Below are 56,621 nucleotides of genomic sequence, written 5' to 3' on the forward strand. Positions count from 1 at the left end.
CGATATGGCACCGTGGGGACACATGTATGTCAATCCTGGTCTAACAGAGCCATTCGTTTTGGCTTGGCTGCCAGGTTGTGGAAGCTGCGCTCACTGCGCACGGAGAAATTGTCCATACGGACTCCTTTCATCGATGTTGGCAGGGCCACCGTGCCTCTTGGCCGGTTGGCGTCGGGATCGTGGAGCCAACTCTCTACCCCGACTCTGGATAAAACGCGCCCGCTCCTTGCGGGCACGATGGAGTCTATCAGCGCGCGCGGACAGAAATCAAGCGCCGCCTGCGAAATGACGTGCAAGCGACGCTTGATTTCGCCGGCTGCTGCTAGGCTTAAATCCGAAAAAGTGTCGAAATATCCTGCATATAAGTACGGAAAAATGTCGAAATACACACTTTAAAGCTTCGAAAAAGTGTCGAAATGAGCACCTAATAACTACGGAAAAGTGTATCCTAGTGCTAAAACGGCACGTAATAAGGGGTGCGCTTATGCTGCAGAGAAAAGCGAAAGCACAGTTTGAATCTTGGCTTGCCTCGTCGCCCAACAAGGCTCTTTTGGTCAAGGGCGCCCGGCAGGTAGGAAAGTCATATTTGGTCAACGTCTTTGCAAGCGAATCGTTCGAAAACGTCGTGACGTTCGACCTTATCGCCGACGCGTCCGTGCGCGATTCGTTTTTGGCGTCGAAAAGTGCGGACGACCTGCTTATGCGCATGTCTATCGCTGCGACGCAGCCGATGGTTGCGAACAAGACCGCCGTGGTTATCGACGAGGTACAGCGATGCCCCAACGTGGTGACGTTTATCAAATACCTGGTCCAACGTGGCGACTTTCGATATATCCTTACCGGATCGCTCCTTGGCGTTGAGCTCGAGGGCATCGATTCCCTGCCGGTGGGGTATGTCGAGCAGGTCCAGATGTACCCGCTCGACTTTGAGGAGTTTTGCTGGGCAAATGGCGTTGGCGCCAGCGTGTTTGACATGCTCAGAGGCTGTCTAAAGGATGAGGGGGAGCTCCCTGGCTACCTGTATGACCGCTTGCTCGACCTGTTCCATCAGTATGTGGTGGTGGGAGGCATGCCCGACGCGGTCAATTCCTTCTTGGCGACGCGCAATGTCGACGAGGTTCGAAACATCCACCGCGATCTTCACGCCCTGTATCGCGATGACATTGCAAAGTACGCTCCGCCCGAGCTACGCTTGGTTATTCGCGATATCTATGATTTGATTCCCAGCGAGGCCGGCTCCAAAAACAAGCGATTCAAACTGTCATCGATTAACGGTGTCAAACGTTTTTCGCAGGTGACAGATCATTTTCTCTGGTTATCGGAGGCGGGTGTCGCGCTTCCCGTGTATAACGTAACGGCGCCCGTTGCACCCCTTTTATTGGGGGAGCAACGAAATCTGTTCAAGCTGTTTTACTTGGACACCGGAATGCTCATGTCGTCGTATTCCAAAAGGGTCGCCCAAGGCGTATTTGATGGGGAGACGGAAGACGCCTTTGGCATGAACATGGGGGCGGCGTTTGAGGGCTTCGTTGCCCAAGAGCTCAAAGCTCATGGGTTTAGATTGCGCTACTTTACGTCCAAAAAGGTCGGTGAGCTCGATTTTGTGGAAGAGACGTTCGATGGGGAAGTGTTTGCCATCGAGGTCAAATCGGGCAAGAGCTTTAAGTGCCACGCGGCGCTCGGTAACGCACTGACAACGAAGGGCTACGGAATCGATCGCGCCCTGGTACTTGCGGAATGCAATCTTCACCGCGATGGTGACGTGCTGTATCTGCCCATCTTTATGGCAGGGCTTTTGGAGCCGTAACGTGCCGTCGACTCTTCCGGCCCTCACTTAACCCTCGCTACTCGTCGTCTCCGTCGTTGGGGTCGCCCTTGAGGGTGTTGATGTCCAGATACTCGTTATCGTCCTCTTTTTGCTGGGTCTCCGACTCCGCTTGGGTGGGGCCGCGGAACAGCTGGAATCCCTCAAACGCAATGACGCCGAGTAGGGCAATGATAATGGCGATAAAGGCAACCTTGACTGCCTGCGGAAATTCCGAGAAACGCAGTGCCTTTTCCTCGGCGTAATAATCGGCGAAGAGCTCTTCGCCCGTGCTTTTGGTATACGCCGGTGCGGACGCGGCCTCCGGGTCATATTCCGGTGCAGGCGCGGCAGCGTACGGATCGTTGAGATAACCGCTCGATGCGGTGCCATAATCCTCGGTCTCGATGCGACCGGTGCCATCATAGCCATCGGAATAATCGGAATATGCCGCACCGCCCTCATAGTCCGCGGCGCTCGTGTTGGCGGCAAAAAGCGGGTTAACTGGAACGTCGAGCGCCAGCATGCCGGTAGAGGTCTCATCCAGATCGGCTGCAGCCCAGGAATCGTAGGCCACCTGATGGGTAGCGGGCTCATCGAGCCTTGTGACCTGAGGCTTGCGTGCCGCAGGAACAGGCAACTGCTGGGCGCTGAACATGACGGTGCTGTCGGCCGATTTGCCCTGCGTCGCTGCAGCGAGAAATGCCGCCGTCTCGGTCGGGTCGCTTGCGGGGCGGGGAGCGGGCGTGGGCGCCGAAGTGGGTGCGGGCGTAGGCGCGGGCGTCGAAACAGGCGACTGCGCAGGAGTCGGCGCAGATGCGGGCTTAGGCGCAAGTGCGGGATTGGGGCTTGACGGGCGAGCCCCGCCGCCCATGAGTTCGTCGGCGGTCCACGGGCGATCATCCATCACGTCGTCAAGGCTCAGCGAAAACAGGTTGTCTTCACCCTCATCGAACATGCGGTGCACATGTCCATCAATTGCCGGAATCAATCCGCGACCGGTGCATGATGCCTTGCTCAACGCCATTCTGTTCCACCCTTTCGAAATACCAATGACATCGATTATATGGAACTTCCCAAGCGGCTCGGTCTTGGATTCATGCTTTCCAGAACTCGCGCCCAAAAAGGGGAGGGGTGCAGGCGCGCTGACTATTTGTCGCCGGCCGCCGCCTTGGCCTCGTTGAGGTAGCTATAGAAGCTGTATTTGGAGATGCCAAAGAACTCGCAGGCGCGCTCGCTCGACTTTGAAATGAGGAAGGCGCCGCGACGGTCGAGGTAGCCAATGGCACGAATACGCTCGTCTTTGGTCATGAGCGCCGCGGGCTTGCCCACAAACTGCTCGCACTCGTGCAGCAGGTCCTCGAGCAGGTTGCCGATGTTTTTGGTAATGGGCTCGGGCTCGGTGTAGCCCGTGCCGCCGGTGCCGGTAAAGGCGTCGAGCGAACGCTCAAAAGCCTTCATAAGCGTAATGTCAAAGTTGATGCCCAAAATGCCGACGGGCTTGCCCTCGTCGTTGCGGATAAAGATCGTCGACGATTTGAGCAGCTTGCCGTCGGTGGTTTTGGTGAGGTATGGCCCGCGGTCGTGCACGTCGGTGGTGCCCTCGTGCATGGACTCAAACACGATATGGCTGGGGCCGTCACCCAGTTTGTGCCCGCTGACGTGGCCGTTTTCGATCACTACGATGGAGTGGTCCACGTCCTCGGTTTCCAGATCGTGGACGACGACTTCGCAGTTGGGGCCAAATTGGAGCGCCAGACCGTGTGCAAGGCGCTTGTAGAACTCAATCTGTGCGGGGGTCATGGGTGCCTTCCTAAAAATTAGTTTGGGCTCACTGTGCCATAAACCACACTTGTTCGCAAATAACGAAAGCGTCGCTGCGTTATAAGACCGCCGACATCTCAGGCGCCTCTTGCGAGCACGGCGAGGTCAACGCCGCCCGTTGGTTCCAGGCCTAAAGCCGGGTTGAGGTAAACCATGTAAAGGGGGCACTTTGCCAACCGGCGGGGTGCCCCCTTTTTGCATCGTGGGCGTGCGGGATAAGCGCTTTTAAGGCCAACGGCGGCGTCGCGCCCGTGCGTCTTGCCCTAAACGGTGAACCCGCCTCGCCGGTGCTGTTCCCTGCGAGTCTCTTTCCCGACCTTATGGGGCTTAAGGGCAAGGATGGCGGATCGTCGCTGCTTAGCGGTCGAACCGCTTTTGCTCTGCTCAAACCGTAGCACAGGGATGTGCCCCGGGAATGCTTGTTTATGTTCGCGGCGCCGGCGATATCGCCACGGGTGTCGCTGCCCGTTTGGTGCGCGTCGGCGTGTCGGTCGTTATGGCCGATATCGCGGTCCCCACGTGCATCCGTCGCACAATCAGTTTTTGCGAGGCCATTCGCTTGGGCGAGGTCCAGGTCGAGGGCATTCGCGCCCGCTTGGCGCAGACGTCGGCCGAGGCGCTTGAGATTACCGAGGCGGGGGATGTCACCGTGGTGGTGGACCCCCAGGCGCAGATGCTCGGCGAACTGAAGCCTGCGGCTGTGGTCGACGCGATTCTGGCCAAGCGCAACCTGGGTACCACGCGCGACATGGCGCCTGCCGTTATTGCCGTGGGACCGGGCTTTACCGCGCCGGTTGACTGCGACGCCGTGATCGAAACCATGCGCGGGCATTTCCTGGGCCGTGCCATTACCCAGGGCTCGCCCCAGCCCAACACGGGCGTGCCGGGCGTCATCGCCGGATATGGCAAAGAGCGCGTTATCCACAGCCCCGCCGCCGGCGTGTTTCGATCTGACCGCACCATCGGCGACATCGTGAGCGCCGGAGACGTGATTGGCTACGCGGGCGATACGCCCATGGTCACGCAGATTGACGGCTGCTTGCGCGGCCTTTTGGCCGACGGCGTGCAGGTGACTGAGGGCTTTAAATGCGCCGACGTCGACCCGCGCGGCGATGCCAGCTATATCAACTATATTTCGGACAAGGCGACGTCGGTCGGCGGCGGCAAAATCGAGCTCTTTGCGCTGGACGAGGCTCGCGAGCTGCTGGCCGGGGGTAAATCGCGTCTGGTCCGCTACACCATGGGCGGCGAGAACTCCGATACCGGCATGATCTACGGCGGAGCCATCTGCCTGTGCTATCTGCACCTGGACGCGACCCAGGCGCCGTTGTTCCAGTCGGTTGCCGACGTCTTGGCGTATCGACGTATCGGCGACTTCGTCATCGACTTTGAACCGTTTATCGCGAGCGTGCTCGAGGGCGATGTGGCCGAGTGCCATGGCGAGGAATCGCGCCACACCATTGTGGGCTGCCCCAGGCTTTCGCTGGTGGAGGAGGGGAGTAAGGTCACCTACACCAACGCGGCCTCCGAGATTCCCGCGGCGCACATCGAGACGCTCTGCCCCGAGGAGATCGCCATCTCCATCGCCGCCGAGATGATCCACCTACGCCGCACCAAGCTCGTCCCCCGCAAGCGCTAGTCGCATCCCAGGGGTAGCTAATTTGGGACGGGGCTTTTTTAGCTGCCTTGTCGCAGGGTAGCTAAAAAAGCCCCGTCCCAAATTAGCTACCCCTGGCACATGCGGGTCATATTTGTGCGGGGGAGTTGTGGAGTTGTGCAGGCAGACGAGGTTTTTCTGGTAATACGCTCCCGATGCGCGTATAGTACCGATTGTTTTGTCGGCTCCTGCTGCGTCGAGTCCAAACCGCGAAATGCCATGAGCGGCGCGGATGCAGCCAGGAGGCACGAGGACAACCCATCGTGGCCACGCCCCGTGCTTAAAACCCCAAGAAGGAGTGAACAATGGCAGAAGAGAAGTATGTGCCGCGTCTGAAGACCAAGTACAACAACGAGGTCAAGCAGCAGCTTCAGGACAAGTTCCAGTACGAGAACGTCATGATGATCCCCAAGTTTGAGAAGATCGTCGTGAACATGGGTGTCGGCGAGGCCGCTACCGATTCCAAGGCCATCGACGGTGCCGTGCGCGACCTGCGTGCCATCACCGGCCAGCAGCCGATGATTACCCGTGCCCGCAAGTCCATCGCTACCTTCCGCCTGCGCGCTGGTATGCCGATCGGCTGCAAGGTTACCCTGCGTGGCGACCGTATGTGGGAGTTCTTCGATCGTCTGACCTCCGTCGCGATCCCCCGTATCCGCGACTTCCGCGGCATCTCCGCCAAGAGCTTCGACGGCCGTGGTAACTTCTCCATGGGCGTCACCGAGCAGCTCATCTTCCCCGAGATCGACTTCGACTCCGTCGATCACCAGCGTGGTATGGACATCACTTTCGTGACCACCGCCAACACCGATGAGGAAGCCAAGGCCCTTCTGGACGCCTTCGGTTTCCCGTTCAAGAAATAGGTTCACCTGCCCTATAAGCGCCGTTCCCACAAGGGGGCGGCGCTTGGGGCGAACAATACTCTATGTGAGGAGGATATAAGTGGCTAAGACATCGATGATCGTCAAGTGCAATCGCAAGCAGAAGTTCTCTACTCGTGAGTACACGCGCTGCCAGCGCTGCGGCCGTCCGCACTCTGTGTACCGCAAGTTCGGCCTGTGCCGTGTCTGCTTCCGCGAGCTTGCACTCAAGGGCGAGCTTCCCGGCGTTAAGAAGGCCAGCTGGTAAGTCACTACCAGCGTTTCAAGCATCAGTTTGGAACAGGGAAAACGCGCTAAAAAGGCTTTGCCGTTAAGGGCGGCGAAGAACCAAGAGCACGTGTTCATCAAGAACGAAGGAGAATCTGTATGAACCTTACAGACCCGATCGCAGATATGCTTACGCGCATCCGTAACGCTAACTCTGTGAACAAGGCCACGGTCTCCATGCCGAGCAGCAAGAAGCTCGTCGAGATCGCTCGTGTTCTGCACGAGGAGGGCTACATCGAGGGCTACGATGTCGAGGACACCGTTCCCCAGAAGACTCTGCACATCACGCTTAAGTATGGTCCCAAGAAGGCTAAGGTCATCAACGGCATCCGCCGCATTTCCAAGCCGGGCCTGCGTAAGTACACCGGCGTTGCCGACATGCCCCGCGTCCGCGGTGGCCTTGGTACCGCCATTATTTCCACCAGCCATGGCGTCATGACCGACCGCGATGCTCGCAAGCACAACGTCGGCGGCGAGATCATCGCTTACGTCTGGTAATTCGCTCGGTAGGTAGAAGGAAAGGAGATCACCGTGTCTCGTATCGGTAATAAGCCTGTCCAGATTCCCGCCGGAGTCGAAGTGGCAGTCAACGGCAACAACGTTGTCGTCAAGGGCCCCAAGGGCCAGCTCGAGCTCGATGTCTTTGAGAAGCTCGCTATCAACGTCGAGGACAACGTCCTCACCGTTTCCCGTCCCGACGACGAGCGTGAGACCCGTGCCCGCCACGGCCTCACCCGCGCCCTCATCCACAACATGGTTGTTGGCGTTTCCGAGGGCTTCGAGAAGAAGCTCGAGCTCGCCGGCGTCGGTTACCGCGTGCAGCAGAAGGGCAAGAACCTCGAGTTCTCCCTGGGCTTCTCGCACCCCGTGATCGTCGAGGCTCCCGAGGGCATCACCTTCGAGGTTCCCGACAACACCCACGTGAACGTCAAGGGTATCAACAAGCAGCAGGTCGGTCAGATCGCCGCTGAGATCCGCGGCCATCGTCCTCCCGAGCCTTACAAGGGCAAGGGTATCCACTACGTTGGCGAGCACATCCGCCGCAAGCTGGGTAAGGCCGCCAAGTAGTCGTAACCGACTCACTCGCATAAGACCAGCACCCCGTCAGGTGCTGGCAAGATCAACCTTTTTAGGAGTTTACGTATGAACAAGCATAAGGCGAAGCTGGAAGGCCTCAAGCGTCGTCAGCGTCGTGTACGCGGCAAGGTCTCGGGTACCTCCGAGCGTCCGCGTCTTCGCGTGACCCGTACTAACGCCAACATCTATGCCCAGATCATCGACGACAGCAAGGGCTCCAGCCTGACGCTCGTCTCTGCCTCGACCCTCGAGGCCGAGTTCAAGGGCACCCACACCTCGAACAAGGAGGCTGCGGAGAAGGTCGGTCAGCTCGTTGGCAAGCGCGCCATCGAGGCCGGCATCACCAAGGTCGCCTTCGATCGCGGTGGCCGTATCTACCATGGCCGCGTCAAGGCCCTCGCCGACGGTGCTCGTGCCGCCGGTCTCGAGTTCTAGGAGGTATGTAGCACATGGCTCGTAATCAGAAGCAGCAGCGCGAGGCCTCCGAGTTCGAGGAGCGCGTCGTTTACATCAACCGCGTGTCGAAGACCGTCAAGGGCGGTCGTCGCATGAGCCTCGTCGCTCTCGTCGTCGTTGGCGACGGCAAGGGCAACGTTGGCGTTGGCATGGGCAAGTCCGCTGAGGTGCCCCTGGCCATCTCCAAGGCGTCTCTCGATGCCAAGAAGAACATGTTCCACGTGCCGGTGACCGAGCAGGGCACCATCCCGCACGAGGTTCTCGGCCACTTTGGTGCCGGCCGCATCATCATCAAGCCCGCTGTCGAGGGTACCGGCGTTATCGCCGGCGGCGCTGTGCGTCCCCTCTTCGAGCTTGCTGGCATCAAGAACGTCCTGTCCAAGTCCCTCGGTACCGACAACGGCCTCAACATCATCAAGGCTGCCGTCGAGGGCCTCAAGGAGCTCTCCAGCCCTGAGGACGTCGCGGCTCGCCGTGGCCTGACGGTCTCCGAGATGTTCGTCGGTAAGGAGAACTAAGCATGGCTGACACCATCAAGATCAAGCAGGTCCGCAGCACCAACGGTTGCAAGCAGGACCAGGTCCGTACTGTCCGTGCCCTCGGTCTCCACAGGATCCGCGAGGTTCGCGAGATTGCTGACAACGAGTCCGTCCGCGGCATGATCTTCAAGGTCAAGCACCTTGTCGAGATTGTAGAGGAGTAGCAAATGCAGCTTCACGATCTTACTCCCGCGCCCGGTTCCACCAAGAACCGCAAGCGCGTCGGCCGTGGCAATTCTTCGGGTCACGGCACCACTTCTGGCCGCGGTCAGAAGGGCCAGGGTTCCCGCTCTGGCGGCACCAAGGGTGCCGGCTTCGAGGGTGGCCAGACTCCGCTGGCTATGCGCCTGCCCAAGCTTCCGGGCTTCCGCAACCCCCGTCGTATCGAGTACACCGCTGTTAACGTTGAGCGTCTCGAGCGTAAGTTCGAGGACGGCGCTGTGATCGACGGTGCCGCTCTTAAGGCCGCTCGCATCACTAAGAGCGAGTTCGAGCCCGTCAAGGTGCTCGGCAATGGTGAGCTCACCAAGAAGTTCACGGTCAAGGTCGACAAGGTCAGCGCTTCTGCGCAGGCCAAGATCGAGGCCGCTGGCGGAAAGGTCGAGCTGCCGTGCTAAATGGTCTTAAGAATGCTTTCCGCATCAAAGAATTGCGTGAAAAGATTCTTTTTACCATAGCTATGCTCGTCGTGTACCGCATTGGTGCGCACGTTCCTGTGCCCGGCATTCCCTTCCAGGGGATGCTGGGCCTTTTCTCGACCGATAACAATTCGGTCGCCGCAGGTGCTATGGCCCTCCTGAATCTTTTCTCTGGCGGCGCGTTGAGCTATGTGTCGGTGTTCTCCCTGGGCATCATGCCTTACATCACCAGCTCGATCATCCTCCAGATGCTCCAGGCCGTTGTGCCTTCCCTGCATGAGCTTGCCCGCGAGGGCGAGGTCGGTCAGACCAAGATTACGCAGTATTCGCGTTACCTCACCCTGGCTCTGGCAATCCTCAACTCCGTGGGTTACCTCTTCCTCTTTAAGAGCTTCGGCATCAGCTTTACTGGCGCCGGCGCTCCCGAGATCATCTTCGACCTCATGATCGTCGGCACGCTCACCGCGGGCGCCATGCTGATCATGTGGATTGGTGAGCTCATCACCCAGCGCGGTATCGGCAATGGCATGTCGCTGATTATCTTTGCGAACATCATGGCCGGTCTGCCGCAGGCGATCTTCTCCAGCACCGAGGGCAATGCCGGTGGCATCATCACCATGGTGATCATCTGCGCCATCATCTTGCTGGTTATCCCGCTGATTGTTTTCCTTGAGCGCGGCCAGCGCCGCATTCCGGTCTCCTACGCTAAGCGCGTTGTGGGTCGTCGCATGATGGGTGGCCAGACCACCTACCTGCCCATCAAGGTCAACACCGCGGGCGTCGTGCCGATCATCTTCGCTTCGGCGCTGCTGTACTTCCCGGCTCAGATTGCCGTGTTCTTCCCCGGCATCGGCTGGATTCAGGCAGTTGCCTCTGCGCTTTCGACCGGTTGGCTCAACTGGGTGCTTAATGTTGTCCTCATCGTGTTCTTCGCATACTTCTACACCTCCATGGTGTTCAACCCCGATGACACGGCCGACAACCTTAAGAAGCAGGGCGGCTTTATTCCGGGCGTGCGTCCGGGTAGAGCTACCGCGGCCTACATCAAGAACGCGCTCAACAAGATCACGCTTCCCAGCGCTGTCTTTTTGGCGCTCATCGCCATCGTGCCTTCGATCATCTTCTCTTTCACGGGTAACCAGCTGATCCAGGCATTTGGCGGCACGTCCATCCTCATCATGGTCGGCGTCGTGCTCGACACGGTCGATAAGCTCGAAGGCCAGATCAAGATGTATGATTACGATGGATTCTTTAAATAGGCTAGAGGAGGATTGCTCATGAACCTCGTATTGCTCGGAGCTCCGGGTGCCGGTAAGGGCACCGTCGCACAGGAGCTCGTCGCCGAGTTTGGCGTCGCTCACATTTCCACGGGCGACCTGCTGCGTGCTGCCGTCAAGGGTGGCACCGAGCTTGGTATTCAGGCTAAGAAGTACATGGACGCTGGCGAGCTCGTTCCCGACCAGCTCGTGATCGATCTTGTCAAGGAGCGCCTTGCCGCCGATGACGCCCAGCAGGGCTTCATCCTCGACGGCTTCCCGCGCAACACCGCCCAGGCCGTGACGCTCGATTCCGAGCTCTCCACCATGGGTCGCGAGATCGACTGCGCCCTTCTGGTCGATGTGGCCCCCGAGGTCATCATCGATCGTCTGTCTTCGCGTCGTACCTGCCGCGCCTGCGGTTACACCGGCACGGCTTCCGATACCACCTGCCCCAAGTGCGGTGGCGAGATGTATCAGCGCGACGACGACAAGCCCGAGACCATCAAGAACCGTCTCGACGTCTACGAGAAGTCCACGAGCCCGCTCGTCGACTACTATCGTGGCCAGGGTCTGCTCAAGTCGGTCAACGGTGACCAGGCTCGCGAGACCGTGTACGGGGATGTCAAAGAAGCCCTCGGTCTATGATCAAGATTAAGTCTGCAACGCAAATCGAGCAGATGAAGAAGGCAGGAGCGCTATCTAAGATGGCGCTCCGCCACGTTGGAGCCATGGTGCGCCCCGGCGTTTCGACTTTTGAGCTCGATCAGCTCGCGGAGCAGATTATCCGCATGCATGGCGGCACCCCTGCCTTTAAGGGATACGGCGGGTTCCCGGGGACTATTTGCGCATCGATCAACGATGCTGTGGTCCACGGTATTCCCAACCCCGACATGATCCTGCGCGATGGCGATATCATCTCCATCGATACGGGAGCCGTTGTCGACGGTTGGGTTGGCGATAACGCTTGGACGTTTTTCGTCGGCACCCCTACGCCTGAGGCCAAGGCCCTGTGCGAGGTTACGCGCGATTGCCTTAAGGCTGCCATCGAGCAGGCTGTTCCCGGTAACCATATCGGGGACGTCGGTTATGCCGTTCAGTCCCTCGCTGAGTCTCACGGTTACGGCGTGCTTCGCGACTATGTGGGCCATGGCATTGGCCGTGTGATGCACGAGGACCCCAACGTTCCTAACTATGGAAAGAAGGGGAGGGGCGTGCGCCTCCAGACCGGCATGGTCATTGCCATTGAGCCGATGGTTACGATGGGTTCCAACCATGTGAGCTCGGGCTCCGACGGTTGGATTGTTACGACCAACGATCACCTGCCCGCCGCGCACTACGAGAACACCGTCGCCATTACCAATGACGGTCCGGTGATTCTCACCACGGACGCGCAAGGTGCTTGGTGCTCCCTGCAGGGCGGAGAAATGTAAAAGTCGCCGCCCCCTGATGCCCAACCTCGCCTTTCAATTTCGAAGGCATGACCCCAAGGTCTATTCCTTCTCATTTCAAGACGATCTTGGGCATCAGGGAACGGCTTTGTTTTACATTTCAAATGTAACAAGTTCCACGTAGTTGTGGAGCCATTACGAAGATATTACGATGCGTGCATACGTATTGTAGAATACTCAATCGCTGTCGTTTTCTAGAGAAAGATGATTGCTTGTGAAGAAGGAAGACGCAATTGAGCTCGAGGGTACGGTAAAGGAACCGCTGCCCAACGCCATGTTTAAGGTCGAGCTCGAGAACGGTCATTCGGTTCTGTGCAACATTTCTGGCAAGATCCGAATGAATTACATCCGTATTCTCCCCGGTGACAGGGTTGTCGTGGAGCTTTCCCCGTACGACCTGACCCGCGGCCGCATCACCTATCGCTACAAATAGCGGCACGCATACACGCACTCCATTTCCGACTGCAGGCTTAGCTCAACCTACGGTCGGATTGTGTGTGAAGACCAGCCATAGTTTTAAACGCCTGCGGCTGGGCGAGTAGATAGTAGGGAAGTAGTTTGAGCGCTACCGAAAGGAAGAACGATGAAGGTACGTCCTTCGGTCAAGAAGATGTGCGATAAGTGCAAAATCATTAGGCGCCATGGCAAGGTCCTCGTCATTTGCGAGAACCCCCGTCATAAGCAGCGTCAGGGTTAAGAGAGGAGACTACGTTGGCCCGTATTAATGGTGTCGACCTCCCGCGTGAGAAGCGCGTTGAGATCGGTTTGACCTACATTTACGGCATCGGCCGCACCACTGCGACGAAGATTTGCGTCGAGTGCAACGTTAACGTGGATACGCGCGTTAAGGACCTCACCGAAGATGAGGTTAACGCCATCCGTGATTATATCGACAAGAACCAGATCATGGTTGAGGGCGACCTCCGCCGTGAGCGCAACCAGAACGTCAAGCGCCTTATGGACATCGGCTGCAACCGCGGCCTTCGTCACCGCAAGGGCCTCCCGGTCCGCGGCCAGCGCACCCACACTAACGCTCGTACCCGCAAGGGCCCGAAGCGTCAGATCGGTGCTAAGAAGAAGAAATAAGGAGCGCTAGATAGATGGCTACTGCTAAGAAGAACGTTCGCGCTGCCCGTCTGAAGCGCGCGGACCGTAAGAACATTTCCGTGGGCCAGGCTCACATTCGTTCTACGTTCAACAACACGATCGTTTCGATCACCGATCCCCAGGGCAACGTCATTTCCTGGAAGTCGGCTGGCCAGGTGGGCTTCAAGGGCTCCCGTAAGTCCACGCCGTTCGCTGCCCAGATGGCTGCCGAGGCTGCTGCCAAGCAGGCCATGGAGCACGGTATGAAGAAGGTTTCCGTCTTCGTCAAGGGCCCCGGCTCCGGTCGTGAGACCGCCATCCGCTCCCTCCAGGCTGCTGGCCTCGAGGTCTCGAGCATCCAGGACAAGACCCCCATTCCGCACAACGGCTGCCGCCCCAAGAAGCGTCGCCGCGTGTAACTGAAAGGATCGTATCAATATGGCAATCGACAGGACTCCTGTTCTTAAGCGCTGCCGTCAGCTCGGGATCGATCCCGCTGAGCTCGGTTACAGCAGCAAGAAGGAATCTATCCGTCAGCCCAAGCGCCGTCGCAAGGAATCTGAGTACGGCATGCAGCTGCGCGAGAAGCAGAAGGTCAAGTTCATCTACGGCGTTCTGGAGAAGCAGTTCCACGGCTACTTCAACAAGGCCCGTAAGATGAACGGCGTCACCGGTGAGAACCTCATGATTATCCTTGAGTCTCGCCTCGACAACGTCGTCTTCCGTCTTGGCTTCGCCCGCACCCGCAAAGAGGCTCGTCAGTCCGTCCGTCACGGTCACTTCACCGTGAACGGCAAGCGCGTGGACATCCCGTCCTACCGCGTCAAGGCCGGCGACGTCGTCGCTGTCGGCGAGAAGTTCCGTGACCTCCTTCCCATCAAGGAGGCCCTGATTTCCTCCGAGCGCTTTGAGGTCCCTGGCTGGCTCGAGGTCGATATCGAGAAGCTGTCTGGTAACGTGCTCGCTCTGCCGACGCGTGAGCAGATCAGCGGTGATATCAACGAGCAGCTCATCGTCGAGCTCTACTCTAAGTAGTCCATCCGGGCTGCTGAGGCTGGAGGTAATACATGTCAGAATTCATTAGGCCTCAGGTTCAGGTCGAAGAGATCAACGAGACGTCTGCTCGTGTCTCCGTCGAGCCGCTCGAGCGTGGCTACGGCGATACGCTGGGTAACTCCCTTCGTCGCGTTCTTCTGTCCTCGCTCGAGGGTGCCGCCGTCGAGGCTATTCAGATCGATGGTGCGCAGCACGAGTTCATGACCATCCCTAACATGGTCGAGGATGTCACCGACATCGTCCTGAATGTCAAGGGTCTTGTCTTCAGGGCTCTCGGCACGACCGACGAGGCGACCGCCACCATCTCGGTTGACGGCCCCTGCGAGGTCACCGGTGCGGACTTCTTTATTCCGTCCGAGTTTGAGCTGGTCAACCCCGAGCAGCACATTGCTACGCTCACCGAGGGTGGCCATCTCACCATGAGCATGCGCATCGGCTATGGCCGCGGCTATGTCTCTGGCGAGGCTAACCAGCGCGACAACGATCCCATCGGTGTGATCCACGTCGACTCGCTGTACTCGCCGGTTTCCCGTTGCGCCAAGCTCGTTGAGGCTTGCCGTGTCGGTCAGCACGCCGACTACGACCGCCTTGTCCTCGAGATCGAGACCAACGGTTCCATCGCCCCGCGCGACGCCGTGGTCCAGGCTGCCAATATCATCAACCAGCATATGGCCGCCTTTATGAACCTTGCCGAGACCCCCGAGGTCGAGGAGGAGGCTTCGATCTTCGCTCCCGAGGTCACCAACGACAACGCCGAGCTGGACAAGCAGATCGAGGATCTGGACCTTTCCGTCCGTTCCTACAACTGCCTTAAGCGCGCCAGCATTCACTCGGTCCGTCAGCTCGTTGAGTTCTCGGAGAACGATCTGCTCAACATCCGTAACTTCGGTGTTAAGTCGATCGAGGAAGTGAAGGACAAGCTTGAGTCCATGGGCCTGAGCCTGAAGGCTTAATGCTTCGCATATTTGAGGAGAAACTAGACCATGCGTCACAACGTTAAGAAGGGCCTGAAGCTCGGCACCGATGCGAGCCACACCAAGGCCATGAAGAAGAGCCTTGCTAAGGCCCTCTTCGAGAACGACCGCATCAAGACCACCGAGACCCGCGCTAAGGCGCTGCGTTCGGTCGTCGACCCGATCATCACTTGGGCCAAGAAGGGCGACCTGCACTCTCGTCGTCTGGCTATCGCCAAGCTCGGCGATAAGCAGCTCGTTGCCGAGATCTTCGACAAGGCTGCTCAGGGTATGTGGCAGGACCGCAACGGCGGTTACACCCGCATCATGAAGCTCGGTAACCGCAAGGGCGACAACGCTCCCATCGTTATCATGGAGCTCGTCACCGAGCCTTGCACGCCTAAGGCTAAGAAGGCTGCTCCGGCCCCCAAGAAGGCCGCTGCTCCCAAGAAGGTCGAGGCTGTCGAGGAGACCGCCGCCGAGGAGGCTCCTGCTGAGGAGACCGCTGAGTAGACATTCCGTCTGCGTAGGCTATATTCGAGGGGTACGTTCGCGTACCCCTCTTTTTTTGTCGCGATACCGTTGCTTGTTTGTTGGGAGCGCCCATGACTGCGCCGTCTGATTTCAATTCGATTCTCGAGCTTGACGCCACCCTTGTATTCCGCGTCGCCTATGACGGCTCGTCGTATAGCGGGTTTGCCGAGCAGCCGGGGCAGACGACGGTTGCGGGTGAGCTGCGTCGAGCCATCGAGACGCTGCTTCGCCGCCCGATCGATCTGACATGCGCGGGGCGTACCGATGCCGGCGTGCATGCCGTGGCTCAGTACATCAGCGTGCCCGTAACGGACGCTGAGCTCGCGTGTACGCGCCGTAGGTGGCTGCGGGCTATGGATGCCCTGCTGCCCAAAGATATCGCCATAAACGAGGTCTACAAGGCCCGTAAAGGCTTTTCTGCACGTTTTGACGCGCGTTCCCGTACGTATACGTACCGTATTGCCGATCGAGATGCGCGCCCCGTGCTGTCCCGCGGTGCCGTGTGGTGGCATCGCTATCCCTTGGATGTTGAGGCAATGTCTGCTGCCTGCCCCGCGCTGCTGGGCGAGCAGGACTTTAAAAGCTTTTGCAAGGTTGCCTCGGCCGTTGGCAAGCCCACGCATCGCTGCGTGATGCGTGCCGAGTTTGGCCATGAGGTTGCGTTTGGCGAGGACATCCTGACGTTCACCATCGAGGGCAATGCGTTTCTGCATTCGATGGTTCGTACGATCGTGGGCACGCTTGTCGAGATTGGTATGCATCGCCATGAACCTGGGTGGATGCGTGAGATCATCGATGCTTGCGACCGTACCGCTGCGGGCCCCACGGCTCCTGCCTGCGGCCTTACGTTTATGGGCGTGGATTACGATCCCGCCGAGCTTGTCGTGCTCGACTAGGGGAGGGCTCGACGCGTCGTGCGTCGACACCTGTCATCTGTGGGCTGCGCGTGTGCAACATCTGTTCTTGGCGTGCAATACAACCGGTGTCTCATTGCTTTTATTGCCGGGGTGTACCATGAACGACAGTTTGATTCACTGCTGTCGAGAGGACGGATAACTTGGTTCGACGTGGCTCGCATCCGCGACTTTCGGTGATCCTTGTGGTAGAAGGTTCGCCCAGCTATGCGATGCGTGCGCTCGAGAGTATCCAGAACCAAGACCTCTATGATTTGCAGATTGTCGTTGTCTGCCGCGATGCTGCGCCCGGTGTGCGCCATTCGCTTCAAGTTGCTGCCGACAGGGACATCCATATTGATTTGATTGACGTCGAGGACGCTAAGCGCGGCGCTTGTCTTCGTGCCGGTTTTGATGCCTCGCGCGGCTCTCAAATCATCGCCATGAACGCCGATGAGTGGTTTGCTCCGCACGCCCTTTCCAAGATGGTCGATATCGCGTGCGATACTGCGGCAGACATAGTCTTCCCCACGGTGTCGCTCGACCGCTATGATGCACATCGAGAGCGCCATTCGCGCGTCTTGGATGCTACTCATATTTCCATTGATAGCGAACCTTCGATGGTGGCCGGGCTGCCTCAGTTGATTTTAGGCGGCCTGGTTGCTCAAGTCTCTGGCGTGATGTACACCCGTCCGCTGTTTGAAGCATGCCTTTTGTGCGATAAGACGTTTCGCACTGTTGGGTTTATGGCGTGTGCGCTCTCGCAGGCACAGCGCGTCTCCGGATGCGGCGACGCTTGTTTCCACGCGGCGGCGCCTAAGCTTACAGATGCCTTTGATCCCACCATGTATGCCAAGGTATCCGATGACACCCGAGCGCTCGATGAGCTTGCGGACTCACTCTCGGAAGCAGATAGCGGTGGTTGGCTCATGCTGGCAAGCCAGAAGTTCTACTTTGCCGGACTGGTCGCCTGCATCGAGAATTTGTGTCTGAGCCCGCATGGGGTGTCATCAATTGAGCGCTCCGCCCGTATGCGTGATATGCTCGAGGCGCCTCGAACCCGTCAGATGGTCGCCGCGCTCAAGGATAACCATCGGGGGCTCGGTCTGTTGTTTGGGCCGATCGCCAGCGCCAAGCCCGCGCGCTGCGTGATGTGTACGCATCTGGCAGCTTTTCTTAACCGGACGGGCGCAAAAACCGCCTAAATGGCTCATTACGAAACAAACTTGCATAGAATTGTTTCGAAATGCGTTCTTATACACAAAAGCCTTCAAATAGCGTTAAACTATTCAATCATTGATTGATTGTCTCCGCCATCTTTTGGAGTGAGGTTTGTATGGCTAAAAAACGCAATGGGCGCCAGGATGCCATTAGAGATATTGTGCGCAATAAGGACGTCCGCACGCAGCGCGTGCTGGTCGATGAGCTCCGCGCTATGGGCTTTGATTGCACGCAGGCGACTGTCTCTCGCGATATTGCCGATATGGGGCTGCGTAAGCTCCCTGAGGGCATCTATGTTCTGGCAGAGGACCTGCACCTGCAGCGTATGGTTTCCGAGCTCGTAACGGGCGTTCTGCGCACCGATAATCTGGTTATGATCAAGGCTCAGCCTGGCACGGCTTCCGGCATCGCCGCCGCCGTTGATGCGGCAGAATTGCCCGATGTGCTTGGCTCGCTTGCCGGCAACGATACGATTTTGGTTATTGCCCAGACGGCCGAGGACGGCGAGCGTCTCGAGGCGCTGATCAATAAGCTGAGCAATTCTCGCAAGTAGGCGTGCGGGTCGTGCGCTTGGCCCTGCGTGCGCTGACATAGTGGCTTGTAAGGGGTATCGACGTTGGTCGGTACCCCCTTTTTTGTTTGCAGGCATAAAGACCGCCCACCAGGTCGCTTTAAACTAAAAGGCCCCCGAGCAGTTTAATAAGCTGCTCGGGGGCCTTGTTGCTTATGGCCGGATGATTTCTAGCCGACCGTATCGTCAGGCGTGGGCGAGGGGTCGGGAGTGGGCGTAGGCGAGGGGTCGGGAGTGGGCGTAGGCGTAGGCGTGCCGCCATCGCCGCCGGTCGAACCACCAGTGGAGCCGCCCGTCGAGCCACCGCTCGTACCGGTGCCGCCGGTGGTGTCGCCGCCTGTGGTCTCGGTGGTCGTGGTCGTCGTGGTGGTGGTTTCCTCTTCGTCCTTGTCTTCGTCCTCGTCGCTTTCCGTCTTCTTGGTGTTGTTGTTGGTGCCGTAGAACTTCCAGACGTTATTGTTCTTGTACGTGGGGGCCGTTCCGGTCGGGAACTCCTCGCGCTCGGTTCCGGCCAAAACAGTGTTCATGAACTTCTTAAAGACGGGCAGGTTGGTGCTGTCGCCCAGCAGGTCCGTACCGTACTTTTGGATGGGAATCTCGCCTGCGGAATAACCGGTCCACAGGGCGCATGCCAGTTGCGGCGTGTAGCCGCAGAACCACAGGTTGGTGGTGTTGTCAGTGGTACCCGTCTTGCCAGCATAGGGCTGGTTGACGCTCAGCGCGCCGGCGGCACCCGTGCCACTGCCCTGCATGACGCCGGATAGAACGTCGGTAACCGCGGCAGCCTCGCCTTCGGTGAACACCTGCGTGGGATTGTCGGTGTGCTGGTACAGCACCGAGCCGGTACGCGAGTCGATCTCGGTGATGGCGATCGGCTGGCGATAATGGCCGCCGTTGGCAAAAGTGGCGTAGGCCGATGCCATCTCGAGCGGCGAGATGGACCCGGTGCCGAGCGTCATGACGGGAACGTCCTCGATATTGTCCTTGGCGGGATCGATGCCGAGCTTTTTGACGAGCGACATGATCTTGTTGTTGCCGATGGCTTCTGCCACCTGAATGTAGCCGGTGTTGGATGAGTATGCCGTTGCCTGCTTAAGCGTGATGTTGCCATAGCTCTGGTTGGCATAGTTTTGCACCTTGGTCGTAGTGCCCTTGGCTGTAAGAGGCGAGTTGCAGTTGAGGGTGACGTTGGGGTTCATACCGTTTTGGATGGCAGTTGCCAGCGTAAAGGCCTTAAACGTGGAGCCCACGGGGCGCTTTGCCGTAGCGTGGTTCACGTGATTCTCGTCGGCGTTGTAGTCGTAGCCGCCCACCATGCACTTGATGTAGCCGGTCTTGGGGTCTACGACGACCATGCCCATGTCCAGGCCGTCGAGCGAAAGCGTGTCGAGCTGCGAGCGCACAGCCTCCTCGGCCACCTGTTGCATGGTGGGGTCGATGGTGGTTTTGACGGTCAGGCCGCCCTTAAAGAGCACGTCGGTCGAGAACTCCTGCTCCAGCAGCTGCTTAACATAGGCGACAAAGTAGGGCTGCGAGTATATGTCGACGCCGCTGCCCGAAATCTCGGTCACGTTGAGGGTGATGGGCTCGGCCTGTGCGGCATCGTGCTCCTCCTGCGTGATGTGGCCCAGGCGCAACATGTTGTCAAGGACCTTGTTGCGACGGGACAGCGCCAGGTCGGGGTTGACCGTGGGGTCGTACTGCGAGGGCGAGTTGGGAAGGCCGATGAGCAGCGCGGCCTCGCTGAGGGTGAGGTCGGCGGCGCTCTTGGACAGATAGGTCTCGGCTGCGGCCTCGATGCCGTAGGCGCCGTGGCCGTAATAGATGGTGTTGAGGTACATCATGAGGATCTCGTCTTTGGAGTACATGTCCTCCATCTTGACGGCGATGTAGGCCTCGCGCACCTTACGCTCGATGGTCGAGTCGAACTGCTCCTCCTGCAGGATGGTGTTGCGCACCAGCTGCTGGGTGATAGTTGAGGCGCCTTCGTGCCCGCCGCCGAGGGTTGCCACCGCAGCACGCGCGATACCCCACAGGTCGATACCGCCGTGCTCGTAGAAGCGCTCGTCCTCGACGTCAACGGTGCCCTGCAGCACGTAGGGGGAGACCTCGTCCTTGGTGATGGACTTGCGGTTTTGCGTGTAGAAGCTCGCGATCTTGTTGCCGTTGCAATCGACGATCTCGGTGGGCTCGCTCACCAGATACGCGTTGGCGTCGGTGTAGTCGGGCAGATCGGACAGCCAGCGGTTGACGTTGCCGACCATGCCGATGCCAAATGCCACGCCCGCGATAAGCAGAAAGCCCAAAAACGAGAGCAGGATTATGGGCAGGGCATGCGTCTTTGAACGGCTGCGTCCCTGTCGTTGGCGAGGACCCATATATTGACCTCCAGGTATGTCGTGCCGGACGGTGGATGTGCCGTCGGGGCAGGATGGACATAAGTTATTACACGATAAACCAAACGGGGCGCGCGAGGCCTCGTGTATGCTGGAAGACGGCATTTTTCAGAGTGAATGCATACCTTGGTAAGGAGTTTGCCGATGGCGATTCGGACGATGGGGCCGAGCGGACAATACGAGACTGGATTGGATGGTGCCGGTGCGGCGCTGCCCGAGCTGCTGGCGCCGGCGGGCGGACTCGACCAGATGCTTGCGGCCATAGCCGCGGGCGCCGATGCCATCTATGCGGGGTTGGGCGACTTTAACGCCCGTGTGAGCGCCCATGGCTTTACGGATGACGAGTTTGCGCGCGGTTGTGCCGTGGCGCATGCCCATGGCGTGCGTGTGTACGTGACGCTCAACGTGTTCGTGTTTGACGATGAGTTGTCCGACGCGGTTGCGTTGGGAGCTCATGCACTGGAGCTGGGCGCCGATGCCCTGATTGTTGCCGATGCCGGATTGGCGTGCGCGCTGCGTGCGGCGATTCCCGGCGTCGAGATTCACCTGTCCACGCAGGCGGGCGTTCATAGCGAAGGCGCCGTGCGGCTTGCCGCCGATGAGCTGGGGGTCGAGCGCGTGACGACGGCACGCGAGCTGACGGTCGACGAGATTGCCTCCTTGTGCGGTACGGGCGTGCCTATCGAGGTGTTCTGCCACGGGGCCATCTGCATTGGCTACTCGGGTGCTTGTGAGTTCTCAGCCCTGAGACGCGGGCGCTCGGCGATGCGCGGGGACTGCACACAGCCGTGCCGCCTGGCGTACGACCTAGTGGACGAGGCGGGGGAGAGCGTCGTCGCCGTTGAGGGGGACCGTCTGCTGTGCCCGCGTGATTACCTGGGCATTGCGCACCTGCCCGAGCTTGTTGCCGCCGGCGTGGCGTCGCTCAAGATCGAGGGTCGCATGAAGAATCCCGACTATGTCTTTAACGTGGTGAGGGCGTGGCGTCACGCGCTCGATATGCTGCGCGACGGCACGTGGGATGCCAATGCGGTGCCGGCGCTTGAACGAGAGCTGGGAAGGTCGTTTAACCGTGGGTTTACCGATGCGTACCTGCGAGGGCGTTCGGGCGCCGAGCTTATGAGCTTTGAGCGTGCAATCAACCAGGGCGTGCGCGTGGGGCGCTTGGTCGCTGTGGGCCACGAAGAGGTGGCCGTTGAGCTCGACGCCGCCGTGGCGGCGGGTGACACGCTCGAGATTCGGTTCTATCCGGGTGTCGACGCGCGTCCCGATGCGCCCAAGCGCTGGCCGCAGGTGCCCTGCCCGGTGAGTGCCGCGGCGGGGGAACGCGTTGTCGTGCATTGCAAGCGTAAGGTGGACACGGGCTGCGAGGTGTACCTGATTCGCAGCGCCGGCGTGTTGGATCAGACGGCGGCGGTGTTGGAGCGCATGCGGGCCGAGGCAGATGCGATTGCGCCCGTTGCGCGTGCCGTTGAGGTACTACCCTTTGAGGACGTTGCGGTGGATGGCGGTGCGTCGACGGAGTTGGTGGAGTGCGCGGTTCCCGCTCGCATGGTTTTTGCTTGGCAGCTGATGGATGCCGACCCGCGCGGAGAACTCGATTTGTCCGACGCCGTTGTGGTGCTCGACGAAGTGTGCCGCACGGGTGACGCTGACCGGACCCGCTCGCTGATGCAGCGTGCCGGGCGCGTCGTCTGCCGCAACCTGGGACAGGTGGTGATCGCTCGCGAGCTGGGCGTGACGTTTGACGTGGCGGCGCCGGTGTTCTGTGCGAACCGGACTACGCTTGCCTGGCTACGTGGGCTCGGCGCGGGTCGGGTGTACTTGCCGGCCGAGTTGCTCGGCAATGATGCGGAGCGTATTGCCGAACTGACGGCCGAACCTGGTGTTCTGGGTCCCGTCGATGCCGACCACACCGAGCTCATGGTGTGCGAGCACTGCCTGCTGACCGCCGAGGGGGCTTGCGCCACCGATGCGGCGCAAGCCGGGGCATGTTGTCACGATTGCATGCGTCGTCGGCAGGCGCGCTATCTGGTTGAGCGGGATGGCACGCGTTTGCCAGTTGCCATCGATGCACGCGGCAGGACGAGGATTTTCCTGTCATAGGTGCCGCGTCGCGCCGTTTTGGTTATCATAAGTGAGTTTATGAACTTCCAGCACCGCCGTATCCGGTGAGGGTGCTATAGCAAAAGGAGGATACCCAATGCTGTCTGTTGACGAGCAAATGCGTATCATCACCTCGGGCGCTGCGAAGATCGTCCCCGAGGCCGACCTTCGCAAGAAGCTTGAGAAGGGCGAGCCCCTCAACATCAAGCTTGGCGTCGACCCCACCAGCCCCGATCTGCACCTGGGCCATGCCGTGCCGCTGCGCAAGATGCGCCAGTTCCAGGACCTGGGCCACAACGTTACCCTTATCATCGGCAACGGCACCGCGCTGATCGGCGACCCCTCGGGCAAGAACTCCACGCGTCCGCAGCTTTCGCAGGAGCAGATCGAGGCCAACGCCGAGACCTATGTGAGCCAGGCCATGAAGATCCTGGACCCCGAGAAGACCACCATCGTGCACAACGGCGATTGGATCCTTTCGATGGATCTGGCCGGCCTGCTGCAGGTGTGCTCCAAGTTTACCGTCGCCCGCATCCTTGAGCGCGACGACTTTACCAAGCGTTACCAGTCCCAGACGCCGATCGCCCTGCACGAGTTTCTGTACCCCGTGATGCAGGCTTTCGACTCCGTTCAGATTAAGGCCGACGTGGAGATGGGTGGCACCGATCAGCTCTTCAACCTGCTCGCTGGCCGCGAGCTCATGGAGAAGATGGGCATGGAGCCGCAGATCGCGCTTACCATGCCGCTGCTCGAGGGCACCGACGGCGTGCGTAAGATGTCCAAGTCCTATGGCAACTACATCGGCCTGACCGACGCTCCCAAGGATATGTTCGGCAAGACTATGTCCATCCCCGACGAGATGATTGGCAAGTACTATCGTCTGGCCAGCTCGCTCACCCCGGCCGAGGTCGACAAGATCGACGCCGCCCTGGCCGATGGCTCTGCCGACCCCTACGAGCTCAAGCGCGCTCTGGGCCGCGACCTGTGCGACACCTACCACGGCGCCGGTGCCGGCGACGAGGCTCAGGCCGAGTTCGACCGCGTGTTCAAGGAGGGGCAGCTTGCCGACTTCCCCGAGAAGCACGTTGAGCTGATCGTCAACGACGAGGGCCAGATCTACCTCGCTGGCCTGCTCAAGGACCTGGGCCTTTCGGCCAGCGCCGGTCAGGCCCGCCGCGACATCGACGGCGGCGGTGTCAAGATCAACGGCGAGGCCGTGGCTCCCAAGAGCTACAACATCGACCCCAGCGCCCTCAAGCTGGGCGACACCCTCTCCGTAGGCAAGCGCAAAGGATTTAAGTTGGTCTAACGAGTAAGTTAACCTCACAGAATGAGAGTGGATAATCTTCCGTTTTTGGCCTGTTTGTGGGCTCAAAGTGGGAGATTATCCACTCTCGTTATTTGCAGGGGGTGTATTGCTGTCCCATCGTTTGGGCATACAATGGCTATTGGTTTGCTGCGGTGAAGGTCTGTCCGCCCTGCAGCTTTTTTCTACGGTTAAAGGAGTATGTATGTCCGTTGAGGTCATGAGGTCTGTGATCGACGCTGCCGAGGGTCGCGTGCCCGTCGACACGCTGTTTACCAATGCGCAGATTGTCGACGTATATGGCCAGCGCGTGGCACCCGGTAGCGTTGCCGTCAAGGATGGCGTAATCGTCGGCGTGCTCTACGACGGTCGCGACGATGCCGCCGGCACCTACGAGGCGACCGAGGTTATCGACTGCCAGGGCCGCTATCTTGCTCCCGGCTTTATTGACGGGCACCTGCATATCGAGTCTTCGAACATCCGTCCCGCCGAGTATGCTCGCATGGCCGCGACGCGCGGTACTACCACCGCCATTGCCGACAGCCACGAGATTGCCAATGTTGCCGGTCTCGACGGCTTGCGCTTTATGATCGAGGATGGTCGCCGCGCACCCATCTCCATCAAGTACATGATGCCTTCGTGCGTGCCCGCGCTGCCCGATGAGCAGGCCGGTGCCGTTATTTCGGCCGCCGATATGCAGGCGTTTTTTGCCGAGCATCCGGGTGATGTCTTTGGCCTGGGCGAGATGATGAACCTGCCGGGCGTCTTTATGGCCGATCCCGAGACCTGTGCTCGTATCGACGCTGCCAACCAGACGCCGTCCAAGCAGGTCGACGGTCACGCCCCGCTCGTTGCCGGCAAGGATCTCAACGCCTATGCCGCGGCAGGCATCATTGCCGACCACGAGTCGACGATTCCCGAGGAGGCGCTCGACAAGCTGTCCCGCGGCATGTATGTGATGCTGCGTGAGGGCACGTGCAGCCACGACCTGGCTAATTTGTCCCCGATGCTGCTGGAGAACCCTGCCCGCGCCCGCCGCTGCTGCTTAGCGACCGACGACCGCGCTCCCTCTGATGCTCTTTCGACCGGCATGATCGACAATGCCTGCCGCGTGGCCATCGAGGCCGGCATCGACCCGGTGGTCGCTATCTCCATGGCGTCCCTTTCCACGGCTGAGGCATTTGGCCTGGACCACGGCTGTCGTGACCCGCATGAGCTCCGCGGCGCGATCGCCCCGGGCAAGCGCGCCGACCTGCTGGTGCTCAACGACCTGACGTTTGTCGCGGCTCCGCATCTCGTGTATGCCGCCGGTGCGCTCGTGGCACAGGACGGCGCCTTTGTGGGCGAGATTGCACCCGAGATGGCCGAGGTTGCGGCCCTTGCCGATGAGCTGCGCGCCTCCGTTAAGCTGCCGAAGCTTTCGCTTGACGTGTTCGATTATGCCTTTAAGCCGGGCGAGGCGGTTATTGATGTGATCCCGGGCATGGCTATCACGGGCATGGTTCGTCCCGAGACTGACGAGGGCCTGCGCCGCATTATGCTGATCGAACGTCACGGCCGCGGCGTGTCGCTGCAAGCCGAGGGCGCCGACGGTGATGGTCCTGCGGGCCTGGGTCTTGTTGGCAAGCACATCGGTCGCGGCTGGGTGCGCGGCTTTACCATCACGGGCGGCGCTATCGCCTCGACGATCGGCCACGACTCGCACAACGTGTGCGTGGTGGGCGACAATGCGGCGGATATGATGGCTGCCGTTGAGGCCGTGGGCCAGGGCGGCCACGTGCTGGTGCGCAACGGCGAGGTCGTGGCGCGCATTCCGCTGGCGCTCGGTGGCCTTATGAGCGAGGGTACGGCCGAGGACGTTGCCGCGCAGCACGACGACTTTATGGTCAAGGCGCGCGCCATGGGTATTGAGCCGCCGCTCGACCCCATCATGGGCATCATCTTTCTGCCCCTGCCGGTTATCCCGACGCTCCGCATCCGCCCCGAGGGCATGTTCGACGTTACAACCTTCACCTACGCCGACTAATCATCGGGGACGTTCTTAAACGACTAGTCGCTGGGGACACTCTTTGGCGTGTCGCCTGACGCCGCGACCGTGGGCTCTCTGGTGCGCGTGAGCTATTTGCCAGGTCTATGTAACGTTTATGACTGCGGGGTCTTATTTGAGCTCCCTTTGGGTACGTTGGAATCGGATACACGTTCGATTCCAGCAAGCCCGAAGGGAGCTTTTCTATGTTTAAGCTGATTGCATCCGATATGGACGGCACACTGCTTGACGAAAATGGCCAGGTGTCTCCCGAGACCTACGAACTGATCCTGGCACTACGCGAGCATGGCGTGCATTTTGCCGCGTCGTCAGGCCGCCGCTACGATCGCCTGTGCGAGTTCTTTGCGCCCGTTCGCGACAAAATGGACTTTGTCGCAGCTAACGGTGCCCAGGTCTACGCCGACGGCAAAATGGTAGGCCGTGAGGTGTATTCGCACCTGGCGATTCGAAAGCTAGCCCAGGCCGTCGCGACGTTTCCCAATCTGCATCTTGCACTCTTTGACCGAACCAAGTCCTTCTTGCTCGATGACGAGAGTAAGTTCGTGCGCGAGGTGGATAAGGACCTTCCCAATGCCGAGCGCATTTGGGAGCTGCCCGATCCCAGCGTAAATATCATCAAGGCGAGTATCTTTTGCGATGATGGTGCCGTTATGGACAGCGCTTACGTACTGCAGCGCGAGCTCGGCCAGTTCTTTACCTTTGCGCCTTCGGGCAACGCGTGGATCGATGCCATGCAGCCCGGCGTGTCGAAGGCCTCGGGTATAGCGCAACTCGCGGAGCATTACGGCATTGGGCGCGATGAGATCATGGCATTTGGCGACTCGATGAACGACTACGAGATCATTCGCTTTGTCGGCACGGGCTGCGCGATGGAAAACGCGCGCCCCGCGCTCAAGGCAGTCGCCGATCGCGTGGTGGGGTGCAACCGCGACCACGCCGTCCAGCAGGAGCTCCGTCGCGTGCTGGAGAGTCTCGCCTAATTCGGCAGATGGGGACGTTCCTTTTCTGCCGGCAGTGGGGGACAGTCCTTGCAGCTTTTTGCGAAGAGTGTCCCCGACGACCAGTCATTCAAGGACTAGTCATTTAAGAACGTCCCCAATGACTAGGCGAGGGCGGCCATGATGGTGCGGGCGACGCCGTCGTGGTCGTTGTCGTATTCGGTGATGGCGTCGGCGGCCTCGCGGTCTTCGGGTTCGCCGTTGATCATGGCCATGCCGTGGCCCGCTGCCTGCAGCATGGGGATGTCGTTGATGTTGTCGCCGAACGCCCAGGCGTCGGCGAGACGCTCGCCCAGGTGCTCGCATAGCCACGTGAGGGCTGTTCCCTTGGTGGCGCCCTCGCCCATGACCTCGATATTCATGGCGTACGAACGCGTGACCTCAATGCCTCCGAGCGTGTCGAGCTCAGCCGAGATGGCGTCGCGATCGGCCGGGTCGTGCCAGTACATGGCGATGCGCTCGAGCACCTCGACTTCGTCGATTTTGCTGTCGATATCCATGTCGATCGGCGTTCGCGTGCGCTTGAGCGAAGCCGCGATGTGAGGATCGCCGCCACAGAATTCGTCCAGGCGCGTGTAGAGCGGGCGGGGGAGGAAGCACTGCCCGTCCGCGAAGATATCGAAGGTCACATCGTGGCCGGCGGCAATGCTATGGACGCGGTGGGCGATGGCGCGGTCGAGCGGTCGGCTCAAAATGCGCGTAGCACGTGAGACATCGGTAGGCGTACCGTCGTCGAGCTGCCAGACGCTGGCACCGTTGGCGCAGACCGCGTAGTGCACGGCAGGATGGGCGAGGATGGGCTCAAAGACGCCCGACAGCGGGCGCCCCGTGCAGGGCACAAACTCAATACCGCGGCGTGCGAGCTCGTCGAGCATCGCCCAGGTGGCGTCGCTCATCTGCTTATCGCTCGTCAGCAGCGTTCCATCCATGTCGGAAAACACAATCATTCGATGCAGCCCTTTCTACTGGCATAAAAAGCGTGGCCGAGGGCGGTGATGCCCTGGCCACGCTCGGGTTCTATAACGGTCCGCGTCCTAGCGGTCGGCGAGCGGCTTGTACTTCAGCGGCTCGATCACCGGACGGTATGCCGGGCGGATGATGCGATGCGCGCAGAAGAGCTCTTCCATGCGGTGCGCCGACCAGCCGGCCATGCGGGCGACGGCGAATAGCGGCGTAAAGAGCGTCTCGGGCACGCCGAGCATCTTGTAGATAAAGCCTGTGTACAGGTCGATGTTGGCGCAGATGGGCTTGGTCATGCCGTGGTCGCGCATCACCTGCGGTGCCAGGCGCTCGATGCGCTCGATGAGTGCGAACTCATCGCCCAGGTCCTTCTTGGCGGCAAGCGTGCGCGCGTAACGGCGGCACACCTCGGCACGTGGGTCGCTCAGCGTGTAGACGGCGTGGCCCATACCGTAGATGAGACCCGTGCCGTCGAAGGCCTGTTTGTCGAGGATCTTGCCCAGGTAGGCCGCGACCTCGTCCTCGTCCTCCCAGTTGGAAACATGCGCGCGGATGTCCTCGTGCATAGACACGACCTTGGCATTGGCACCGCCGTGGCGCGGGCCCTTGAGCGAGCCGATAGCCGCGGCGTAGGCGGAATACGGGTCGGTGGCCGAAGACGACAGCACGCGGCAAGCGAAGGTGGAGTTGTTGCCGCCGCCGTGCTCGGCATGCAGCATGAGCATAACGTCGAGCAGCATCGCCTCATCGCGGGTGAACGCCATGCCGCCGCGCAGGACCTGCAGGATGGTCTCGGCGGTGGAAAGGCCGGGCGTGGGGTGCGGCACGTGCACCTCGGAGCCGCGAAGCTTGGCGATCGAGGCCATGTGTGCGAAGGCGGCGATGCGCGGGAGACGTGCGAGCATGGAAATGGCGACGTCGATTTCGTGCTCGGGCGTGATCACGTCTGGTTCGGCATCGAAGGCGTAGAGCAGCAGCACGGCGCGCTGGAGCACGTTCATGATGCTCGACGACACCGTGGTCATAGGGAACTCTTTGACGTACTCGTCGCTCAGATGTCTAAAGGCGCCCAGGCGCTCGCAAAAGCCGTCGAGCTCTTCCTTGTTGGGCAGCGAACCCGTGATAAGCAGATAGGCGACTTCCTCGTAGCCGTAGCGATTCTCGGCCTGGGCATTGTTGACCAGATCCTCGATGCTATAGCCGCGCAGCGTGAGCTTGCCCTGGTCAGGCACGACTTTGCCGTCGACCTTGTTGTAGCCGTGCACGTCCGAGATGCGGGTAAGGCCCGCGACCACGCCCGAGCCGTCGGCATTGCGCAGGCCGCGCTTGACGTTGTGCTCTACGAACAGGCCCTCGTCATAAGGGTCGGTCGGCAGGCCGTGGTAGAGGTTTTCGCTCTCAGGCGAAATCTGGCGGCTTGCTTCGTAATCCAGAACCAGGCGGCTCAAGTGGTCATCGAAGCGGTAATAGATTTTCTTGGCGTCGTAGGCCATGCGCGCTCCTCTCCGGGCCGCATCGGGGTGACTTGCATGGGCATGCGCGCGTCAGGCTATCCCCAGCGGCTTGCTCGCTACAGGCGGTACATAAAGTTGAAGACGTCCTCGCGCTGGATGGACACGTTGACGCCCGAAAGCTCGCCGGCCTCGGCCAGGGCCTTCTGCAGCTCAGCGAAGTCGAGCTTGGACTCGGCGGTATCGGCCAGCATGGTCATGGTGAAGATGTCCTCGATAATGGACTGCGTAATGTCGCGGATGTCGACGTTGGCCTCGCCCAGAACGCGGGTGACGCCGGCGACGATGCCGGGGCGGTTCTTGCCAAGGACGGTGATGACGATACGGGAGGACGAGATCTCGGCCATGGGAAACCCTTTCGCGTGGTTGCGGCGCGCGAGGGCGCTCCGCTACGGTACAGTGTTCATCATTGTACCTGTCTGGCGCAAAAAAGGCGCGCTCGCTGCGGCGTTACATGCCTGCAACATGAGCGTAAGGGGGAAGGCCGTACGGGGAAGAGCCGTCTGGCGCGTGTCCGGCTCGTGTTGGGTTGATTTCCGATCTCAGCCGAACACATTGAGCGGACAGGCCGTTCCCGCAGTCAGCCGAACGCCTCCGACGGCTGATTCCGAACTGGAAGCGGAGGGCATCCCCGCCCTTCGGTAGGGGATACCGCTCCGCGGCGCATGCCGCGGGCGGCGCCCCTATCGGACCACCGTGACCTCAGTTGGGATGGGCCCAGCACTGCCGCGTACTCGGTGAGCTAGAGCCAACTGTTCGTCTTCACGTCGCGTATGGCGATATTTCGGTCGTCCGGCTCGGTGATGCCGTAGCCGAACGCCTGGAGCGTCTCGATGGACTCCTGGATCCTCTGTTGGAACATGGGACCCGGATCGACCCTCGGCCCGAGGTGCCCGCGCCAAAGGCACGGCGTGGCGCGCAGCATGTTATGGATTTTGGAGATGGGCTCGATGTCGGCGTAGACGTTGAGCGTCGCCATGGCGTCCTTGTGGCCGAGGATCGATTGGAGCGCCTTGATATCGCCGCCTTGGCGGATCCACTGCGTTGCGAACGTGTGGCGAAGGCCGTGGAACGTGATCAGCTCGTCGTTGGTGCCCATGAGGCCGTTGGTCTCCGAGAACGTCTTGAACGCCCTGCGGATATAGCTTGTCGTCGCGAAGGTCGCGCCCGGCTCCGACAGGATGTAGCAGTCCCCGATCTCGACCGCCCCGGTAAGGCCGCGCAAGCGCAGCTTTCCGCAGTCGATCTCGTGGGTCTCCTTCAGGAAGGGGAGTAGGCCGACCGGGTCGATGGGGATACCCCTGGCGTCATGGGTCTTGGTGTCCTTGATGAACGAACCCATTCCCTTCGCGTACGCCACCGAGTGTCTGATCGAGATCAGGCCCGTCTCGAAATCCACATCGCACCACCGAAGGCCGCAGACCTCGCCGATTCGCATCCCCGTGTGCAGGGCGAGTACGACCGCCCTCTAATCCTCGGCGGACCAATCGAGTCCGAACTCCTTTCGGGCATCCTCTTCGCTCATGACTTCGAGAAGGTCTCCGGGTTGGCAACGAAGGGCGAGGCATAGCTGCTCGAGTGTGTTGAAGCGAATGCCGCGAATATGCCCTTTTTTAATACGGGACAGGTTCACGGGCGTGGTTCCAATCCTTTCGGCAAGTTCGTTCGAGGAAATCTTTCGCTCGGCCATGATCTTGTCGAGGCGAACAATTACGGGCATGGCGTTTCCTTACGCAATCTCGTCGGAGTCGAGGTACAGCTCTCGGGCGTACAAGAAGAGCTGGGAAAGCATGAACAGGACGATGCCGAGAACCAGAGAGGTCCAATCGAATGATGAAGCGATCTCTTGGGCGCCGACGGCCCCCTCGCCGCCAAACATCGAAACGGAGGTTTTGAGTGAGCCGGCGTAGAGGCTGGTGGCAGCTTGAACAACGAAGAGAATGCCGAGCACCTTCAAGCATGTCGCAGACCCTTTCTTGAAGGGGTCTCCGCTCTTGATCGTCCACACGAGAACGGCGCTGAGGATGGTCGTAGCGATACCGATGACGGCAGGGACCAATGTCGAGATCGCAAGGGCTGGATACGCGGGGGAGTCTGCAATTACAGGGTTGTCGAGCACTTCGATTGCTGGCTTTAAGGAGAACGCCACTTGTGCGATGGCGGTGGCGCAAAGGGTCGCAGAGGCTATCGCACATGCGATGCGGAAGGAATGAAGCCGGGGAGTGCGATTGTCGGAACTCATAATAACCTCCGAAGAATTTAAAAAACTCAGGTTACTTTTTAACAGTTTATGTTAAATTGATTTTGCCGGCAAGTAATCACAGCATGCTGCAACCGAAACCCCTCTAGATTGGGGAGGATTATGTTCAGTACTGTTAAGTCGTGTAAGCTCTTGGTTTTCCTCGGCCTCGCTCTTTGTCTGTTGCTGCCGGGAGCCCCTGCTTTTGCGGATACCCCGATGCCTCCTTCCCAGGAGAGCAGCCAGTGTGCCCTCGTTGAGCCCCTCGGGTATACGGACGACGTCGTCGATACCTACTGGAGCTACAGCTGTCCTCGCGGCGTGAGCGGGCACAGCATCTCGATGTTCAACATCTCTTACAAGACGATCTCCTACCGAAATGGCTATCGCCGATCCGCGCATCATAGGGAATCCCGCCTCGCTGCAATGTGTTCCTGTGGTGTTCTTGGCACAACTGATAAATGGCAATTTGTCTATAGCACCTACTAGATGCGAGGAGGGGCCGAGCATTTTGTTCGGCCCCTCTGTTCCGACTGGATGAGGTTAAGGTTGGCGATGAATATGCTCAAAATCTCGAAGGCAATCTTTAGGTCGCTCCTCTCCTCCAGGTCGCTCTGTGTTGCCGTTGTTGCGTTGATGGTTCTTTGTGCTCTGCCCGTCTTCAGGAGCGCGGCTGGCATCGACGGACGGGTTGAATACCTCGAGTCGGGAATAACCCGTGTTGAGCAGGAATTGTCAGCATCCTATGCGGATGCGCTTGTGAATGCGGGGGAGGAGGGCGTCTATACCTCTTCATCAAGCATGCCCGCGCTTCTGTACCCTCTTGCCGCGGGGCGTCTTGTCTTGGCGCCGCTCTCTCCTCTGCTTCCGTTTCTGCAGGTATCGGATGGAGCGTACTCCTTTTATGACGGATCGAAGGAGTACTTGCTATGGGCCGCAACGGCCGTTGCCGTCTCGTTCCTTGCCGCGCGTCTTAACAAACGTGAAAAACTCATCATCCAGGCACCGATGGGTGAGCTGGGCAGGCTTGTTGCATCGAGCGTATGGGCGAGTGTTTTTGCGATGCTTGCCGTCTTCGCCGTCAATCTTCCAGGGATAATCGCCGCACTTGTGAAGAATGGCCCGGGCTCGCTGTTCTATCCGATAGGCTACGTTCAATATGCGACTCCGGTTATCAAACCGGCTTGGCTGGTGTTCGCACAGACGGCCATCTTGCAATTCTTGGTGGCGGCGTTCATCTCGCTCGTCGTTCACCTTGCCGTGAAGATTGCCAATAACCCTACGCTTGGAATCGTGTTCGTATGTGCCCTGATGGGGGCGACGATGGTTCCCGGGTATTACGGAAGATCCATCGCTTTACGTGAGTTCGCCCTGTTGAATCCCCTTACGTATGCGAACACTGAGTTGACCGTCGGCGCCTATAGCCCGTACCCGACAACGCAGATAGTGAATCTGCCTGGACTTTGCTTCGAGCGTGGCGCGATTACCCTCGTATGCGCAATCGGGATCGAGGTGCTGGCAATTAGCCTGCTTTGCGTTGCTGGAAAGAGCGGCTGCGCGCGCCCGATGTCCCCGATTTGTCTTGAGAGAGGTTCCTTCACCGCATCGAGAACGACAGCCCGTTCGAGCGCTTGTACCTCCGCCGTTGCATACGTAAGAACGATGGGGAAGCTGCTCCTGCATTCTCCTGCCCTCGCCGTATGCGCGATTGCAATGTCGACGGCGATGCTGGCCCCGGCTCTGGTCGAGGTGTTTCCTGACGCTGGTGACGTTTCCGCTGTTCGGTATAGGGATGGGGAGCTCCGTTCAATAGATCGGTATCTAGAGCAGGACGTTGCGAATATGGACGTCGAGGGCAAAGCGGCCCTGGAAGGCATGCGAGATGCTCTTTCGGGTTTCGTGTACGCGCCCACGCCTGCGGAGGGGTTTCGAAGCCTTGCGACGTACGAGCGCGCTCGAGGCGAGCTGGGCGCGGCAGATGCGACCCTCCTGCAATCGATCGGAATCGAGCCGGAGACTCCTTCTCGTGCGGAGGCGCGCGCCCTTCTGCTCGAGTCGATCGCGAGCTTGCCGGACCCCAAGGTTTACGAGTTAAGTACGAAGATGCCCCCATTAATCCTCCTTTCCTATCTCCAGGCAGCGCTTCCTTCCTTGTTTTGGCTGTTGCCCGTGGTTGTCACATCGCTTGCGTGCACCTACCTGCGGTGCCGTTCCCTTCTGGTTTTCCAAGTCCCCGCAACAGCGCATGTGCGTTTTCTGACGGCTGTTGCGCTGTCTCTCCTGCTTGGCTTGGCGCTGCTTTTGGTGTCGATGGTTCCCGCTGCGGTTGTGTCCTTGATTAAGAACGGTGCGGGTGGATCGGAGTATCCCGTCGCTCTCATTCGGGCGGGAGCTTCGACAACGTCCATGGTGGGGGAGGCGGTGTTGTGCAGTATTCCGTTGCTGGTCATGGCATACGGCGTGATTTCCGTCGTCGCTGCGTTGACAGCAGCGATTAGCCGCAACCCCGTTGTCACCGGAGTGGTTTGCGCGGTTCTCTTGGTGTTGGGTTCGTTGAGCGCTCATGTTGAAAGCGCGGGCATGGGCGTCGCGCTGCTGGCTCCATTCGCCTCGTTTGATCCCGCTTCCCAGGTGGGGACGATTGGGTTCCTTGGGCGAGGGACGAACGCGATGCCTTTTGGAGAGGTCGTCGGCGCATCGGTCGCTCTGCTGGTGGTCTTGGGCGCCGTATCTCCGTTGATGGTGCGCCTGAGTGTTCCAAAGATCGAAAGGGGATGATCTCGATGATTGGCCTTCAAACGCTGACGATCTCTTATGGAAAGAAGGTACTCGTAGATTCGGTGGACGCTGAGTTTGCCCCGGGTACGGTCTACGGTCTCGTCGCTCCGAACGGGCATGGAAAGACGACGTTGCTGCGGGCGATGGCAGGTTTGCCGGGTCCTCGCGTGGACGGGAGCATCGTTCTGGATGAGGCGCAGGGCACGGGTACAAGAGAGGTCCGTTCTATGATCTTCTACGCACCTGGTGAGGGGACGCTGCTGTATCCCGGATTGCGTGCGGAAGATCACCTCAAGATGGTTTGCGATATGTGGCCACATGCTCGCGATATCGAAGTGATAGTGGAACAAACGCAGATAGGCGAGTTCGCGAAGATGAGGATCCGTACTCTGAGCCAGGGCATGAAGCAGCAGCTTACCCTGGCGATTGCGTATGCGACGGGTGCGCGGTACCTTCTATTAGATGAGCCCATGAACGCGCTCGACCCCAGCAGGGTGGACTTGCATTCAGAGATCCTCAGGAAGCTGGCCGATTCTGGTACGTGCATCATCATGTCATCCCACATCTTGGATTCGGTCGATAGGCAGTGCGATGAGATTCTGTTTTTGAAGGATGGGAGGCTCATTAGAAGCATCCCGCAAGATGATACTGCGCCGAAGTCTCGTGGATCCCATTTCGCAAAGCCTGCCGGACGCGCCGAGGGTGCGCTAAGCACGTATCGGCGACTCTACGAAAAGGGCGGGTAGAAATGCAAGTTAAAAATCTATGTGGTCAATATGATACCGTTGAACCCGCGTATCAATACCGCTCAGCCATTTGCCTCGCCCCCGTCGCACGTATCTTCATTCGGTCTGTCATTAATTAAACTAACGATGCTTTGAGAAATGTAGGTGCTTCTAAATGTACTGTCGACTTCTTCTCAAACTAATCCTAAGAGACAGGGCCGTATGGATCTCTACGCTCGTTCTTGCCGCAGCCTTCTCCGTCCCCATCGCGTTCAATTCACCCATCTTCGGCCCCTTCTTTATGAAGCAGGGCATGCAGAGCTTTGTCGACGCATTCAATACGCGCGCAACCCAAGCCAACGGCAATATGAACGAGCGAGGAATCATCACGTTATCAGGGGCAATTTTGAGAAAGGAGATGTTTTCTATCCAAGACGTCCGTTAGGAGGACACAATGAAGAAAATCGTCGAAACCGGGATCACCAGGCGAGCCGCTATCGCCGCAGCGGCGGTTGGAGGAATCTCCCTACTGATGCCAAAAGGGGTGTTAGCGGCGGAATTTCAAACACTTGATCAGAATCGAATCGACTACTTCGTTCGCCCCGACCTCACTGAAAACCAGTTTGACGCGATGCTCCGCGAACGCGCGGAGGAAGAAGCTGCGCAAATCATCGAGCAAGCCCTCGCCGGGTACGATGGCGACGCACGAGCCGGGGGACGTCCGACCTACGACACGGTATACGGCAGCGTGGTAAACAAGAGCACTGGATGGCATGACGTCGCCGGACAGCCGGCGGGCGGCGTGCAGATATCGGGAGGTGGCTCTATCTTCGTATCACCTTCCGGCGGCGGATCGATCGGTGTGTCGGTATCCCTTCCCGGAGGAGTTGGCAGCGTGAGCGTTTCCATCCCGAAGGCAAATCGCTCCCTCAGCGTGACGGGGTACGCGGTCAACATTTCCGGATCGGGCTTCTACAAGGCGACGGCGAACGTGACCCACAAGATTCAACCCTACGTCGTCTATGAGACGACGAACGGGGTACGCAGGGTCTACGCAAAGATGGCCACCAACACGTTCTACAGCATGGCTCTCGGCAAGCGCAAAGTAGGCTGACATGAAGACCGGCTCCGCCAAAATACCCATTGCGCTGGCGTTATTGGTCGCGATAGCCGCAATCGCAGTCTCTGCCGTATCCATAAAAGATGCGAACACCTTGAAACATGGCATTTCCGAAGGGTTCCGCCTAGACGGAGTGTACCGAGACCACGAGACCGGCTTAACCCAGCTCTCCTTCCTTGGGGAAGACGAAAACAGGTGGCAAATCGTCGACAGCAATGGAAATGTGACCGACGGTTCATTTGAGACAACCGGCGATCCGAACATCTTCATGTTGGCCGACCAATCAGGAGATGATTACGGATTTGTCCACCTGGCTTACGCCTCCGCAGACGGAAACCAAGGAAGCCTTTATTTGAACACCGGAACGTCGGTGCTCGAATTTGACAAGGTAACCAGCGGCCCGGCTTTCGTCGTGCCGTAAATGCAAATCGAGTGTCATGAGAGAAGAGGGGACTGGCCTTGCCAGCCCCCTCTTCCTTTTACTGCCCAAGCGGGAATGCTCACCACTGCAGTTCGCGAACGTCAGACGCTTCCTCCGCCCGCGGCACTCGGCCAGGTACATGCTGATGATGACTTGATACGGCACCACTGTACGGGCGGACTCCGCCTTGAAGTAGTCGATGTTCTAGCCGTCGATGTTCATAGTGACGCGGCGGCGCACCTTCCCGATGTAGGGGTTCGGAACGCTGTCGGAGAAGTCGACCTCGGCGGGCATCTCCATAATCTCGTCCTTGCCATTCGTTTCGATAGCTCCAATACTGCCGTCCCTCTGTCCTCGTCGATTTTCTCGCCGAGATTATCCTGATGGTCGAGCCGCCATGCCTCTCGCAATGGCAAACCGTCAGCACCCACGATTCCAGAACGTTGAAATTTGCAACGTTCTACCAGTGCGTGGGTCGTTTTGAAGGTAATTCATGGGACCATTTGTCGGTAATCCGTGGGTCATTTTTCCTCGCGTTGTGCCGAAAAGACCGTGAACCTTTTGTGGGACACGCGGCGCCGTGGTACCATAGCCGAGTTTGTTGTCTTGGTCGGAAACCAAGACGCCTTATGCGCTGATCGGTAACCAGCGCCTGACCAATAAGGAGTCCTACCATGAAGCAGGGTATCCATCCCCAGTATGTCGAGTGCACGGTGACGTGCTCCTGCGGCAACACCTTCAAGACGCACGCTACCGTGTCCGAGATGAAGGTCGAGCTTTGCAACGAGTGCCACCCGTTCTACACCGGCCAGCAGAAGTTCGTCGACACCGGTGGACGCGTCCAGCGCTTCGCCGACAAGTTCGGTGGCGCCGCTGCCGCTCAGCTCAAGAAGGCCGAGGAGGCCAAGGCTGCCAAGGCCGCCAAGGCTGCTGAGGCCGAGGCCGCTCGCAAGGCCGCCGCTGAGGCTAAGGCTGCCGAGAAGGCTAAGCGTGCCGCTAAGTTTGCCGAGGAGGCTGCCAAGCAGGCCGCCGAGGCTCCCGCAGAGGCTCCCGTCGAGGAGGCCGCTGCCGAGGCCGAGACCACCGAGGCTGCTGAGTAAGTAGCTCGCCGCGGAAACACTCGCATTCATGGCATAAGGGCCGCGCATCCGTTTGGGTGCGCGGCCCTTTTCTTTTTATTGGTGCAAGCTAGCCCGTCCCCATTGCGCCAGGTTGGTGCGAAGGGGACGGGCTAGCTTGCACCAAATGGCAGAGAGAGGCAGCGGTTTCCCAGATAAAAGCCGCCAAAATAAACCAGTCCCTTTTTGGCAGGCTGTCGTAGTTATTACGTGGTCGAGCGTGTCGACCGCATAGGCGGCGCCTTGTTTGGCTAAAGTACAATCATCTGTGTTTAACTCGCCCGCAGCTGCACGGTGTGGGTGATGGCCAAAAAGGAAAACCACATGGGATTCATGTCAAAGCTGCTGTCCTTTGGATCCGATAAGGACCTAAAGCGCTACTACAAGATCGTCGACCAGATCAACGGTCTTGAGCCCCAGTTTGAGAAGATGACCGAGGAGGAACTCCGCGGCCAGACCGATAAGTTCCGCGAGCGTTACGCCAACGGCGAGTCGCTCGACGACATGCTCCCCGAGGCCTTTGCCACCGTGCGTGAGGCTTCCAAGCGCACCATGGGTATGCGCCACTTTGACGTGCAGCTTATTGGCGCCATGGCACTGCACGAGGGCCACATCGCCGAGATGAAGACCGGCGAAGGTAAGACCCTCGTCTCCACGTTGGCTGGCTATCTCAACGCTATTGCCAGCAAGGGCGTGCACGTCGTTACTGTCAATGATTACCTTGCCAAGCGCGACTCCGAGTGGATGGGCCGCATCTATAAGTACCTGGGCATGACCGTCGGTCTGCTCCAGAACAACATGCCACTCGAGCTCAAGCGCCCGGCCTATCAGGCCGACATCACCTACGGCACCAACTCCGAGTTCGGCTTTGATTACCTGCGTGACAACATGGTTACCCGTCCCGAGCAGCGCGTGCAACGTGGCCACAACTACGCCATCGTCGACGAGGTTGACTCCATCCTGATCGATGAGGCTCGCACCCCGCTGATCATCTCGGGCGCTGGTACCAAGTCCGCCAGTACCTACAAGGACTTCGCGCGTGCCGTGCGTGGCCTTGAGCGTGGCGAGGACGTGTCGCACGACATGCTCACTGCTACCGAGGACGTGGAGCCCACGGGCGACTATGTCATGGACGAGGCCAAGCACACCATCGCCGCCACCGAGCGCGGTCTTAAGAAGATCGAGCGCCGCCTGGGCATCGAGGACATCTATGCCGACCTTTCGGGCCAGCTGGTCAACCACCTGCAGCAGGCGCTGAAGGCTCAGTACATGTTCCATCGCGACAAGCAGTACGTGGTCACCAACGGCGAGGTCAAGATCGTCGACGAGTTCACCGGTCGCATCATGGAAGGCCGCCGCTACTCCGAGGGCCTGCATCAGGCCATCGAGGCCAAAGAGGGCGTGCTCGTGCGCGAGGAGAACCAGACGCTGGCCACCATCACCTTGCAGAACTACTTCCGTCTGTATGACAAGCTCTCCGGCATGACCGGTACGGCACTCACCGAGGACGCCGAGTTCCGCGAGATCTACAAGCTACCCGTCGAGGTCATCCCCTCCAACAAGCCCGTGCAGCGTGTTGACCACGAGGACCTGGTGTACCGCACCATCCAGGCCAAATACAACGCCGTTGCCGACGACGTCGAGCGACGTCACGCCAAGGGCCAGCCGGTCCTGGTGGGCACCGTCTCCATCGAAAGCTCCGAGAAACTGTCGGCCGCCCTTACCAAGCGCGGCATCGCGCACGAGGTCCTCAACGCTAAGCATCACGAGCGCGAGGCTCATATCGTTGCCCAGGCCGGACGCTACGGCGCCGTGACCATCGCTACTAACATGGCCGGTCGTGGTACCGACATCCTGCTGGGCGGCAACCCCGACGAGCTGGTGCGCGAGCGCCTTGAGTGCGAGGGCCTGACCATGGAGGACGTGACACCCGAGCAGCTCGAGCAGTTTAACGCCGAGGCCAAGGAGACCTGCAAGGCCGAGCGCGAGCGCGTGCTTGCCGCCGGCGGTCTGACCGTCATCGGCACCGAGCGCCATGAGTCCCGTCGTATCGACAACCAGCTGCGCGGCCGCTCCGGTCGTCAGGGCGATCCGGGCGAGACTCAGTTCTACCTGTCGCTCGAGGACGACCTCATGCGCCTGTTCGGCGGCGACAAGATGGACCGTGTCTCCAAGATGATGGTCACCGCTGACATGGGCGACGACATGCCCATCCAGCACAAGATCATCTCCAAGGCCGTCGAGAACGCCCAGCACAAGGTCGAGAGCATCAACTTCTCCATGCGCAAGAGCGTCCTCGAGTACGATGACGTCATGAACAAGCAGCGCCAGGTCATCTACGCCGAGCGCAACAAGATTCTGGACGGCAAGGATCTGACCGACCACATCACCGAGGTCATGCACGATACCGTGTACCGCTGCGTGCAGGAGTTCTGCACCAAGGACAGCCACGAGGGCGAGCGCGACCTGGAGGGCCTGCGCAAGTGGGTTGTGGAGCTCACCGGGCATATCGATACGCCCAAGTTCCCCGATGAGGACTTCGAGGCCCTGGCCGCCGATGTCCTGGCCTACGTCGAGAAGTGCTACAACATGAAGGCCGAGCGCCTGGGCGAGGACCTGATGCGCGAGCTCAACACCCAGGTCATGCTGCGCGTCATCGATACCCGCTGGATGAACTACCTGCAGGAGATGGACTACCTCAAGACCGGTATCGGACTGCGCGGTTTTGGTCAGCGCGACCCGCTGGTCGAGTACAAGACCGAGGCTTATGGTGCCTTCCAGATGCTCGTCGACACCATGTACGAGGATTACCTGCGCACCGTCCTGCGCATCGAGATCAAGGCCGCCCCGCACGCCGTGGAGCACAAGGAGGACCCCGCGCTCGAGGGTGCACACTTCTCCGGCCCCGCCGATGTCGATGGTGACAACGGCGACTCGGTGCTGCGCAAGCAGGCGCAGGTGCAGGCCCGCACGGCCGTCCAGGGAGGCCCGGCTGCCGTCAACAACGGTGGCAAGGTGACGACCTACCGCAAGTCCGAGAGCGATGACCCTTATGTCAACGTGGGCCGCAACGACCTGTGCCCTTGCGGTAGCGGTAAGAAGTTCAAGTACTGCCACGGCAGGAATCGTTAATGGCCGAGGCTTTAGAGGTAACGCCCGCCGAGCTGGACGCGTTTGCGGACCGGCTCGGCGAGGTCGAGTCGTATCTTCATTTGGACGAGAAGCGCACGCGCGTGACCGAGCTCGAGACCAAAAGCGTGGCCCCCGGCTTTTGGGATGACGCCGACGCCGCTCGCGCCACCATGGAGGAGATCGCTCGCGCCAAGGAAGATATCGCTGCCGTGGATACCGCGCGCGGCGAGCTATCTGACGCCCGCGCGGCGCTGGAGCTTGCCGAGGAGATGGGCGACGACCCCGATGCCGCCGCATTGCGCGAGGAGGCTGCCGCTACGGCAGAACGCCTGGCCCGCGCTATCGACGAGCTCGAGCTTTCGAGCTGGTTTACCGGTGAGTTCGATCACGGCGATGCCATTGTGACCATCAAACCCGGACAGGGCGGCCTGGAGGCGCAGGACTGGACCTTCATGCTCTTCAAGATGTACATGAAGTACTGCCAGCGTCGCGGCTGGAAGGTCACCATTAACGACTGCCCCGCAGCCGAGGTCATCGGCATCGACCGTGCGACCTTTACCGTCGAGGGCAAGGACGCGTTTGGCATGCTGCGCGCCGAGGCCGGCGTCCACCGTCTGGTGCGCATTAGCCCCACCGACGACAAGAAGCGCCGCCAGACCACGTTTGCCGGCGTCGAGGTCATCCCCGTGCTGCCTGACGATATCGACATCGAGATCAGTCCCGACGATATCCGCGTGGACGTGTATCACGCGAGCGGCCCGGGCGGACAGGGCGTAAACACCACCGACTCCGCCGTGCGCGTGACGCATTTCCCCAGCGGCATTGTGGTTACCTGCCAAAACGAGCGCAGCCAGATTCAAAACAAGGCCGCGTGCATGCAGATTCTCAAGGCCCGTCTGTACGAGATCGAGCTCGAGAAGCGCGCCGAGGCGCTCGACGAGATTCGTGGACCCAAGACCACGATCGGTTTTGGTAACCAGATTCGCAGCTATGTGCTCTACCCGTATCAGATGGTCAAGGACCTGCGCTCGGGTGTGGAGACTAGCAACGTCGAGGCCGTTCTCGACGATGGCGATCTGGATCCGTTTGTGATCGGCTACCATCGCTGGGCAACTGGCAACGCCGATGCGGAGGCCCCGTCTGTCTAAACCCATAGGGTTGGCTTTGGGCAGATGTGGCCAATACGGACCCTGAGCGGGGGTGGTATTTGGTCGGCGAATCGGTAAAATCGAATACAAGAAGAAGCTCAAAGCGCATCCGTTTGGGTGCGCTTTTTTGAGGGAGGCAGCATGGCATATCGTCTGGACATCAAGCGCATTCTTTCGATGAACTTCTTTCGCGATCTGCCCCAGATTATGTTGGGGTGCGCTCTGGCCGCTATTGCGACCGACCTGTTTTTGATTCCCAACGGCCTTGCTGCCGGTGGCGTTACGGGCCTTGCCACCATTATCCAGGCGGTCGGCGCCTCGCATGGCATATCGCTTCCCGTCGGTATCCAGACCATCGTGATGAATGCCTTGCTGCTGCTGGTCGTTATGCGCGAGGGCGGCATGTTCTATGTGGTGCAGACCGCGACGGGCTTTGTGCTGCTGGGCTTTTTCACCGACCTGTTCGCTCCGTTTGTGGCGCCGTTGGCACATGCCGATCTGATGCTGCCCGCTATGTGGGGCGGCATTATCACGGGCATCGGCTACGGCATGGTGCTGCGCGCCGGTGCCAACACCGGAGGCTCCGACACGATCGGCCAGATCATCTCGCGCAATACGTCGCTACCGGTGGGCTCCACCGTCATGGCGATCGATGTTGCCGTGTGCGCGCTGTCGGCCCCGGTCTTTTCGGTCGAAAACGCGCTGTATGCAGGTCTTTCGATGGTGATCAGCGGCTACGTGATCGATGCTGTGGTCGATGGCGGCAACAAGCGTCGTATGGTGCTCATCATCTCGGACAACTTCCCCGATATCGCGGCCGACATCATGTATGGCCTGGGCCGCGGCTGCACCAAGTTAAAGGCGACCGGTATGTATTCGGGCGCCGAGAAGCCGGTGATTATGGTCATCGTGAGCCGTCGAGAGCTCAACACCCTGAAGACGATCGTGCGCGAGCGCGATCCTCACGCCATTGTGACGGTTGCCGATGTTACGGAAACCTTTGGCGAGGGATTCAAGGACATTAACGCGTAGGGCAGGCTGCGCCCCATCCAAAAGACGTTCACATTGATAAACCGTTTCATCAGTGGGTCTGCCTGCTAAATTGCTCAAATAATGATAAAAAGTCTGGTAAAGCCATCAGTTTCCAGCATAATGAATGACGTACGTGCATTGCGGCTGTGTTGGGATTACCTTCTGTGCCGTGCGCATTTTGCCTAATGAGGATGAAAGGAAGGCACAATGAGCGACGAAGAGCTCAAAAAGGTTGCCAACGAGGTAAGGAAGGGCATCGTCACCGGCGTGCACGCTGCCAAGTCCGGCCATCCGGGCGGTTCGCTCGGCGCTGCCGACATCATGACCTATCTGTACTTTGAGGAAATGAACGTCGACCCGGCTGATCCCCACAAGGCCGACCGCGATCGCTTTGTGCTCTCCAAGGGCCACTGTGCTCCGGGTCTGTACGCCGTGCTCGCCGAGCGTGGGTTCTTCCCCAAGGAGGATCTTGAGACGCTGCGCCATATCGGTAGCCACCTGCAGGGCCACCCCAACATGAACGACACCCCGGGCGTCGATATGTCCACCGGCTCGCTGGGCCAGGGCATCTCCGCCGCCGTGGGCATGGCGGTTGCCGCCAAGCACTGGGGCGATGACTATCGCACCTACGCCCTGCTGGGTGATGGCGAGAGCGAGGAAGGCCAGGTCTGGGAGGCCGCCATGTTTGCCGGCAACCAGCAGCTCGATAACCTTTGCGTGATCGTTGACCACAACGGCCTGCAAATCGATGGTCCCGTCGAGGAGGTCAACGACCCCATGCCGCTGGCAGACAAGTTCCGCGCCTTTAAGTTCCACGTGGTGGAGCTTGCCGACGGCAACGATTTCGATCAGATCCGCGCCGCCTTTGCCGAGGCCCGCGCCACCAAGGGCCAGCCGACCGCCATTATCGCCGAGACCATGAAGGGCAAGGGCGTTTCCTTTATGGAGAACCAGGTGGGTTGGCACGGCAAGGCCCCCAACGATGAACAGTTTGAGCAGGCCATGGCAGAGCTCACGGCCGCCGGAGAGGAGCTCTAGGATGGCAGACGTCAAGAAAATCGCCACGCGCGTAAGCTACGGCGAGGCCCTCGTCGAGCTCGCCAACGAGCACGACGACTTTGTGGTCCTCGACGCCGACCTGGCCGCCGCCACGCAGACCGGCAAGTTTAAGGCCGCCTGCCCCGATCGTTTCTTCGATGTGGGTATCGCCGAGAGCAACCTGATGGGTGTTGCCGCCGGTATCGCGACCACCGGCCGCGTTGCCTTTGCGAGCACCTTTGCCATGTTCGCCGCCGGCCGCGCCTTTGAGCAGGTCCGCAACTCCATCGGCTATCCGCATCTCAACGTTAAGATTGGCGCCACGCACGCCGGTATCTCGGTGGGCGAGGACGGCGCCACGCACCAGTGCTGCGAGGATATCGCCCTCATGCGCGTTATCCCTGGCATGACCGTTATCGTTCCCGCCGACGACGTCGAGGCCCGCGCCGTGACGCGCGCCGCCTACGAGTGCGACGGCCCTGTGTACATGCGCTTTGCCCGTCTGGCCTCGCCGGTTATCAACGACCCCGAGACCTACAAGTTCGAGTTGGGTAAGGGTATCGTCATGCGCGAGGGCGCCGACGTTACCATCATTGCCTGTGGTCTGATGGTCGGCGAGGCCCTCGAGGCCGCCAAGCAGCTTGCTGCCGAGGGCATCGACGCCGAGGTCATCAACATGCACACCATCAAGCCCATCGACGCCGACCTGATCGTCAAGAGCGCCACCAAGACCGGTCACGTCGTGACCGTCGAGGAGCACTCCGTGATCGGTGGTCTGGGCAGCGCCGTTGCCGATGTCCTGTGCGAGCAGTGCCCGACGCCGCTCAAGAAGATTGGCGTTAACGACACCTTTGGCGAGTCCGGCCCGGGTGCAGAGCTCCTGCACAAGTATGGCCTGGACGCCGCCAACATCGTGGCGACCACCAAGGAGTTCTTGGCATAAGGCAAGGCGAGGCAAAGTATCGCTTCAGCAACCGTATGCAATCCATAGCAGGGGCATCCTCAAAGAGGACGCCCCTGTTTTTTGTCGGCAACAAACAAATTAGGCCCGCACCAAGCAAGGGCTTTCTCCGGGAAACGGGCCCAGACCAGCAAAGTGCAATTCAGACCCTTCCAACTTTGTATATGCAGCACCGTAAGATAAACGCGGCGGCCCCTTAGTAGCCGCAGGCCGCGCGTAGGGTTACCTCCCAAATCTTTCCGCAGGACGGAGGAGCCCCGCCGCACGTAGTGCGCAGCGGGGGCTCCGACATGTCCGAGGACGATTTGGGAGGTAACCCTACGCGCGGCCGGTGAGACCAAACCCCGCCATGCTTCTTATGTGCAGCAAAGCTAATGCTGCTAAAATACAAAGCGCTCATGTAGTTTAAACGCACGACGATAAGGAGCACCAGTGGGTAACCACTTCCGTACCTCCGGTGCGGGCGATGATGCCCCCAAGACGCAGACAGGCGTCCAGGGCAGTCGTTTCGCCACTCCGGATTCAGAGGGCCAGCCTGTTGCTCAGGCCCCCGCTCAGCCGGCAGATCAGGCACAGCCGGCATCCGATCCCTTTGCCTACAATCCCACCAGCGATGTCGCGCTTTCCGGCACGGCGGGTTTTGAGCCCGTTCAGGCCGTGACCGCTCGCGTGGAGCAGCCTCAGGCTGGCGCCGCCACGCCACAGCCTACCATGGCCGGCATTCCCGACCCCATGGCCCCTGCGACGCCGGTTCCTCAGCCTGCGCAGTCCGGCCTCTTTGCCGCTATTCCCGACCCCACGCAGCCTGCTGCCCCGGTGGTCAAGAGCGATCAGGCAGCCGAGGTCGCAAGCCTCGATAACGCGCTCAACAATCCCGATTTTACGTCGGTGTTTGCGCCCATCGATCCGCAGGCCAGCCGCAAGAAGATGGCCAAGCAGGCCGGTGTCGAGCCCGTCATCCTTATGGAGCATGTCACCAAGATCTATCCGGCACAGCCCAACAAGCCCGCGCTCGACGATATCAACATCGAGATCTATCCGGGCGAGTTCGTCTTCCTGGTCGGTCACTCCGGCTCGGGTAAGACCACGCTGCTATCGACGCTCAACCGCGACGTCAAGCCGACGAGTGGCCGCATCCTGGTTGCCGGTCAGGACCTCATGAAGATCAAGAACCGCAAGGTTCCGTTCCTGCGCCGCCAGATTGGCGCCGTGTTCCAGGACTTTAAGCTTCTGCCGCAAAAGACCGCCTACGAAAACGTGGCGTTTGCCCTGCAGTGCATCGGCAAGCCCAAGGGCGTCATTCGCAGCCAGGTGCCCGAGGTGCTGCGCCTGGTCGGTCTGGCCGATCAGATGGACTCGCTGCCCGACCAGCTTTCCGGTGGCGAGCAGCAGCGCGTTGCAGTCGCCCGCGCTATGGTCAACCGTCCGCCGCTGCTGATCTGCGACGAGCCGACGGGCAACCTCGACCCGGCGATCTCGCTGGGCATCATGAAGCTGCTCGAGCGTATTAACCGCACCGGCACCACCGTGATCGTCGCCACGCACGACCGCGAGATGGTCGATAGCATGCACCGTCGCGTGATCGCCCTCGAGGGCGGCCACGTTATCCGCGACCAGGAGAGGGGAGGTTACGGCAACTATGGCACCAACTAACGTGGGCTACTCCTTCAAAGAGGCAATCAGCCACTTCTTCCGTAACTGGACTACCTCGCTCGGCGCCGTCATCACGATTTTCCTTTCGCTGTTTATCATCGGTCTGTTCATTATGGGCTCCGCGATGCTGAACTCCGTGATCGGCACCGTCGAGGATCAGGTTGTTATCAACGCATTCATCAGCGATGATGCCGACCAGGCGGACGTCCAGGCCTTTGAGGCCGAGCTCAAGACGTGGAGTAACGTCAAGTCCGTGACCTATAAGGATAAGGACGACGCGCTGGCCGAGTATACGAGCAAGATGTCGGGCAACGCCGATGCCACCATGAGTGCGCTCGACGGCCAGAACCCGCTTCCGGCCTCGTTCGCGATTGAGATGGACGATCCGTCTCAGGTCGAAAGCACGGCCAAGAAGCTCAAGAAGAATGCCGATTTCCAGAAGATCGCGGATGACGGCGACGTCAACGCGAGCGTGCTGTACGGCCAGGAGGAAGTGAGCCGCCTGTTCCAGGTGACCAACTACATCCGCATCGCCGCCGTGGTGCTCGTTGGCCTTCTGACCTTTATCGCATTCATCTTCATCAACAACACGATTCGCCTGTCCATCACGGCGCGTCGTCGTGAGATTGCGATTATGCGTCTGGTCGGCGCCAGCAACGGCTTCATTCGTGGCCCGTTTATCACCGAGGGCGTACTGCAGGCCATTTTGGGCTCGCTGCTTTCCATCGGCGTTCTGGAGCTGCTGCGTAATCTGATGATTCCGCGTCTGCAGGAGAGCATCGGCTGGATGTCGTTTGCCCTGCCGATGCAGTACTACCTGGTGACCTATGCTGCGCTGATTCTGGTCGGCGTGATTATCGGTCTCTTTGGTTCTGCCATCGCCATGCGCCGCTACCTGCGCGTGTAGGCATGCCTGGAATTCACCCCTTCCAACGGGTCGTCTCTTATGGGGCGGCCCGTTTTTTGATCCCTAGGGAACGGCAGGATTGCGGATCATCGTGGCGCTGGTCTATCTATGTGATCCGTTTTCCTCCGCCCCCTAAGGACCATTTGGGTAGACTCTTGGGGTGTAAACGACCATCGATAGTTAGGAGGCGCCATGGGGCGCAATAATAAGCATAAGCGTGGAGCTCGCAATAAGCGCGGGCCGGTGCGCAGCGAACGCCGTCCGAGCCTGACCGGACGCGTGCAGCTCCATGAGCATAGCGCCTACGTTGTAACCGAAAACGGCGACTACAAGGTCATGGGTCGCGGTAAGCGCGAGATCATGGATGGAGATACCGTTGCCGTGAGCATTAAGAACAGCCCACACGGTGAACGGCGCGCCGTGATCGAAGGCGTGGTTGAGCGCGCAGCCATAAGCGTGGTGGGCACGTACCAGACCGCCGGTCCGCTTGGTGTGATCGAGCCGCTCGATTCGCGTCTGAAGGCCGACTTCTTCATTCTGCCCGAGGATACCTCGGCGGATTGTCTGGGCGTCCACCCGGGTGATGCCGTTGTCGCGCGCATTTTGACCTACCCGACGCGCCTGGAATCGGGCACCGTGACGATCGAGCGCCGCATTGGCGGAGATGACGCGCCCGATTTGGGCGTTCAATATGTGATGGCGCGTTACGGCTATACCGATAGCTATCCCGAGGCCGCGCTGGACGAGGCCGAGGGACTTTCGCTCGATGTGACCGCGGCGCTTAAAGATCCGCTTCGCCGCGACCTGCGCGACCGCTTTGTCATCACGATCGACCCGGTCGACGCGCGTGACTTTGACGATGCCATTTCGCTGGAGCGCACACCCGGGGGCGGCTACAAACTGGGTGTGCATATCGCTGACGTTTCTCACTATGTGGCTTGGAACGGGCATATCGATCTTGAGGCTCGCCATCGTACGACATCGGTGTATCTGGCCGATCGCGTGCTTCCCATGCTGCCCGAACGCCTGTCCTGTGACCTGTGCTCGCTTCGCCCTGACGAGGACCGTCTGGCGTTTACCGTTGACATTGAGCTCGATGCGCAGGGCCGCGTTCGCCATTACGATCCGTACCCCAGCGTGATTCGCTCGCGTGTGCGCATGGATTATGACGGCGCCGAGGCGCTGCTGGTGCGTGCCGGCGCGGTTGAGTATTCGGTGCTGGAGGGTGCGGCCGAGGATGTTGCGGCTGCCGAGACCTCGCGCGAGGAAGCGCTTGAGCGCGGTCTTGCGTGCGAGGAGGCCGCTCGCGGCTGCAACGTCGATCTCGGCGATTTCCTTGTCGCCGCCAACGAACTCGCCGAACTTCGCCGTCGCATTCGTCGCGCCCGCGGCTCAGTCGATTTTGACACGGCCGAGATCCGCGCTCTATTGGATGAGGACGGAGTACCCATGCAGATTGTCGCGCGTGAGCGTTCGTGTGCTACGTCGCTTATCGAGGAAGCCATGCTGCTCGCCAACGAGTGCGTTGCAGAGTGGCTGGCAGACCGTGATATCGAGGCCTGCTATCGCGTGCATGAGGATCCGAGCCCCGATAGCCTGCACGGTGCCGCCGTTGCGCTGGCGCAGCTCGGCATCATCGACGATCGCCGTGCTGCCGGTATTGCCCTGGGGAGTCCCGATGAATTACAGGCTGCAGTTGATGCTGCCGCCGGTACGGCCAACGCACCGCTCGTCAACACGCTGCTTCTGCGCAGCATGCAGCGCGCGCTGTACAAACCGCGTAACGAGGGCCACTTTGCGCTCGCCGCGCCGTGCTACTGTCACTTTACGAGTCCCATCCGTCGCTACCCCGATCTGGTGGTGCACCGCGTGCTCAAACTGCAGTTGGCATACGAACAGCTGGGTGGGAAAGACGCCTTAGTGCGTACGCCCAGGCTGATCGGAAAAGGCCGGGAGTCGCTTCCGCGCATTCTGCCGCAAATTTGCCGTGCGTGCAGCGATGCCGAGCGCGCGGCCGATGCCGCCAGCCACGCGACGCAAAAGATCAAGATTGCCCAGTACTACGAGGATCGCCTGGGCGAGCGCTATGCCGGAACGGTCTCGTGGGTTAGCAGCATGGGCCTCTTTGTGCGCTTGGACCTGACGCAGGTCGAAGGCTTGGTTTCCATCAAGAGCCTGGGCAACGAGTGGTTCGAGTTCGACGAGGACGCGCTCACGCTCACAGGTGCCGACACGGGCACCCGTTACGAGCTGGGGCAGCGTGTGATCATCGAGGTCTCGCGCGTCAATACCACGCGCGGGCACTTGGACTTTAAGCTTATCCATTAGCTAAATCCCGACTCGTGGCGGGAGAGCGGAGGGCGGTCTTTCGGGGCCGCCCTCCGCATTTGAATCGTGGCCACCTTGCCCTCTGCTCGGCCGCCCGCTTACCTGCTATTTGAGAGGTAAAACCTACCAAAATAAACCTGTCCCTTTTTGGCAGGTTTACAAGAAAGCGGGGATGAGATGGCGACGGTGTACGGTTATGCGCGGGTGAGTTCGCGCGATCAGAATCTTAATCGGCAGCTGGATGCGCTGGGCGCCTATGGCGTGGGCTCGGCGAATATTTATGCCGACCATGCGAGCGGCAAGGACTTCGATCGACCGCGTTATCGCGAGCTGCTGCACGTCCTGGGAGACGGGGACGTGCTGGTGGTGCTTTCTATCGACCGACTTGGTCGTAATTACTCCGAGATTCTTGAGGAGTGGCGACGCATTACCAAGGAGCTCGGAGTTGCCATTGTGGTGTTGGACATGCCATTGCTTGACACGCGCGCCAGGGCCAGCGGCGCGCCGGATGTGACCAACACCCTGATTGCCGATATAGTGCTGCAACTGCTGAGCTACGTGGCGCAGGTGGAGCGCGAGAATATCCATCGGCGCCAGGCGGAGGGAATTGCAGCGGCGCGGGCGCGAGGGGTCCGTTTCGGTCGACCTCGCAAGCCGTGCCCTCCTCAGTTTGAGCTGGTGCGCGATAGCTATGAGGCAGGCGATATTACCCGCAGCCAGGCGGCAAAGCGCCTGGGCGTGTGCGTGGGGACGTTCGATCGCTGGATGCGCGAGGCGGGGTAGGGGTTTGCGGCACGTCCGATTGGCGCCCACGCGAGGCGGTATCGGTAACAGCCCTGTTACCGATAATGCGACCTTGTTGAATTATTTTGTGTCGCGCGTATTTCCGAGCGGTCGGATTTGAGGGGCGAGCGGTAGAACGCTCGCCCTTTGTGCGCCACGATTCGGCACAATGTACCGTAAAAGCTGTTTGTATCCGGTACGAATCGTTCGTTGGTCTTTAATTCTTCTCAACGGAGGTGTTTGAGATGGCAAACGGATTGCTTTTGCGGCTTCGCGAGCGTGAGCTCAGCTCGAGCCCGGCGGAACGCAATGTCATCGCATATGTAAGCGCTCATCCGCACGAGGTGGTCGGGCTGTCCGTCCGCGGTCTTGCCGATGCCACGTTCTCCTCGCCCTCGAGCATTTTGCGCTTTTGCAAGCGTTTGGGTTTTGCGGGCTACAAGGAGTTCCAGCGCGAACTGATTGCCGAGCTGGCGCTCTTGGGTGACAAGAAAGACGTTGCCCTCGAGGACATCTCCATGGATGACAGCGTCGAACGCATCGTGGGGAAGGTGATGAAAAGCAACGTGCGCACGATCGAGGCGACGGCGCGAACGCTCGATTACACCGTCTTGGAGCGATGTGCGGCCCATCTTAAGCGGGCGCGCGCGGTCAACCTGTTCGGTATCGGTGCCTCTCGTTTGGTCGCACACGATCTGGCGCAAAAGCTCATGCGTGTCGACAAAGAGTGCCATCTGTACGACGACTGGCATGATCAGCTCTTGTGTGCCAAGAACATGCATGAGGGCGATATGGCAATCGCCTTTAGCTACTCGGGCTTGACGCAAGAGGTGCTGGATTGCACCGCCGAGGCCCAACGCCACAACTGTCCCGTTGTGGCCGTGACCAAAGTAGATGGATCATCCAAGCTTGCTACCATGGCCGATGCCGTGCTCGGCGTCGCTGCGAGTGAGCCCTTGGTCCGCAGCGGTGCCATGGCTTCGCGTATGGCCCAGCTTATGGTTGTCGATGCCCTGTACGCTGCTTACGTTGCCAGCGACTACGAACGGGCGACGCATGTCATTAAGCAAAACTACATCGTGAAACAGGAAAGATGAGGTGAATGAAATGCTTGATTTAACAAAATTCACGACCGAACAGCGTAATCAAAGGTCAATGGACCTCGATACGATGACATCGCTGCAAATCGTCACGACGATGAACGATGAGGATCTTCGTGCCGTCCAGTCGGTCACAAAAGTGCTGCCCCAGGTTGCCACAGCAATCGACTGGGCTGCTGAGGCACTCGAGCGCGGCGGTCGCGTCTTTTACATGGGCGCGGGCACCAGCGGTCGTCTGGGCGTACTCGACGCTTCGGAGTGTCCGCCCACGTTTGGCGTGTCACCCGATCTGATTGTCGGGCTCATTGCCGGAGGCGAGACGGCGTTTATCAAGGCTGTCGAAGGTGCCGAAGACAGCGAGGAGCTTGGCGCGAACGACCTGCGGGAGCGTGGACTCTCGGACAAGGATCTTGTCGTTGGCCTGGCGGCAAGCGGTCGTACTCCTTATGTGGTGGGCGGCCTTGTGTACGCCAAGGCAATTGGGTGCAAGACCATTGCAATTGCCTGCAACCAAGGGTCGAAGATCGGGGAGAGCGCAGATCTTGCCATTGAGCCCGTGCCCGGTCCCGAGGTGCTGACCGGCTCAACGAGGCTCAAGGCGGGAACGGTTCAAAAGCTCATCCTCAACATGATTTCGACCGGTGCCATGGTCAAGATCGGCAAGGTATACCAAAACCTGATGGTCGACGTGCAGCAGACGAACGAGAAGTTGGTGGTGCGCGGCCAGAACATCGTGATGGAGGCGACCGGCTGCACGCGCGAGCGCGCTGTTCAGGCGCTTGCAGATGCCGACGGCCACGTAAAAACCGCTATTGTCTCGGTACTGCTGGACTGCGATGCCGAGCAGGCTGCGGTAGCTCTTGAGCGGGCGCGCGGCCATGTTCGTGCTGCGGTGAGTGGCCATGAGAAGAACAATGCCGATGCCCAATAGGTGCGCGGCGTGAGCTGATATGACATCCAAACGAGATACCCAATACAAGGAGGAGTTATGACGAACAAAGAGCTGGCTCAAAAGCTGCTGGACCTTTTGGGCGGTAAAGACAACGTGCTCGCAAACGCGGCGTGCATGACGCGCCTGCGCGTGACCGTCAAAGACACGGGCAACGTCGACACGGAGGGTATTAAGGCACTCGACGGCGTGATGGGCCTGGTCGAGGACGACACGATGCAGATCGTGCTGGGTCCGGGCAAGGTGAATAAGGTGCTCGAGGAGTTCTCCAAGCTCACCGGCCTTGCGAAAGGCGTTGCTGATGAGAGCGTGGTTGACGCTGCGGCCACGAACAAGGCCGCGCAGAAGGCCAAGTACGAGTCCAAGCCGGTTCAAGCCTTCCTCAAGAAGATTTCCAATGTCTTCGTCGCCCTGCTTCCCGGCATCATTGCGGCTGGCCTCATCAACGGTATCTGCAACGTCATTAACGTCTCGACGGCAGGCGCGCTTGCAGGCGAGTGGTGGTACCAGGGCATTCGTTCCATGGGCTGGGCCCTGTTTGCCTATCTGCCCATCTTGGTGGGCTATAACGCGGCGCGTGAGTTTGGTGGCTCCGCTGCGCTGGGCGGCATCGCCGGCATGATGTGTATCGCCAACAGTGCCATGCCCCTGCTTGCGCCTGGCGCGGCTGATCCTGCCGCTGCCATTCTGCTGCCGCTTACCAATGCGCAGTACAACCCCGCGGCGGGCGGCATGATCGCGGCTCTCATCGCTGGTGCATTTTTTGCCTGGATGGAGCGTCAGATTCGCAAGGTTATGCCCAACGCACTCGACACGTTCCTGTCCCCGCTGCTGGTGCTCATCATCGGCGCCTTTGCTCTGATGCTCGTCATCCAGCCGGTTGGCGCATGGCTGACGACTGCCATCTTTAGCGTTTTGACCTTTATCTTCGAGAAGCTGGGCGTCCTGGGCGGCTATATCCTGTCGGCAGGCTTCTTGCCGCTGGTGTCCGTCGGCCTGCATCAGGCGCTCACGCCGATCCACGCTATGCTCAACGATCCCGACGGCGCTACCAAGGGTATCAATTACCTGCTGCCCATCCTTATGATGGCTGGCGGCGGCCAGGTCGGTGCCGGTCTGGCGCTGTACTTTAAGACCAAGAACGCCAAACTCAAGAAGTACGTCGCCGAGTCCATTCCCGTTGGAATCCTGGGTGTGGGCGAGCCTCTGATGTATGCTGTTACGCTGCCGCTCGTTCGCCCGTTTGTGACGGCCTGCCTGGGTGCCGGATTTGGTGGCGCGCTCGCGGCGCTGCTTCACATCGGCACGGTTTCTCAGGGCGTTTCCGGTCTGTTTGGCCTGCTGATCGTCGTTCCGGGCCAGCAGCTCGGCTACGTTGCCGCTATGCTGCTTGCCTATGCCGCCGGCTTTGTCCTGACGTGGTTCTTTGGCGTCGACGAGCAGAAGATCAACGAGTTCTTTGGCGAGTAGTTTGATATCGCGAGCCGTGTTGCTCAGAGCTCGCGGCGCGCGGCAGATTTCTTGATGCTATGGTTGTGCCGGCGGGGCTAACTGCTCCGCCGGCCTTTTTTAAAGGAGCGTTGAAGCGTGAAAACGGGTATTTCGATTTATCTTTCCAGCCCTCTGCAGGATATTGAGCGGACGATTGAGCGCGGTGCTGCGGCGGGTGCGCGCTATGCGTTTACCTCACTGCATATTCCCGAGGATGGGGGAGCGGCGTATGCCGATAAGGTCCGTCATGTGCTGTCGCTGCTTTCCGCCCGCGGCATTGCGCTCATTGCCGATGTGGGGCCGCGCACGTGCGATTTGCTCGGGCTTGAGCGCATCGAGGACCTGCGCGATCTGGGGTTGGAATACCTTCGTTTGGACTATGGCTTTAGCGCCCAGCGGGTCGCGGAGCTGTCCGGTGTATTTCGCATTGTGGTCAATGCATCGACGGTGAGTTCTGATGAAATCGCATCGTGGCGTGAGGCCGGTGCCGATGTGACTCGTTTTGCCGCCTGCCACAATTTTTACCCCAAGCCTTATACCGGCTTAGCTCTGGAGGACATTGCTCGGGTGAATCTTCGTCTTGTGGCGCTTGGATTCGAAATCATGGCTTTTGTGCCGGGTGATGCTAACGTTCGCGGGCCGGTATTCGAGGGGCTGCCGACGGTTGAGGCGCAGCGCGGTCGCGCGTCAAAGGTTGCCCTCAACATGCTTGAGCTCGCACATGGCGCCGATTGCGACATTGTGTTGGTCGGCGACCCCGATCTTTCCGATGCGGGCTGGGCGCAGTTTGCTCAAGTTTCCGCCGGATACGTGGACCTGCAATGCGAGCTTGAGTCCAGTTATGCCTATGTACGTGGGCAGATTCATCACGACCGGCCCGATTCGAGCGTCCTCATCTTTAGGTCTCAGGAGTCGCGCACGACGCATAAGCCGGATTCCGTGCCGACAGATGCCGGAGCCGGCCTGCCGCGAAAGGCGGGGTCGATCGCTGTGAGCAATAGCGGCTATGGGCGCTACGAAGGCGAGCTTGAGATTGCTCGGGTCGATCTTCCCGGTGACGAGCGTATGAACGTTGCGGGCCATATCAAGCCCGAGGCAATGGAGCTGCTGCCGTTCATCAAACGCGGATTCGGGGTACGGTTCGTTTAGCGTGTAATCCGTGGGCTACAATTGGGCCATCGTGCGAAGGCGCCTCGTGTGGCGTGTGCCTGCGTTGGCCGATCTTTATTCGGAGGATTCTCATGACCGTACTGTTTGTTGAATATCCCAAGTGCTCGACCTGTAAGAAGGCTAAGGCATGGCTGGACGAACACGGGGTAGAGTATATCGACCGCGATATCGTTTTGGACAATCCCACGGCTGATGAGCTTGCGACCTGGATTGCTCGTTCGGGGCTGCCGGTGCGGCGCTTCTTTAATTCGTCGGGCATGAAATATCGAGAGCTGGGCCTGAAGGCGCGTCTGGATGCGGGCATGACGGATCGGGAGTGCTACGAGCTGCTGGCGACCGACGGCATGCTGGTCAAGCGTCCGCTGCTGGTGGGCGACGACTTTGCGATCCCCGGCTTTAGGGAAGCGGCTTGGGCCGAGGCGTTGCTGTAGCGGCTGCGGAAAGTGCGACCCGTTTTGAGCGCTCGGGGCGGGACGTGTTTTCCATCGGCGGGCTCGCTCGGCTCAATCCTCGAGCTGTGCCCATTCGTGCGGATCGTAGACCTTTACGTGCTTGTTGGGCTTGCCGCTCCAGTACTCCTCGTCCATAAAGGGCAGATATGCCTGAACGCCGGGGCAGATAAAGGGAATCCGCTGCTGTTGCAGTCGCTCGCGCTGGCGCTGCTCCAGGTGCGCCTCGGATATGACGGTCGGCATACCGGACAGCTCGACGAGGCTTGCCTGGATTCGCTTAAGGTCGGGGAGTCCCGCGTGCCATGACATCCGCATGATCAAAAATGAGGCGCGGCGGTAGTTTGCCCGCATCACCGTGATGGCGGGGCGCAGTGTGGGATGGATCTTGTCCCGTTCGGGCCAAAGGTCAGCAGTGATCTCGAGGCCCAGGGTCTCCCATAGGTAATCAAGCTCTTCGTCCACGGCGCCTCGATATCTACGCGATCATTGATACTTCGATTGTGTTGCCTGGTGCTATCGTTTTCGCGGTAGAATCTGCCAACGGTTGACGGCTACCGCTCGCGGCGTTTTGCCCTTCGTGTACAGCGG

At 59.8% G+C, this 56,621-nt stretch carries 56 protein-coding genes and 1 riboswitch; of the genes, 46 read left to right on the forward strand and 10 right to left on the reverse strand.

All coding sequences use genetic code 11. The annotated features are described in order from the left end of the window. Positions 1 to 124 precede the first annotated feature (124 nt). Positions 125 to 215, reverse strand: a riboswitch (SAM riboswitch). Between the two features lie 269 nt (positions 216 to 484). Further along, a complete protein-coding gene (locus DW123_RS05310; RefSeq protein WP_118273213.1) occupies positions 485 to 1,807 on the forward strand; it encodes an ATP-binding protein in 1,323 nt (440 codons plus the stop codon). 37 nt (positions 1,808 to 1,844) lie between these two features. On the opposite strand, the gene DW123_RS09655 is transcribed toward DW123_RS05310, so the two are convergent. Together DW123_RS09655 and DW123_RS05320 are read right to left on the reverse strand one after the other, a co-directional pair. Continuing rightward, positions 1,845 to 2,831, reverse strand: a complete 987-nt coding sequence (locus DW123_RS09655) for a hypothetical protein (protein WP_118297907.1) — start codon at positions 2,829 to 2,831, stop codon at positions 1,845 to 1,847. 122 nt (positions 2,832 to 2,953) lie between these two features. Further along, positions 2,954 to 3,607, reverse strand: coding sequence for a transcriptional regulator (locus DW123_RS05320; protein WP_118273211.1), 654 nt, complete (start codon positions 3,605 to 3,607; stop codon positions 2,954 to 2,956). A gap of 436 nt (positions 3,608 to 4,043) precedes the next feature. Here DW123_RS05320 and yqeB point away from each other — a divergent pair, with 436 nt between their 5' ends. The 22 genes from yqeB to DW123_RS05430 all read left to right on the forward strand — a co-directional run bounded on the left by yqeB (position 4,044) and on the right by DW123_RS05430 (position 18,146). Beyond that, complete coding sequence (gene yqeB, locus DW123_RS09745; RefSeq protein WP_233540141.1) at positions 4,044 to 5,267, forward strand: selenium-dependent molybdenum cofactor biosynthesis protein YqeB; 1,224 nt, start codon at positions 4,044 to 4,046, stop codon at positions 5,265 to 5,267. Positions 5,268 to 5,590: 323 nt separating this feature from the next. Further along, on the forward strand, positions 5,591 to 6,148 hold the full coding sequence (gene rplE, locus DW123_RS05330) for a 50S ribosomal protein L5 (protein ID WP_006235260.1): 558 nt from the start codon (positions 5,591 to 5,593) through the stop codon (positions 6,146 to 6,148). 79 nt (positions 6,149 to 6,227) lie between these two features. Continuing rightward, positions 6,228 to 6,413, forward strand: coding sequence for a type Z 30S ribosomal protein S14 (locus DW123_RS05335; protein WP_022094280.1), 186 nt, complete (start codon positions 6,228 to 6,230; stop codon positions 6,411 to 6,413). A 119-nt stretch (positions 6,414 to 6,532) separates the two neighbouring features. Beyond that, positions 6,533 to 6,931: a 30S ribosomal protein S8 gene (gene rpsH, locus DW123_RS05340; RefSeq protein WP_006235262.1), complete on the forward strand. Its 399-nt coding sequence runs from the start codon at positions 6,533 to 6,535 to the stop codon at positions 6,929 to 6,931. A 33-nt stretch (positions 6,932 to 6,964) separates the two neighbouring features. Then, on the forward strand, positions 6,965 to 7,501 hold the full coding sequence (rplF, locus tag DW123_RS05345) for a 50S ribosomal protein L6 (protein WP_006235263.1): 537 nt from the start codon (positions 6,965 to 6,967) through the stop codon (positions 7,499 to 7,501). 75 nt (positions 7,502 to 7,576) lie between these two features. Beyond that, positions 7,577 to 7,945 (forward strand): 50S ribosomal protein L18, encoded by a 369-nt coding sequence (gene rplR / locus DW123_RS05350; protein ID WP_006235264.1) that lies wholly within the window; start codon positions 7,577 to 7,579, stop codon positions 7,943 to 7,945. Between the two features lie 14 nt (positions 7,946 to 7,959). Then, positions 7,960 to 8,484, forward strand: a complete 525-nt coding sequence (rpsE, locus tag DW123_RS05355) for a 30S ribosomal protein S5 (RefSeq protein ID WP_055252236.1) — start codon at positions 7,960 to 7,962, stop codon at positions 8,482 to 8,484. Between the two features lie 2 nt (positions 8,485 to 8,486). Beyond that, positions 8,487 to 8,669, forward strand: coding sequence for a 50S ribosomal protein L30 (gene rpmD / locus DW123_RS05360; RefSeq protein WP_006235266.1), 183 nt, complete (start codon positions 8,487 to 8,489; stop codon positions 8,667 to 8,669). Between the two features lie 3 nt (positions 8,670 to 8,672). After that, positions 8,673 to 9,122, forward strand: coding sequence for a 50S ribosomal protein L15 (gene rplO / locus DW123_RS05365; RefSeq protein ID WP_006235267.1), 450 nt, complete (start codon positions 8,673 to 8,675; stop codon positions 9,120 to 9,122). Then, positions 9,116 to 10,402, forward strand: a complete 1,287-nt coding sequence (gene secY, locus DW123_RS05370; protein ID WP_117734357.1) for a preprotein translocase subunit SecY — start codon at positions 9,116 to 9,118, stop codon at positions 10,400 to 10,402. The genes rplO and secY overlap by 7 nt, the downstream gene beginning before the upstream one ends. 18 nt (positions 10,403 to 10,420) lie before the next feature. Beyond that, entirely contained in the window at positions 10,421 to 11,047 is a 627-nt protein-coding gene (locus tag DW123_RS05375) for an adenylate kinase (RefSeq protein WP_118273210.1), read from the forward strand. Next, a complete protein-coding gene (gene map, locus DW123_RS05380; protein ID WP_117743545.1) occupies positions 11,044 to 11,832 on the forward strand; it encodes a type I methionyl aminopeptidase in 789 nt (262 codons plus the stop codon). Before DW123_RS05375 ends, map begins: the two co-directional genes overlap by 4 nt. A gap of 232 nt (positions 11,833 to 12,064) precedes the next feature. Beyond that, the gene (infA, locus tag DW123_RS05385) at positions 12,065 to 12,283 is read left to right on the forward strand and encodes a translation initiation factor IF-1 (protein WP_035137443.1); all 219 of its coding nucleotides are present in this window, start codon (positions 12,065 to 12,067) and stop codon (positions 12,281 to 12,283) included. A 150-nt stretch (positions 12,284 to 12,433) separates the two neighbouring features. After that, entirely contained in the window at positions 12,434 to 12,547 is a 114-nt protein-coding gene (gene rpmJ, locus DW123_RS05390) for a 50S ribosomal protein L36 (RefSeq protein WP_006363204.1), read from the forward strand. A 14-nt stretch (positions 12,548 to 12,561) separates the two neighbouring features. Beyond that, positions 12,562 to 12,936 (forward strand): 30S ribosomal protein S13, encoded by a 375-nt coding sequence (gene rpsM, locus DW123_RS05395; RefSeq protein ID WP_022094275.1) that lies wholly within the window; start codon positions 12,562 to 12,564, stop codon positions 12,934 to 12,936. 14 nt (positions 12,937 to 12,950) lie between these two features. Then, positions 12,951 to 13,355 carry a 30S ribosomal protein S11 gene (gene rpsK / locus DW123_RS05400; RefSeq protein ID WP_006235274.1) on the forward strand — a complete coding sequence of 135 codons (405 nt, stop codon included), beginning with the start codon at positions 12,951 to 12,953 and terminating at the stop codon, positions 13,353 to 13,355. A gap of 19 nt (positions 13,356 to 13,374) precedes the next feature. Then, entirely contained in the window at positions 13,375 to 13,971 is a 597-nt protein-coding gene (rpsD, locus tag DW123_RS05405) for a 30S ribosomal protein S4 (protein ID WP_006235275.1), read from the forward strand. A 32-nt stretch (positions 13,972 to 14,003) separates the two neighbouring features. Beyond that, complete coding sequence (locus tag DW123_RS05410) at positions 14,004 to 14,945, forward strand: DNA-directed RNA polymerase subunit alpha (protein WP_118273209.1); 942 nt, start codon at positions 14,004 to 14,006, stop codon at positions 14,943 to 14,945. A gap of 30 nt (positions 14,946 to 14,975) precedes the next feature. After that, a complete protein-coding gene (gene rplQ / locus DW123_RS05415) occupies positions 14,976 to 15,458 on the forward strand; it encodes a 50S ribosomal protein L17 (protein ID WP_089573564.1) in 483 nt (160 codons plus the stop codon). 92 nt (positions 15,459 to 15,550) lie between these two features. Then, entirely contained in the window at positions 15,551 to 16,375 is an 825-nt protein-coding gene (gene truA, locus DW123_RS05420; protein ID WP_118273208.1) for a tRNA pseudouridine(38-40) synthase TruA, read from the forward strand. Between the two features lie 203 nt (positions 16,376 to 16,578). Next, positions 16,579 to 17,577, forward strand: a complete 999-nt coding sequence (locus DW123_RS05425) for a glycosyltransferase (RefSeq protein WP_147351596.1) — start codon at positions 16,579 to 16,581, stop codon at positions 17,575 to 17,577. A gap of 131 nt (positions 17,578 to 17,708) precedes the next feature. Continuing rightward, the gene (locus DW123_RS05430; RefSeq protein ID WP_006235280.1) at positions 17,709 to 18,146 is read left to right on the forward strand and encodes an arginine repressor; all 438 of its coding nucleotides are present in this window, start codon (positions 17,709 to 17,711) and stop codon (positions 18,144 to 18,146) included. 188 nt (positions 18,147 to 18,334) lie between these two features. Here DW123_RS05430 and DW123_RS05435 read toward each other — a convergent pair whose 3' ends face one another. Further along, complete coding sequence (locus tag DW123_RS05435; RefSeq protein WP_118273206.1) at positions 18,335 to 20,542, reverse strand: transglycosylase domain-containing protein; 2,208 nt, start codon at positions 20,540 to 20,542, stop codon at positions 18,335 to 18,337. A gap of 162 nt (positions 20,543 to 20,704) precedes the next feature. Here DW123_RS05435 and DW123_RS05440 point away from each other — a divergent pair, with 162 nt between their 5' ends. The 4 genes from DW123_RS05440 (at position 20,705) to DW123_RS05455 (ending at position 26,999) form a co-directional block, all read left to right on the forward strand. Then, the gene (locus DW123_RS05440) at positions 20,705 to 22,666 is read left to right on the forward strand and encodes a U32 family peptidase (protein ID WP_158570718.1); all 1,962 of its coding nucleotides are present in this window, start codon (positions 20,705 to 20,707) and stop codon (positions 22,664 to 22,666) included. 97 nt (positions 22,667 to 22,763) lie between these two features. Next, complete coding sequence (tyrS, locus tag DW123_RS05445) at positions 22,764 to 23,975, forward strand: tyrosine--tRNA ligase (RefSeq protein WP_118273204.1); 1,212 nt, start codon at positions 22,764 to 22,766, stop codon at positions 23,973 to 23,975. Between the two features lie 202 nt (positions 23,976 to 24,177). Continuing rightward, a complete protein-coding gene (locus tag DW123_RS05450) occupies positions 24,178 to 25,998 on the forward strand; it encodes an adenine deaminase (protein ID WP_118273203.1) in 1,821 nt (606 codons plus the stop codon). A 206-nt stretch (positions 25,999 to 26,204) separates the two neighbouring features. Further along, on the forward strand, positions 26,205 to 26,999 hold the full coding sequence (locus tag DW123_RS05455; protein WP_118273202.1) for a Cof-type HAD-IIB family hydrolase: 795 nt from the start codon (positions 26,205 to 26,207) through the stop codon (positions 26,997 to 26,999). A 122-nt stretch (positions 27,000 to 27,121) separates the two neighbouring features. Here DW123_RS05455 and DW123_RS05460 read toward each other — a convergent pair whose 3' ends face one another. The 6 genes from DW123_RS05460 to DW123_RS05485 all read right to left on the reverse strand — a co-directional run bounded on the left by DW123_RS05460 (position 27,122) and on the right by DW123_RS05485 (position 31,730). Then, positions 27,122 to 27,964, reverse strand: coding sequence for a Cof-type HAD-IIB family hydrolase (locus tag DW123_RS05460; protein WP_117734368.1), 843 nt, complete (start codon positions 27,962 to 27,964; stop codon positions 27,122 to 27,124). A gap of 87 nt (positions 27,965 to 28,051) precedes the next feature. Further along, positions 28,052 to 29,470, reverse strand: coding sequence for a citrate synthase (locus DW123_RS05465; protein ID WP_118273201.1), 1,419 nt, complete (start codon positions 29,468 to 29,470; stop codon positions 28,052 to 28,054). Between the two features lie 77 nt (positions 29,471 to 29,547). Beyond that, entirely contained in the window at positions 29,548 to 29,835 is a 288-nt protein-coding gene (locus tag DW123_RS05470) for an ACT domain-containing protein (RefSeq protein ID WP_006235289.1), read from the reverse strand. A gap of 395 nt (positions 29,836 to 30,230) precedes the next feature. Then, entirely contained in the window at positions 30,231 to 30,938 is a 708-nt protein-coding gene (locus tag DW123_RS05475; RefSeq protein WP_255360342.1) for a site-specific integrase, read from the reverse strand. A gap of 18 nt (positions 30,939 to 30,956) precedes the next feature. Next, positions 30,957 to 31,208: a helix-turn-helix transcriptional regulator gene (locus DW123_RS05480; protein WP_006235292.1), complete on the reverse strand. Its 252-nt coding sequence runs from the start codon at positions 31,206 to 31,208 to the stop codon at positions 30,957 to 30,959. Positions 31,209 to 31,217: 9 nt separating this feature from the next. Further along, a complete protein-coding gene (locus DW123_RS05485; protein WP_006235293.1) occupies positions 31,218 to 31,730 on the reverse strand; it encodes a DUF2975 domain-containing protein in 513 nt (170 codons plus the stop codon). A gap of 552 nt (positions 31,731 to 32,282) precedes the next feature. Here DW123_RS05485 and DW123_RS05495 point away from each other — a divergent pair. From DW123_RS05495 to DW123_RS05595, 19 genes are all read left to right on the forward strand, one after another. Further along, positions 32,283 to 34,505, forward strand: a complete 2,223-nt coding sequence (locus tag DW123_RS05495) for a hypothetical protein (protein ID WP_117743532.1) — start codon at positions 32,283 to 32,285, stop codon at positions 34,503 to 34,505. A 5-nt stretch (positions 34,506 to 34,510) separates the two neighbouring features. Continuing rightward, positions 34,511 to 35,251 carry an ATP-binding cassette domain-containing protein gene (locus DW123_RS05500; RefSeq protein WP_158553158.1) on the forward strand — a complete coding sequence of 247 codons (741 nt, stop codon included), beginning with the start codon at positions 34,511 to 34,513 and terminating at the stop codon, positions 35,249 to 35,251. Between the two features lie 433 nt (positions 35,252 to 35,684). Then, positions 35,685 to 36,344: a hypothetical protein gene (locus DW123_RS05510; RefSeq protein ID WP_118273200.1), complete on the forward strand. Its 660-nt coding sequence runs from the start codon at positions 35,685 to 35,687 to the stop codon at positions 36,342 to 36,344. A gap of 1 nt (position 36,345) precedes the next feature. Beyond that, the gene (locus DW123_RS05515) at positions 36,346 to 36,771 is read left to right on the forward strand and encodes a hypothetical protein (RefSeq protein WP_117734375.1); all 426 of its coding nucleotides are present in this window, start codon (positions 36,346 to 36,348) and stop codon (positions 36,769 to 36,771) included. Positions 36,772 to 37,445: 674 nt separating this feature from the next. Then, the gene (rpmE, locus tag DW123_RS05525; protein WP_006235303.1) at positions 37,446 to 37,871 is read left to right on the forward strand and encodes a 50S ribosomal protein L31; all 426 of its coding nucleotides are present in this window, start codon (positions 37,446 to 37,448) and stop codon (positions 37,869 to 37,871) included. A 342-nt stretch (positions 37,872 to 38,213) separates the two neighbouring features. Next, entirely contained in the window at positions 38,214 to 41,021 is a 2,808-nt protein-coding gene (gene secA / locus DW123_RS05530; protein WP_118273199.1) for a preprotein translocase subunit SecA, read from the forward strand. Then, positions 41,021 to 42,169 (forward strand): peptide chain release factor 2, encoded by a 1,149-nt coding sequence (gene prfB, locus DW123_RS05535; RefSeq protein ID WP_117743528.1) that lies wholly within the window; start codon positions 41,021 to 41,023, stop codon positions 42,167 to 42,169. Before secA ends, prfB begins: the two co-directional genes overlap by 1 nt. Positions 42,170 to 42,310: 141 nt before the next feature. Then, positions 42,311 to 43,201 (forward strand): YitT family protein, encoded by an 891-nt coding sequence (locus DW123_RS05540; RefSeq protein WP_117743527.1) that lies wholly within the window; start codon positions 42,311 to 42,313, stop codon positions 43,199 to 43,201. Between the two features lie 207 nt (positions 43,202 to 43,408). Beyond that, a complete protein-coding gene (locus DW123_RS05545) occupies positions 43,409 to 44,239 on the forward strand; it encodes a transketolase (protein ID WP_117734379.1) in 831 nt (276 codons plus the stop codon). 1 nt (position 44,240) lies between these two features. Next, positions 44,241 to 45,182 carry a transketolase family protein gene (locus DW123_RS05550; RefSeq protein ID WP_118273198.1) on the forward strand — a complete coding sequence of 314 codons (942 nt, stop codon included), beginning with the start codon at positions 44,241 to 44,243 and terminating at the stop codon, positions 45,180 to 45,182. A gap of 450 nt (positions 45,183 to 45,632) precedes the next feature. Beyond that, entirely contained in the window at positions 45,633 to 46,853 is a 1,221-nt protein-coding gene (gene ftsE, locus DW123_RS05555) for a cell division ATP-binding protein FtsE (protein ID WP_117734381.1), read from the forward strand. Continuing rightward, positions 46,840 to 47,760, forward strand: coding sequence for a permease-like cell division protein FtsX (gene ftsX / locus DW123_RS05560; RefSeq protein ID WP_117734382.1), 921 nt, complete (start codon positions 46,840 to 46,842; stop codon positions 47,758 to 47,760). The genes ftsE and ftsX overlap by 14 nt, the downstream gene beginning before the upstream one ends. A 192-nt stretch (positions 47,761 to 47,952) precedes the next feature. Then, entirely contained in the window at positions 47,953 to 50,088 is a 2,136-nt protein-coding gene (locus DW123_RS05565) for a ribonuclease R family protein (protein ID WP_118273197.1), read from the forward strand. 177 nt (positions 50,089 to 50,265) lie between these two features. After that, on the forward strand, positions 50,266 to 50,871 hold the full coding sequence (locus tag DW123_RS05570; protein WP_117743524.1) for a recombinase family protein: 606 nt from the start codon (positions 50,266 to 50,268) through the stop codon (positions 50,869 to 50,871). Between the two features lie 245 nt (positions 50,872 to 51,116). Beyond that, complete coding sequence (locus DW123_RS05575) at positions 51,117 to 51,968, forward strand: MurR/RpiR family transcriptional regulator (RefSeq protein ID WP_118273196.1); 852 nt, start codon at positions 51,117 to 51,119, stop codon at positions 51,966 to 51,968. A 10-nt stretch (positions 51,969 to 51,978) separates the two neighbouring features. Then, complete coding sequence (gene murQ, locus DW123_RS05580; RefSeq protein ID WP_118273221.1) at positions 51,979 to 52,902, forward strand: N-acetylmuramic acid 6-phosphate etherase; 924 nt, start codon at positions 51,979 to 51,981, stop codon at positions 52,900 to 52,902. Positions 52,903 to 52,959: 57 nt separating this feature from the next. After that, complete coding sequence (locus DW123_RS05585) at positions 52,960 to 54,390, forward strand: PTS transporter subunit EIIC (RefSeq protein WP_118273195.1); 1,431 nt, start codon at positions 52,960 to 52,962, stop codon at positions 54,388 to 54,390. 117 nt (positions 54,391 to 54,507) lie between these two features. Then, a complete protein-coding gene (locus DW123_RS05590) occupies positions 54,508 to 55,560 on the forward strand; it encodes a MupG family TIM beta-alpha barrel fold protein (RefSeq protein WP_118273194.1) in 1,053 nt (350 codons plus the stop codon). 92 nt (positions 55,561 to 55,652) lie between these two features. After that, positions 55,653 to 56,012 carry an arsenate reductase family protein gene (locus tag DW123_RS05595; protein ID WP_006235321.1) on the forward strand — a complete coding sequence of 120 codons (360 nt, stop codon included), beginning with the start codon at positions 55,653 to 55,655 and terminating at the stop codon, positions 56,010 to 56,012. Between the two features lie 72 nt (positions 56,013 to 56,084). On the opposite strand, the gene DW123_RS05600 is transcribed toward DW123_RS05595, so the two are convergent. Then, positions 56,085 to 56,495, reverse strand: coding sequence for a hypothetical protein (locus DW123_RS05600; RefSeq protein WP_117794740.1), 411 nt, complete (start codon positions 56,493 to 56,495; stop codon positions 56,085 to 56,087). Positions 56,496 to 56,621: the final 126 nt, after the last annotated feature.

The organism is Collinsella sp. AM10-26 (assembly GCF_003472525.1).
In the GTDB taxonomy this organism is placed as follows: Bacteria; Actinomycetota; Coriobacteriia; order Coriobacteriales; family Coriobacteriaceae; genus Collinsella.

Excerpts from the sequence above, each read along its gene's own strand:
- DW123_RS05310 (WP_118273213.1), top strand. The coding sequence starts at position 485 with ATGCTGCAGAGAAAAGCGAAAGCACAGTTTGAATCTTGGCTTGCCTCG.
- DW123_RS09655 (WP_118297907.1), bottom strand. The coding sequence starts at position 2,831 with ATGGCGTTGAGCAAGGCATCATGCACCGGTCGCGGATTGATTCCGGCA.
- DW123_RS05320 (WP_118273211.1), bottom strand. The coding sequence starts at position 3,607 with ATGACCCCCGCACAGATTGAGTTCTACAAGCGCCTTGCACACGGTCTG.
- yqeB (WP_233540141.1), top strand. The coding sequence starts at position 4,044 with ATGCTTGTTTATGTTCGCGGCGCCGGCGATATCGCCACGGGTGTCGCT.
- rplE (WP_006235260.1), top strand. The coding sequence starts at position 5,591 with ATGGCAGAAGAGAAGTATGTGCCGCGTCTGAAGACCAAGTACAACAAC.
- rpsH (WP_006235262.1), top strand. The coding sequence starts at position 6,533 with ATGAACCTTACAGACCCGATCGCAGATATGCTTACGCGCATCCGTAAC.
- rplR (WP_006235264.1), top strand. The coding sequence starts at position 7,577 with ATGAACAAGCATAAGGCGAAGCTGGAAGGCCTCAAGCGTCGTCAGCGT.
- rpsE (WP_055252236.1), top strand. The coding sequence starts at position 7,960 with ATGGCTCGTAATCAGAAGCAGCAGCGCGAGGCCTCCGAGTTCGAGGAG.
- rpmD (WP_006235266.1), top strand. The coding sequence starts at position 8,487 with ATGGCTGACACCATCAAGATCAAGCAGGTCCGCAGCACCAACGGTTGC.
- rplO (WP_006235267.1), top strand. The coding sequence starts at position 8,673 with ATGCAGCTTCACGATCTTACTCCCGCGCCCGGTTCCACCAAGAACCGC.
- DW123_RS05375 (WP_118273210.1), top strand. The coding sequence starts at position 10,421 with ATGAACCTCGTATTGCTCGGAGCTCCGGGTGCCGGTAAGGGCACCGTC.
- map (WP_117743545.1), top strand. The coding sequence starts at position 11,044 with ATGATCAAGATTAAGTCTGCAACGCAAATCGAGCAGATGAAGAAGGCA.
- rpmJ (WP_006363204.1), top strand. The coding sequence starts at position 12,434 with ATGAAGGTACGTCCTTCGGTCAAGAAGATGTGCGATAAGTGCAAAATC.
- rpsK (WP_006235274.1), top strand. The coding sequence starts at position 12,951 with ATGGCTACTGCTAAGAAGAACGTTCGCGCTGCCCGTCTGAAGCGCGCG.
- rpsD (WP_006235275.1), top strand. The coding sequence starts at position 13,375 with ATGGCAATCGACAGGACTCCTGTTCTTAAGCGCTGCCGTCAGCTCGGG.
- DW123_RS05410 (WP_118273209.1), top strand. The coding sequence starts at position 14,004 with ATGTCAGAATTCATTAGGCCTCAGGTTCAGGTCGAAGAGATCAACGAG.
- rplQ (WP_089573564.1), top strand. The coding sequence starts at position 14,976 with ATGCGTCACAACGTTAAGAAGGGCCTGAAGCTCGGCACCGATGCGAGC.
- truA (WP_118273208.1), top strand. The coding sequence starts at position 15,551 with ATGACTGCGCCGTCTGATTTCAATTCGATTCTCGAGCTTGACGCCACC.
- DW123_RS05430 (WP_006235280.1), top strand. The coding sequence starts at position 17,709 with ATGGCTAAAAAACGCAATGGGCGCCAGGATGCCATTAGAGATATTGTG.
- DW123_RS05435 (WP_118273206.1), bottom strand. The coding sequence starts at position 20,542 with ATGGGTCCTCGCCAACGACAGGGACGCAGCCGTTCAAAGACGCATGCC.
- DW123_RS05440 (WP_158570718.1), top strand. The coding sequence starts at position 20,705 with ATGGCGATTCGGACGATGGGGCCGAGCGGACAATACGAGACTGGATTG.
- tyrS (WP_118273204.1), top strand. The coding sequence starts at position 22,764 with ATGCTGTCTGTTGACGAGCAAATGCGTATCATCACCTCGGGCGCTGCG.
- DW123_RS05450 (WP_118273203.1), top strand. The coding sequence starts at position 24,178 with ATGTCCGTTGAGGTCATGAGGTCTGTGATCGACGCTGCCGAGGGTCGC.
- DW123_RS05455 (WP_118273202.1), top strand. The coding sequence starts at position 26,205 with ATGTTTAAGCTGATTGCATCCGATATGGACGGCACACTGCTTGACGAA.
- DW123_RS05460 (WP_117734368.1), bottom strand. The coding sequence starts at position 27,964 with ATGATTGTGTTTTCCGACATGGATGGAACGCTGCTGACGAGCGATAAG.
- DW123_RS05465 (WP_118273201.1), bottom strand. The coding sequence starts at position 29,470 with ATGGCCTACGACGCCAAGAAAATCTATTACCGCTTCGATGACCACTTG.
- DW123_RS05470 (WP_006235289.1), bottom strand. The coding sequence starts at position 29,835 with ATGGCCGAGATCTCGTCCTCCCGTATCGTCATCACCGTCCTTGGCAAG.
- DW123_RS05480 (WP_006235292.1), bottom strand. The coding sequence starts at position 31,208 with ATGCCCGTAATTGTTCGCCTCGACAAGATCATGGCCGAGCGAAAGATT.
- DW123_RS05485 (WP_006235293.1), bottom strand. The coding sequence starts at position 31,730 with ATGAGTTCCGACAATCGCACTCCCCGGCTTCATTCCTTCCGCATCGCA.
- DW123_RS05495 (WP_117743532.1), top strand. The coding sequence starts at position 32,283 with ATGAATATGCTCAAAATCTCGAAGGCAATCTTTAGGTCGCTCCTCTCC.
- DW123_RS05500 (WP_158553158.1), top strand. The coding sequence starts at position 34,511 with ATGATTGGCCTTCAAACGCTGACGATCTCTTATGGAAAGAAGGTACTC.
- DW123_RS05510 (WP_118273200.1), top strand. The coding sequence starts at position 35,685 with ATGAAGAAAATCGTCGAAACCGGGATCACCAGGCGAGCCGCTATCGCC.
- DW123_RS05515 (WP_117734375.1), top strand. The coding sequence starts at position 36,346 with ATGAAGACCGGCTCCGCCAAAATACCCATTGCGCTGGCGTTATTGGTC.
- rpmE (WP_006235303.1), top strand. The coding sequence starts at position 37,446 with ATGAAGCAGGGTATCCATCCCCAGTATGTCGAGTGCACGGTGACGTGC.
- secA (WP_118273199.1), top strand. The coding sequence starts at position 38,214 with ATGGGATTCATGTCAAAGCTGCTGTCCTTTGGATCCGATAAGGACCTA.
- prfB (WP_117743528.1), top strand. The coding sequence starts at position 41,021 with ATGGCCGAGGCTTTAGAGGTAACGCCCGCCGAGCTGGACGCGTTTGCG.
- DW123_RS05540 (WP_117743527.1), top strand. The coding sequence starts at position 42,311 with ATGGCATATCGTCTGGACATCAAGCGCATTCTTTCGATGAACTTCTTT.
- DW123_RS05545 (WP_117734379.1), top strand. The coding sequence starts at position 43,409 with ATGAGCGACGAAGAGCTCAAAAAGGTTGCCAACGAGGTAAGGAAGGGC.
- DW123_RS05550 (WP_118273198.1), top strand. The coding sequence starts at position 44,241 with ATGGCAGACGTCAAGAAAATCGCCACGCGCGTAAGCTACGGCGAGGCC.
- ftsX (WP_117734382.1), top strand. The coding sequence starts at position 46,840 with ATGGCACCAACTAACGTGGGCTACTCCTTCAAAGAGGCAATCAGCCAC.
- DW123_RS05565 (WP_118273197.1), top strand. The coding sequence starts at position 47,953 with ATGGGGCGCAATAATAAGCATAAGCGTGGAGCTCGCAATAAGCGCGGG.
- DW123_RS05570 (WP_117743524.1), top strand. The coding sequence starts at position 50,266 with ATGGCGACGGTGTACGGTTATGCGCGGGTGAGTTCGCGCGATCAGAAT.
- DW123_RS05575 (WP_118273196.1), top strand. The coding sequence starts at position 51,117 with ATGGCAAACGGATTGCTTTTGCGGCTTCGCGAGCGTGAGCTCAGCTCG.
- murQ (WP_118273221.1), top strand. The coding sequence starts at position 51,979 with ATGCTTGATTTAACAAAATTCACGACCGAACAGCGTAATCAAAGGTCA.
- DW123_RS05585 (WP_118273195.1), top strand. The coding sequence starts at position 52,960 with ATGACGAACAAAGAGCTGGCTCAAAAGCTGCTGGACCTTTTGGGCGGT.
- DW123_RS05595 (WP_006235321.1), top strand. The coding sequence starts at position 55,653 with ATGACCGTACTGTTTGTTGAATATCCCAAGTGCTCGACCTGTAAGAAG.